The sequence below is a fragment of the Agromyces sp. NPDC029043 genome (assembly GCF_055564615.1).
Window position 1 is genome coordinate 57,493 of the sequence record NZ_JBVHVX010000015.1, and the last position, 56,751, is coordinate 114,243.

At 70.6% G+C, this 56,751-nt stretch carries 49 protein-coding genes, 1 tRNA gene, 1 other RNA gene and 1 pseudogene (2 of these 52 cut by a window edge); 16 read left to right on the forward strand and 36 right to left on the reverse strand.

What is annotated here, in order from left to right; all coding sequences use genetic code 11:
• Positions 1–52 carry the start of a hypothetical protein gene (locus tag ACZ4TW_RS17005; RefSeq protein ID WP_465544509.1) on the reverse strand. The gene continues 401 nt to the left of window position 1, outside the view, so the window shows 52 of its 453 coding nt (coding positions 1–52); the start codon lies at positions 50–52; its stop codon lies beyond the left edge, outside the window.
• A 360-nt stretch (positions 53–412) separates the two neighbouring features.
• Between ACZ4TW_RS17005 and ACZ4TW_RS17010 the strand changes: the two genes are divergently transcribed.
• Complete coding sequence (locus ACZ4TW_RS17010) at positions 413–2,005, forward strand: hypothetical protein (RefSeq protein ID WP_465544511.1); 1,593 nt, start codon at positions 413–415, stop codon at positions 2,003–2,005.
• Between the two features lie 42 nt (positions 2,006–2,047).
• Here ACZ4TW_RS17010 and ACZ4TW_RS17015 read toward each other — a convergent pair whose 3' ends face one another.
• Complete coding sequence (locus ACZ4TW_RS17015; RefSeq protein WP_465544513.1) at positions 2,048–2,944, reverse strand: hypothetical protein; 897 nt, start codon at positions 2,942–2,944, stop codon at positions 2,048–2,050.
• Positions 2,945–3,093: 149 nt separating this feature from the next.
• On the reverse strand, positions 3,094–4,197 hold the full coding sequence (locus ACZ4TW_RS17020; protein ID WP_465544514.1) for a DUF418 domain-containing protein: 1,104 nt from the start codon (positions 4,195–4,197) through the stop codon (positions 3,094–3,096).
• Between the two features lie 213 nt (positions 4,198–4,410).
• Between ACZ4TW_RS17020 and ACZ4TW_RS17025 the strand changes: the two genes are divergently transcribed.
• Positions 4,411–5,574 (forward strand): chymotrypsin family serine protease, encoded by a 1,164-nt coding sequence (locus ACZ4TW_RS17025; protein ID WP_465544516.1) that lies wholly within the window; start codon positions 4,411–4,413, stop codon positions 5,572–5,574.
• 71 nt (positions 5,575–5,645) lie between these two features.
• Entirely contained in the window at positions 5,646–5,942 is a 297-nt protein-coding gene (locus tag ACZ4TW_RS17030) for a hypothetical protein (RefSeq protein ID WP_465544518.1), read from the forward strand.
• A gap of 25 nt (positions 5,943–5,967) precedes the next feature.
• On the opposite strand, the gene ACZ4TW_RS17035 is transcribed toward ACZ4TW_RS17030, so the two are convergent.
• From ACZ4TW_RS17035 to ACZ4TW_RS17055, 5 genes and pseudogenes are all read right to left on the reverse strand, one after another.
• On the reverse strand, positions 5,968–6,924 hold the full coding sequence (locus tag ACZ4TW_RS17035; protein WP_465544520.1) for a hypothetical protein: 957 nt from the start codon (positions 6,922–6,924) through the stop codon (positions 5,968–5,970).
• A 169-nt stretch (positions 6,925–7,093) separates the two neighbouring features.
• Positions 7,094–8,401 carry a UDP-glucose dehydrogenase family protein gene (locus ACZ4TW_RS17040; protein WP_465544604.1) on the reverse strand — a complete coding sequence of 436 codons (1,308 nt, stop codon included), beginning with the start codon at positions 8,399–8,401 and terminating at the stop codon, positions 7,094–7,096.
• A gap of 42 nt (positions 8,402–8,443) precedes the next feature.
• A pseudogene (locus tag ACZ4TW_RS17045) lies at positions 8,444–9,196 on the reverse strand (HAD-IIB family hydrolase); the annotation flags it as partial.
• Between the two features lie 15 nt (positions 9,197–9,211).
• A complete protein-coding gene (galU, locus tag ACZ4TW_RS17050) occupies positions 9,212–10,096 on the reverse strand; it encodes a UTP--glucose-1-phosphate uridylyltransferase GalU (protein WP_465544522.1) in 885 nt (294 codons plus the stop codon).
• Positions 10,097–10,264: 168 nt separating this feature from the next.
• Positions 10,265–10,504: a hypothetical protein gene (locus tag ACZ4TW_RS17055; protein WP_465544525.1), complete on the reverse strand. Its 240-nt coding sequence runs from the start codon at positions 10,502–10,504 to the stop codon at positions 10,265–10,267.
• A gap of 44 nt (positions 10,505–10,548) precedes the next feature.
• On the opposite strand from ACZ4TW_RS17055, the gene ACZ4TW_RS17060 reads away from it, so the two are divergent.
• Positions 10,549–11,682 (forward strand): hypothetical protein, encoded by a 1,134-nt coding sequence (locus ACZ4TW_RS17060; RefSeq protein WP_465544527.1) that lies wholly within the window; start codon positions 10,549–10,551, stop codon positions 11,680–11,682.
• A gap of 51 nt (positions 11,683–11,733) precedes the next feature.
• Here the strand turns inward: ACZ4TW_RS17060 and ACZ4TW_RS17065 are convergent, their stop codons facing one another.
• The 11 genes from ACZ4TW_RS17065 to ACZ4TW_RS17115 all read right to left on the reverse strand — a co-directional run bounded on the left by ACZ4TW_RS17065 (position 11,734) and on the right by ACZ4TW_RS17115 (position 26,993).
• Positions 11,734–13,554: a DUF4012 domain-containing protein gene (locus ACZ4TW_RS17065; RefSeq protein WP_465544529.1), complete on the reverse strand. Its 1,821-nt coding sequence runs from the start codon at positions 13,552–13,554 to the stop codon at positions 11,734–11,736.
• A gap of 67 nt (positions 13,555–13,621) precedes the next feature.
• Positions 13,622–15,106 carry a sugar transferase gene (locus ACZ4TW_RS17070; protein ID WP_465544531.1) on the reverse strand — a complete coding sequence of 495 codons (1,485 nt, stop codon included), beginning with the start codon at positions 15,104–15,106 and terminating at the stop codon, positions 13,622–13,624.
• Positions 15,107–15,260: 154 nt separating this feature from the next.
• Positions 15,261–15,878, reverse strand: coding sequence for a thymidine kinase (locus ACZ4TW_RS17075; protein WP_465544533.1), 618 nt, complete (start codon positions 15,876–15,878; stop codon positions 15,261–15,263).
• Entirely contained in the window at positions 15,879–16,613 is a 735-nt protein-coding gene (locus ACZ4TW_RS17080) for a response regulator (protein ID WP_465544535.1), read from the reverse strand.
• Positions 16,600–17,742 (reverse strand): hypothetical protein, encoded by a 1,143-nt coding sequence (locus ACZ4TW_RS17085; RefSeq protein ID WP_465544537.1) that lies wholly within the window; start codon positions 17,740–17,742, stop codon positions 16,600–16,602. The genes ACZ4TW_RS17080 and ACZ4TW_RS17085 overlap by 14 nt, the downstream gene beginning before the upstream one ends.
• On the reverse strand, positions 17,739–19,142 hold the full coding sequence (locus ACZ4TW_RS17090; protein WP_465544539.1) for a sensor histidine kinase: 1,404 nt from the start codon (positions 19,140–19,142) through the stop codon (positions 17,739–17,741). Before ACZ4TW_RS17090 ends, ACZ4TW_RS17085 begins: the two co-directional genes overlap by 4 nt.
• Before the next feature lie 154 nt (positions 19,143–19,296).
• Positions 19,297–20,400 carry an Rv2578c family radical SAM protein gene (locus ACZ4TW_RS17095; protein ID WP_465544541.1) on the reverse strand — a complete coding sequence of 368 codons (1,104 nt, stop codon included), beginning with the start codon at positions 20,398–20,400 and terminating at the stop codon, positions 19,297–19,299.
• Between the two features lie 560 nt (positions 20,401–20,960).
• Complete coding sequence (locus ACZ4TW_RS17100; protein ID WP_465544543.1) at positions 20,961–22,568, reverse strand: M28 family peptidase; 1,608 nt, start codon at positions 22,566–22,568, stop codon at positions 20,961–20,963.
• Between the two features lie 281 nt (positions 22,569–22,849).
• The gene (locus ACZ4TW_RS17105) at positions 22,850–24,625 is read right to left on the reverse strand and encodes an ABC-F family ATP-binding cassette domain-containing protein (protein ID WP_465544545.1); all 1,776 of its coding nucleotides are present in this window, start codon (positions 24,623–24,625) and stop codon (positions 22,850–22,852) included.
• A 309-nt stretch (positions 24,626–24,934) separates the two neighbouring features.
• A complete protein-coding gene (locus ACZ4TW_RS17110; RefSeq protein WP_465544606.1) occupies positions 24,935–26,467 on the reverse strand; it encodes a malate:quinone oxidoreductase in 1,533 nt (510 codons plus the stop codon).
• Positions 26,468–26,573: 106 nt separating this feature from the next.
• Positions 26,574–26,993, reverse strand: coding sequence for a hypothetical protein (locus ACZ4TW_RS17115; RefSeq protein ID WP_465544547.1), 420 nt, complete (start codon positions 26,991–26,993; stop codon positions 26,574–26,576).
• Between the two features lie 86 nt (positions 26,994–27,079).
• Here ACZ4TW_RS17115 and ACZ4TW_RS17120 point away from each other — a divergent pair, with 86 nt between their 5' ends.
• Positions 27,080–27,700 (forward strand): MerR family transcriptional regulator, encoded by a 621-nt coding sequence (locus ACZ4TW_RS17120; protein WP_465544551.1) that lies wholly within the window; start codon positions 27,080–27,082, stop codon positions 27,698–27,700.
• 45 nt (positions 27,701–27,745) lie between these two features.
• Here ACZ4TW_RS17120 and ACZ4TW_RS17125 read toward each other — a convergent pair whose 3' ends face one another.
• The 3 genes from ACZ4TW_RS17125 to ACZ4TW_RS17135 form a co-directional block, all read right to left on the reverse strand.
• A complete protein-coding gene (locus tag ACZ4TW_RS17125) occupies positions 27,746–28,507 on the reverse strand; it encodes an SGNH/GDSL hydrolase family protein (protein WP_465544554.1) in 762 nt (253 codons plus the stop codon).
• A gap of 37 nt (positions 28,508–28,544) precedes the next feature.
• Positions 28,545–29,600, reverse strand: coding sequence for an aspartate-semialdehyde dehydrogenase (locus tag ACZ4TW_RS17130; protein ID WP_465544556.1), 1,056 nt, complete (start codon positions 29,598–29,600; stop codon positions 28,545–28,547).
• Positions 29,601–29,851: 251 nt separating this feature from the next.
• Positions 29,852–31,126, reverse strand: coding sequence for an aspartate kinase (locus ACZ4TW_RS17135; protein ID WP_465544557.1), 1,275 nt, complete (start codon positions 31,124–31,126; stop codon positions 29,852–29,854).
• A gap of 215 nt (positions 31,127–31,341) precedes the next feature.
• Here ACZ4TW_RS17135 and ACZ4TW_RS17140 point away from each other — a divergent pair, with 215 nt between their 5' ends.
• The gene (locus ACZ4TW_RS17140; RefSeq protein WP_465544559.1) at positions 31,342–31,836 is read left to right on the forward strand and encodes a hypothetical protein; all 495 of its coding nucleotides are present in this window, start codon (positions 31,342–31,344) and stop codon (positions 31,834–31,836) included.
• A gap of 36 nt (positions 31,837–31,872) precedes the next feature.
• Here the strand turns inward: ACZ4TW_RS17140 and ACZ4TW_RS17145 are convergent, their stop codons facing one another.
• From ACZ4TW_RS17145 to ACZ4TW_RS17155, 3 genes are all read right to left on the reverse strand, one after another.
• On the reverse strand, positions 31,873–32,226 hold the full coding sequence (locus ACZ4TW_RS17145; protein WP_465544561.1) for a nuclear transport factor 2 family protein: 354 nt from the start codon (positions 32,224–32,226) through the stop codon (positions 31,873–31,875).
• Positions 32,227–33,123: 897 nt separating this feature from the next.
• A complete protein-coding gene (gene recR, locus ACZ4TW_RS17150; protein ID WP_465544563.1) occupies positions 33,124–33,720 on the reverse strand; it encodes a recombination mediator RecR in 597 nt (198 codons plus the stop codon).
• Between the two features lie 3 nt (positions 33,721–33,723).
• Entirely contained in the window at positions 33,724–36,465 is a 2,742-nt protein-coding gene (locus ACZ4TW_RS17155) for a DNA polymerase III subunit gamma and tau (protein WP_465544607.1), read from the reverse strand.
• A 233-nt stretch (positions 36,466–36,698) separates the two neighbouring features.
• On the opposite strand from ACZ4TW_RS17155, the gene ACZ4TW_RS17160 reads away from it, so the two are divergent.
• A complete protein-coding gene (locus ACZ4TW_RS17160) occupies positions 36,699–37,070 on the forward strand; it encodes a TraR/DksA family transcriptional regulator (RefSeq protein ID WP_465544565.1) in 372 nt (123 codons plus the stop codon).
• 193 nt (positions 37,071–37,263) lie between these two features.
• Here ACZ4TW_RS17160 and ACZ4TW_RS17165 read toward each other — a convergent pair whose 3' ends face one another.
• Positions 37,264–38,457 (reverse strand): acetate/propionate family kinase, encoded by a 1,194-nt coding sequence (locus ACZ4TW_RS17165; RefSeq protein WP_465544567.1) that lies wholly within the window; start codon positions 38,455–38,457, stop codon positions 37,264–37,266.
• Positions 38,454–40,730, reverse strand: a complete 2,277-nt coding sequence (gene pta, locus ACZ4TW_RS17170) for a phosphate acetyltransferase (protein WP_465544569.1) — start codon at positions 40,728–40,730, stop codon at positions 38,454–38,456. Before pta ends, ACZ4TW_RS17165 begins: the two co-directional genes overlap by 4 nt.
• A gap of 257 nt (positions 40,731–40,987) precedes the next feature.
• On the opposite strand from pta, the gene ffs reads away from it, so the two are divergent.
• The 4 genes from ffs (at position 40,988) to ACZ4TW_RS17190 (ending at position 42,676) form a co-directional block, all read left to right on the forward strand.
• Positions 40,988–41,084, forward strand: an RNA gene (ffs, locus tag ACZ4TW_RS17175) — signal recognition particle sRNA small type.
• Positions 41,082–41,166, forward strand: a tRNA-Ser gene (locus ACZ4TW_RS17180). The genes ffs and ACZ4TW_RS17180 overlap by 3 nt, the downstream gene beginning before the upstream one ends.
• A gap of 167 nt (positions 41,167–41,333) precedes the next feature.
• The gene (locus tag ACZ4TW_RS17185) at positions 41,334–41,912 is read left to right on the forward strand and encodes a hypothetical protein (protein WP_465544571.1); all 579 of its coding nucleotides are present in this window, start codon (positions 41,334–41,336) and stop codon (positions 41,910–41,912) included.
• 233 nt (positions 41,913–42,145) lie between these two features.
• Positions 42,146–42,676, forward strand: a complete 531-nt coding sequence (locus tag ACZ4TW_RS17190) for a hypothetical protein (RefSeq protein WP_465544573.1) — start codon at positions 42,146–42,148, stop codon at positions 42,674–42,676.
• A 27-nt stretch (positions 42,677–42,703) separates the two neighbouring features.
• Here the strand turns inward: ACZ4TW_RS17190 and ACZ4TW_RS17195 are convergent, their stop codons facing one another.
• Together ACZ4TW_RS17195 and ACZ4TW_RS17200 are read right to left on the reverse strand one after the other, a co-directional pair.
• Entirely contained in the window at positions 42,704–43,366 is a 663-nt protein-coding gene (locus ACZ4TW_RS17195) for a GNAT family N-acetyltransferase (protein ID WP_465544575.1), read from the reverse strand.
• Positions 43,363–45,210 carry a helicase HerA-like domain-containing protein gene (locus ACZ4TW_RS17200; protein WP_465544577.1) on the reverse strand — a complete coding sequence of 616 codons (1,848 nt, stop codon included), beginning with the start codon at positions 45,208–45,210 and terminating at the stop codon, positions 43,363–43,365. The genes ACZ4TW_RS17195 and ACZ4TW_RS17200 overlap by 4 nt, the downstream gene beginning before the upstream one ends.
• Before the next feature lie 50 nt (positions 45,211–45,260).
• Between ACZ4TW_RS17200 and ACZ4TW_RS17205 the strand changes: the two genes are divergently transcribed.
• The 5 genes from ACZ4TW_RS17205 to ACZ4TW_RS17225 all read left to right on the forward strand — a co-directional run bounded on the left by ACZ4TW_RS17205 (position 45,261) and on the right by ACZ4TW_RS17225 (position 48,840).
• On the forward strand, positions 45,261–46,127 hold the full coding sequence (locus ACZ4TW_RS17205; protein WP_465544579.1) for an aminoglycoside phosphotransferase family protein: 867 nt from the start codon (positions 45,261–45,263) through the stop codon (positions 46,125–46,127).
• 61 nt (positions 46,128–46,188) lie between these two features.
• Complete coding sequence (gene trxA / locus ACZ4TW_RS17210) at positions 46,189–46,569, forward strand: thioredoxin (protein ID WP_465544581.1); 381 nt, start codon at positions 46,189–46,191, stop codon at positions 46,567–46,569.
• A gap of 68 nt (positions 46,570–46,637) precedes the next feature.
• A complete protein-coding gene (locus tag ACZ4TW_RS17215; protein ID WP_465544583.1) occupies positions 46,638–47,516 on the forward strand; it encodes an endonuclease/exonuclease/phosphatase family protein in 879 nt (292 codons plus the stop codon).
• Positions 47,516–48,172: a DUF2238 domain-containing protein gene (locus tag ACZ4TW_RS17220; RefSeq protein ID WP_465544585.1), complete on the forward strand. Its 657-nt coding sequence runs from the start codon at positions 47,516–47,518 to the stop codon at positions 48,170–48,172. Before ACZ4TW_RS17215 ends, ACZ4TW_RS17220 begins: the two co-directional genes overlap by 1 nt.
• 35 nt (positions 48,173–48,207) lie before the next feature.
• Positions 48,208–48,840, forward strand: coding sequence for a DUF2238 domain-containing protein (locus ACZ4TW_RS17225; protein ID WP_465544587.1), 633 nt, complete (start codon positions 48,208–48,210; stop codon positions 48,838–48,840).
• 16 nt (positions 48,841–48,856) lie between these two features.
• Here the strand turns inward: ACZ4TW_RS17225 and menC are convergent, their stop codons facing one another.
• The 7 genes from menC to ACZ4TW_RS17260 form a co-directional block, all read right to left on the reverse strand.
• Positions 48,857–50,155, reverse strand: coding sequence for an o-succinylbenzoate synthase (gene menC, locus ACZ4TW_RS17230; protein ID WP_465544589.1), 1,299 nt, complete (start codon positions 50,153–50,155; stop codon positions 48,857–48,859).
• Positions 50,156–50,307: 152 nt separating this feature from the next.
• Complete coding sequence (locus ACZ4TW_RS17235; protein ID WP_465544591.1) at positions 50,308–51,567, reverse strand: D-arabinono-1,4-lactone oxidase; 1,260 nt, start codon at positions 51,565–51,567, stop codon at positions 50,308–50,310.
• Between the two features lie 51 nt (positions 51,568–51,618).
• Positions 51,619–52,629 (reverse strand): LacI family DNA-binding transcriptional regulator, encoded by a 1,011-nt coding sequence (locus ACZ4TW_RS17240; protein WP_465544593.1) that lies wholly within the window; start codon positions 52,627–52,629, stop codon positions 51,619–51,621.
• Between the two features lie 75 nt (positions 52,630–52,704).
• Positions 52,705–54,093, reverse strand: a complete 1,389-nt coding sequence (locus ACZ4TW_RS17245; protein WP_465544595.1) for a glycoside hydrolase family 5 protein — start codon at positions 54,091–54,093, stop codon at positions 52,705–52,707.
• Positions 54,090–55,601, reverse strand: a complete 1,512-nt coding sequence (arfA, locus tag ACZ4TW_RS17250; RefSeq protein ID WP_465544597.1) for an arabinosylfuranosidase ArfA — start codon at positions 55,599–55,601, stop codon at positions 54,090–54,092. Before arfA ends, ACZ4TW_RS17245 begins: the two co-directional genes overlap by 4 nt.
• Before the next feature lie 58 nt (positions 55,602–55,659).
• Positions 55,660–56,541 (reverse strand): carbohydrate ABC transporter permease, encoded by an 882-nt coding sequence (locus ACZ4TW_RS17255; protein WP_465544599.1) that lies wholly within the window; start codon positions 56,539–56,541, stop codon positions 55,660–55,662.
• On the reverse strand, positions 56,538–56,751 hold the final stretch of the coding sequence (locus tag ACZ4TW_RS17260) for a carbohydrate ABC transporter permease (protein ID WP_465544601.1). It continues 728 nt past the right edge of the window; only the last 214 of its 942 coding nucleotides appear in the window; its start codon lies off the right edge, out of view; it ends in the stop codon at positions 56,538–56,540. The genes ACZ4TW_RS17255 and ACZ4TW_RS17260 overlap by 4 nt, the downstream gene beginning before the upstream one ends.

Here is a 56,751-nt window from a genome sequence, read left to right on the forward strand (position 1 = left end):
CGCCGATACTGCGCGCCCCGTCACCCGTTCCGGTGTTGCGTTTCTCCGGCATGACGCCACCTCTCGTCGCTGACAGGCGCAACCAAGACGAACTATAGGGTCATGCGCGCGTGCGCGCTAGAGACGCCGCGCAATTGCTCAACGCTGAGGACGGAAAGTGGGTTTACTCGGTTGGTTCGTTTCTCACGTCCTCGGATTTTGGTGCATTTCGTTCGACACATCTCGATGCGATTCATCGACGGCTGGAAAAAACTCAACTCGGCGTCGCGGGCGGAACTCGAACTCGCTAGCCATAGGACCCCGCCTGTGGCGTGACGGGAAGTCCGCCCCCATACTGGACGGCGGGGGTGATTCGGCTCATCGTCGTGTCGGCTGGGGCTTCCGCAGGCGGCTTCGACGAGAGGCTCTTGAGATGATGGAACTGACGATCGGCTTCCTTTTGGAAGTCGGAACGCTCCTTCTCCAGGAGTATGGACGCTCGCGTGAGGAAGCCGAACGGAAGACAGGTGCCGCCGCACCGACCCTGAACATCGCTCCGCTGCTCACGTCCCTCGACGCATTGCAAACGTCGACCGATGAGATCGTGGACGTCCTCAAGCATCCGACCCGCACGGCGGGAGACGAGATGCTCGATCGCGCAAACTATGCATTCAAGCGCGGATGGTATGAGGAAGCGCAACGGGATGCGAGCGAAAGCGTACGGCTCTTTCCATTCCGACCAGCGGCGCAGCTGCTGAGGGCGATCTCCTCGCTCGCCGTCGGAGACGCGCAAGCGACTGTCGATGCCCTCTCGGATACCGTCCGATACTCCGTCGATGAGGAACTCCCCGTTGGATGCACCGCGGCGCTGATCGCCGCGAATCTCGCGGACGCGTCCAACGCGCCAGATGCGGCCATCGACGGTCTACGCGAGTTTCGCGAGAAGTCGGGCGATCGGTTCCCGGAGATTCTGATGGCTTTGCACCTGCGGATCCCAGACGACGAGGACGTCCTGACCGCTCTCATCGGCACCCTCGTGGGCATGGGAGTTGATCCGAACCACCCGAGTGACCGGATCCGCGGGATCACCCGACAACTCGATGCCTTCTTCGAATCGCGTTCACGATGTGCCGCCGACTTGGAGCGGGCGCGTCGGGACGTCGACGATGCCGAGGCGAGGCTCGACCAGGCCGGAGCTCGCAGTCTGCCGAAGGATCAGCGATTCCTCGCATTTCTGACCGCCGTCGACGGCGTTCGACTATCACACCGGGGGACTCCATCCACCGGGCAGGTCCTCGCGGCGTACACGGGTGCGTCCGCGGACGGTGCCGCCGAGGTCGAAGCCGCGGAGCGGATACAACAACGCGCCAAAATCTACGAGGCACTCGACGTCAAGGACGTGGGCCCAATTAGGCGCACCGCAGACCTCGAAGAGATGCGCTCAGCCTTCGAGGCGTTCATTCATGCCGCGGCCGATCTACGTTCGGCGAGGGAGCGGCTCATCGAGGCAGAGACCGCCGCGTCGACGCTTCCGCCGATCTCTGAGAAGCCAGGACCATACCTGCGCGCTGCATATCCGGTTCCGCTGTCCATCGCCGCGGGCGGACTGACCGAACTTCCAAACTTTGGTGCCAGCTTGGAAACGCCTGTGGCCGGCAAGGGGACGGGCGCTGAAGCAAAGACGAAGGCGACGCGAAAGCCTGAACCGAAGGTGAGAATCACCCATGTCGTAAACAGCCCGAAATGGCGCGCGAACGTCCGGTTCGGTGATGATCACGGCGACTGGTACACGCTTCGCGCAGCAATGGGCGAACCGATCACGTATTTCCGCGACGGCAAACTGCTCAAGAGAGGGAACCTGCTCCGGGGTACGCAGTCGGACTCGGTCGAAGTCGAGGTCCAGTCGCGCCGGTACCGGATCGTCCAGCATTGCACCCGACGCTGGCTCAAGGGCCCGTACATCGTGGTGTCGGTCGAGACGGTCCGCGGCCGCGTACTGGCGACGAGCGCCTTCTCCGTCAACTAGATGCCTCGGATCGATCCAGCAATTGGCTGGCCGGACCAGAGGTTAGACTTGGGCGCGCTTGGACGAACCGTCGAGCAACGACGAGATGATCACTGCGACGATGTTATCCATGTGAAACGACACGCCCGACCGGAACTCACCACCACCGGGCTTTATGAATGCGAGAAGCTGGGGAACCCTGCTGATTCGAGTCTTGGAATCGCGAGCACCACTGAAGATTGTCCGACTCTTCTCGTACTCAGCTACGATTCGCGACAAGTATCGCTCGATCTCCCGGAAGCTTCTTGCGAGGCTCTCGAACTCGGGCCGCTCGTCATCATAGCCATCCTTCCAAGCAGGCGGCTTGACTCCCTCAACGAGAGGTTCGATGAGTGGTGAAAGCCGATGGAGCTGCTCGAAGGTGAGCTGGATATCACTGATTGTGAGACAGGCATCGTCGTAGGTAGCAAGAGTGATCATGTCTCGAACCGCAGCCCGCACTGATCTGCGCTTCTTCTTCAGAAGATTGTAGGCGTCGAGAGCCTGGTCGAGAACCGTCCGAAGAATGCCGTCCTCCCTTCGTCGCTCCTCGATGCGCCGTTCACGGCCCTTCCGGTCTTCTTCGTCTACCGCCCGCAGCCGGTCCTTCTCAGTCAGATACCGCTGCTGGAAGATGAAGGCTCCGATACCGATGATGGCTCCGGCAGTAGCGACTACTCCGACCTGAAGTGCGGCTTTCGCGATCTCCGCATCGAGAGATTCGATATCACCGAACGTGGCCGCGATCACCACTCCGACTATGGCGACGAGGGCGATCGCGATGATGACAATCAGGAACGTCACCAGCGCCTGGAACACAGGTTTCGACCGCAGCTCGGTTCGAGGACTGGCCGGCGATTCGGCTTCCTCCGCCGCGGGCGGTATCTTCTCGAGCTTTGGGTCCCTCACCGTTCCCTCCATGCGAAGAACGTCGTCGCCCCTGATGACTTTGCCGAGGAGTTCACGATTCGTTGTGACCGCACTCGCTGTTACGTTCCGTGATACTCGTCCGCCTTGCACCCTGTTAAGTCCTCACTTGTGAGGACGTGATGCGGGCTATCAGGTGCGGTCTACGCCGCATTCGTCGGAAACGTCGCCCGCCCGCTGGCCCACCGCAGCAGCATCTCGAGCGGCCCGCGCCCCACGTAGCGCTGCCACAGCCAGGCGAAGAGCATCGACCCCACGACCAGGCCGATCAGGAGCGGCCACGAGTCATCCGTGAGCACGCCGTTCTCGGGGCGCTTGAAGAAGGAGATCACGATCAGGTGCGCGGTGTAGATCGTGAGCGGCATCGCGCCCATGGCGGTGATCGGCGACAGCAGTGCGGTCACGACACGGCGGAGGCCCGACCACACCAGAGCAGTGAGGGCGACGACGATCGCGACGACGCCGAGGCAGAAGCCGACGTTGCCGATCGTCATGAGGGAGGCGCGGACCGGGATCATCCAGTCGGCACCGGGGTCGGCTCCGAGCACCTGGGTCGCCGGCATTTCGCGCACGATCGGCAGGCAGACGGCGGCCGCGGTGACGCCGACGAGGCCGTACCAGGGCAGCACGCGGGGTGACGCGACATCCAGCCGCGCCAGGCCGAGCCCGATGAGCATGACCGGAACCCAGATGACCACCGGGTAGGAGCCCGTGATTATCCAGTCGACGACAATGCCGAAGTCGCCGTCGGATGCTGCGATGATCGCCGGGTCGCGCGCCGCCAGCGCGGTCACGGCCGGCATGACGGCGAGCAGCACGGCGCCGATGGCGATGGCGGCCCACGCGGGAATGAACAGCAACGGCAGGAGCACGAGGAACGCGATCCCGTACTCCTCGAGGATCACGACCACGAGCGGATTGAACATCGCGACGATCAGCACACCCAGCGCAATGAGGATGATCGCGCGGATCGCGATCTGTCCGCGCAGGATCCCGCGCCCCTCCGTGACCGGACGCGTCGCGCCCGTCAGCAGACCGAGCCCGATGCCCGCAGTCAGCGCGAACAGCAAACGCGGGCGTTCGTCGGCGATCGCGAGGAGGAACTGCCCAGGTTGCTCCGACACCGTCGGCGCCACGTGGGCCACGAACATGCCGATGAGCGCGAGGCCTCGCGCCGCGTCGACGCCCGTGACACGCTGCGCCGGGCGGGCGGCCGCTTGGAGAGGGCGTCCGACGCTCTCGCTCATGCCTGCCACTCTCGCACGCCGGGTTCCGCACGAGGTACGTATTGCCCCCAGTTCGGGGATGGGTCCGGACGTGCTCCATGTTCCGTTACGCCCGAGGTGTGGAGACGACGGCGGGTGGTAACCGTGTCCCCCAAAGGTCCTATGGCGGAAGGCGTTCGCTTCCTGCCACGATGACACCAGACCCGAGGATTACTTCGTTTTAGGGGGAGCATCATGAGTGACGAAGCCAATGCCACACCGATCGAGGACCCGGACGCAGGGGGCGGCGATGCGCAGATGGAGGGCGCGCCCGGCCCGGAGCGCGGCGCTGCCGAGGCCGACCTCGAGGCGCTGAGCAACGAAGAACAACAGTCCGCATTCGAGGAGGCGGGCGTGCCGAGCGACCTGGTCGCGCTCCGCGATGCGGTCGAGGCGACGCTGCTGGCAGCCTCCGGCGAACTGGAATCCCTGGCCGAGGAATCGCCCTCTCATGGCATCCTCGGCGTCGGCATCGGTCTGCCCGATCCGACCAGTCTCTCCATCGGCGGCGTGCCAGGCGAGCCGTCGTTGACCCTGTTCACCGAAGCTCCGCTGCCGCAAGAAGAGCTGTTGAGCCAGGTCGCCGAGAGCGCGGGCACGCGTGCGCTCTCCACCGTGCCGGTCGAGCAGGTCCCGGTCGGCTCGGTCGACGCGTACTCGTTCCGCGGGCGGCACCGTCCGGCGCCGGGCGGCGTCTCGGTCGGGCACACCAGAATCACCGCGGGCACGCTCGGCAGCCGCGCGATAGGTCTGACGGCCCCGTGGTCGAATCGCCACCTCATCCTCAGCAACAATCACGTGCTGGCGAACTCGAATGATGCCGCGGTGAACGACAGCATCGTTCAACCCGGGCCGACCGATGGAGGACGCCACCCGGGCGACCAGATCGCCGTGTTGGCGCGCTGGGTGCCGATCACGTACGGCGGCGCGGCCAACTTCGTGGACGCCGCCTTCGGCTGGGCGTGGGCCGACCGGGTCCGCGGCGAGCAGTACTTCCTCTCCGGAGGCGCGGCCGCGTACTACCGAACGGGCACGGCGCCGCTCGCCGCGTCGCTCGGTATGGTCGTCGGCAAGAGCGGTCGAACCACCGGCCTCACGCAAGGCCGCGTGACGCAGATCGGCGTGTCCGTCAACGTCAACTATGGATCCGGTCGCGTCGCGCTGTTCCGCAACCAGATCGCGATCCAGTCGGTCAACGCGAACCCGTTCTCCGCCGGCGGGGATTCCGGCTCGGTCATCTGGCAGTGGGCGACCGGGCTCAGGCCGGTCGGTCTCCTGTTCGCCGGTGGTGGTGGCACTACCTTCGCCAACCCGATCGGCGCTGCGCTCGCCGCGCTGAACATCCGGCTGCTGCCCTGATCGCAACGCAGAGGGACTTCCATCAGGAGGGAGAATTGGAGAGATTCCGAGAAGGCTGAGGAGGTGGCGTCATGAGCGATGCTGAGCAGCCAGGACCCGACTTCTCCGGTTCCGGCCCCGTCGAGTACCGTCCTGACGACGGTGCGATGCCCGGGGCGCTCGAGCAGGTGCTCGGGGGCGAAGAGGCACGGCTGCTTGCGACTCCCGGCGTCACCTCTGTCGGCCTCGGGCACGGCCCGACGGGCGGCGAGGCGGTCGTGATCGGCGTGGTGGATGAAGGCGTCGCGGCCCGACTGCCGTTCGAGATCGCCGGCCTCCCCGTGGTGATCGACGTCACCGGCGAGGTGCGCGCTCTACCGGCGGACTGAGCAATGGAGGCCTGAACAGAGTCGCCTATGAGCCGGCGCCGAGTTGCGGAATGAACGCGGCGAGCGTCGCAGTGATCAATGGCACGAACAGGCTCAATGCGGTCAGCGGGTTCCGAAGCAGTGAAACGTCGAGGTGAAGCAGCTTCTGTAGCCTCGCGCGGTCGTTGACCCACGACTCCGGTGGAAGCCCGTTCGGCGGGAGGGGATAGGCCCTCTCCAGGACCGCGAAGGCACATGCCCGCCACGACGCGACGAGCGGGAGCGAGATCACGGCGAGGATCGTCGCGAAGAACGCACCGTAGAGCAGCACGCTCGACGCCGGAAACGTCGTGGTGTCGTCGGGAAAGGCGCGGAGGAACACCGCCCGCAGCGCACCTGAGGTGGTGATCGCCGCGACGACGGCAATCGCGAATGCGGTCACACACGCAACGAGCAATTTCCAGAGCAGCAGGAGTCGAGCGACCTGTCCGTCTTCGATCGCCGGTTCACCCGAATCGGTCGGATCCTCATCGGTCTTCCGCTTGATCGCATCCTCCAACTGATGGCACTCGACGTGCGCGAGCCAGACGAGCGCCAGCCAGGGGATGCTCGATACGAGCCCGAAGATCAGGACCGTCCGGGTCCTCGTCGGAAGATCCTGAATCGGCCACTCCACAGTGTTGCGCATCTGCAGGATGAAGAACGCGATCAAGCCCACGATGACGGCCGCGACGATCACGTACGTCCACACGCGCCATGTGGGCGACTCGAGGCCCCAGTCGCGCCGGTTGAGGAGGATCCGCACCGCGCTGAAGAGCACCGCGACGAAGACCACGATCGCCAGGGCGCCCACTACCGTCCATGCGAACCAGGCGGCGCTGCTGGTGAGTTCATCGCTGGCCTTCGTGCCGGTGGAGGCGTTGAGACCGAGAAGCGCGGCAGCCCCCAGGAGGCCGCCCAGCGCGACAATTGTGACCGCCGGCGGTGGAATCCTCCAGTGCACGATGCCCCCTCAACCGAAGACGGAGGCCGCACCGATACTCGCTGCCCCTCGCTCAATGGTCACGATGATGGCACGTCAGCAGGCAAAAAAGGGGGCCGCTTGCACGTACGCGTGCGCGAGGGGCGTGGCATCCGCGATGTCGAGCCCTCGGGTCGGCGCGCTCATCACCTCAGGGGCGGCCGAGGCCGTAGTAGGTCCAGCCGGCGGCGCGCCAAGCGACCGGGTCGAGCACGTTGCGTCCGTCGATGATCGTCGGGGTGCCGACGAGCGAGGCGGTCGCGACGGGGTCGAGGCCGCGGTACTCGCGCCATTCGGTGACGAGCACGACGAGGTCGGCGCCCTGCAGCGCGTCCGTCGTCGAGGCGATGTAGTCGAGCTGCGGATGGCGCCCTCGCGCGTTGTCGATGCCCTCCGGGTCGGTCGCGATCACTTCAGCGCCGAGACCCTTGAGCTGCACGGCGACGTCGAGCGCGGGCGAGTCGCGCACGTCGTCGGAGTCGGGCTTGAACGTGACGCCGAGCACCGCGATGCGCTTCTGGTAGACGGAACCGCCGAGCGCCTCGATCGCGAGGTCGACGACGCGCTGACGACGGCGCATGTTGATCTCGTCGACCTCGCGGAGGAAGCCGACGGAGTCGCCGCGGCCGAGCTCCTCGGCGCGAGCCGCGAAGGCGCGGATGTCCTTCGGCAGGCAGCCGCCGCCGAAACCGACGCCGGCGTTGAGGAAGCGGCGGCCGATGCGGGCGTCGTGGCCGATCGCGTCGGCGAGCTGCGTGACATCCGCACCGGTGACCTCGGCGATCTCGGCCATCGCGTTGATGAAGCTGATCTTGGTGGCGAGGAACGCGTTCGCGGCGACCTTCACGAGCTCGGCCGTGGCGAAGTCGGTGACGATGCGCGGCGTGCCGGCCTCGATCGCGGTGCGGTAGACGGCGTCGAGCTGCTCGACGGCCTGCTCGTCGCCGTCGGCGACACCGTAGACGAGCCGGTCGGGCGCGACCGTGTCCTTCACCGCGAAGCCCTCACGGAGGAACTCGGGGTTCCAGGCGAGCCGGGCGTGGGGTGCGATGGACGCCAGCCGCGAAGCGAGCCGCGCCGCCGTGCCGACCGGCACCGTGCTCTTGCCCACGACCAGCGCGCCCTCGGCGAGGTGCGGCGCGAGCCCGTCGAACGCCGCGTCGACAAAGCGCATGTCGGCGGCGTCGGAGCCCGGCGCCTGCGGGGTGCCCACGGCGATGAAGTGGATCTCGGCGCCAACGGCATCCGCCATATCGGTGCTGAACCGCAGCCGGCCCGACGCGGTGGCCGAGGTGAGGATGTCGGCGAGTCCGGGTTCGAAGAACGGCGGGCGCCCGGCGGTGAGTTCGGCGATCTTGCGTTCGTCGACGTCGATACCGACGACCTCGTGGCCGAGTTCGGCCATGGCCGAGGCGTGCACGGCGCCGAGGTAGCCGCATCCGATGACCGAGATCTTCATGGGTGCCTTCCTGTCGACCGTGTCTACCGCGAGCAGTTCCTCGAGGAACGCGACCGTGTCGTGCCATCCCTCGACGGCCTTGGTGGGCACGCCGAGGGCGATCACCGGGAAGTCGTTGCCGCCCTCGTCGAGGCGATCGCCCACGAACAGCATGTCATCGAACTCGATGCCGGTGGCGTCGCGGAGCTTGCGCATGCCGTACGCCTTGTCGATGCCGCGGCGGGTGATGTCGATCGACGTGCTGCCGCCCGAGCGCACCTCGAGGTCGGGCAGGTCGACGGCCACGGCGGCGCGCAGCGTCGACTTCTTCGTGCCATCCGGGTCCCAGGCGGTCTTGACGTTCACCGGCGCCGCCTGGCCGAGCGCCGAGAACGTGACCTGCGAGTGCCGGTTCTCGATCACGGGCCCCCACGTCTGGGTCGCCCAGAACCCGAGCCGGCGCGCGTGCGCCTCGAGGGCCTCGATCGCGCGGCTCACCTCATGCTCGGTCAGCGTCTCGGCGTAATGGCGGCGCCACTCCCCGGCCTCGTAGCGGTAGTACTGGGTGCCGCAGGTGGGCATGAGGTGCAGCCGGTCGAGACGGGCAGCGGATGCCGCGGCATCCGTCTCGGCGCGAGCCGCGAGCGGTGCGAGCACCTGGTTCTGGAACTGCGTGTAGGCGCCGCCCGAGATGATGCACACCTCGGTGCGCTCGAGCAGGCGCAGCAGCGCGTCGACCATGGCGGGGTCGAGCGCCGACTTCGAGGGCGCGAGCGTGTCGTCGAGGTCGAAGGCGATGAGGGCTGGGATGGGCATGCCGGTCCTCCGGGGTCAGTCGTCGATGGTGGCGGCGAGCTGCTTGATCCAGGGGCGCAGTTCGATGCCGAGGTCGTCGCGGTCGAGCGCGAGCTGGATGGTCGACTTGATGTAGTCGAGCCGATCGCCGGTGTCGTACCGGCGGCCGCGGAACACGATCCCCACGACCTTACCTTCGGCGGCGAGCTCCTGCAGGGCGTCGGTGAGCTGGATCTCGCCACCCTTACCCGGCGGCGTGCGCTCGAGGATGTCGAAGATCTCGGGCTGCAGCACGTAGCGGCCGATGATCGCGAGGTTGGATGGCGCGACGTCGGCCGACGGCTTCTCGACGAGTTCGGTGACCTTGACCACGTCGGGGTGCTCGGTCGGCTCGACCGCGGCGCAGCCGTAGAGGTGGATCTGCGACGGGTCGACCTCCATGAGCGCGATCACCGTGAGGCCGCTGGCGCTGCACTGCTGCAGCATCGGCGTGAGCAGCGCATCGCGCTCGTCGATGAGGTCGTCGCCGAGCAGCACCGCGAACGGCTCGTCACCGATGTGCCGGCGCGCGCGGAGCACGGCGTGCCCGAGTCCCTTCGGATCGCCCTGCCGGACGAAGTGGATGTCGGCGAGGCTCGACGAGTGCATGACCCGCTCGAGCTTCGACTGGTCGCCCTTCTGCTCGAGCGTGTGCTCGAGCTCGGTGACTCGGTCGAAGTGGTTGGCGAGCGCGTTCTTGTTGCGCCCGATGATGACCAGGATGTCGTCGAGCCCCGCGCCGACCGCCTCTTCGACGACGTACTGGATGGCCGGCTTGTCGACGACCGGCAGCATCTCCTTCGGCATCGCCTTGGTGGCGGGCAGGAAGCGGGTGCCGAGGCCCGCGGCGGGAATGACGGCTTTGGTGATCTGCTGTGTCATGTGTGGTCGGAACCTCCTGGGTTGCAGCTGGGCCAAAGTCATCGCGCCGTGGACGCTGCGACTCCGACCCGCTTCGGTTGTGCTTCGGGGTCGCCTCGGCGAGGCGCCGGTGACCGAGGTCGCCGCACAGAACATCGGGCCGCCCACCCCCGTCGCGACGGCACAGTCTCACTGTAGGAGACCAGTGAGTCGCATCACCATGCGGGCGATTTCGACTTCATGAATGATTCGCGTCGATCTGATCACAGAGCGTGAGGTCGATCGCGGCGTCACGACGGCGCGCACATGCCTTCCTCGGCTGCCGGTGGAAAGCACCGGCACGTCATGGCTGAAGATGGTCAGCGTCTTGAGTTTGACACCGGCATCGCGCCAGACAACGGGGCCTGAAATCGGACTATCGCCGAGCATTTCTCAGGGAGTAGCATTCGGCCAGGTCACGAGGCTGGGGGGCGATGATGACCGCAAAGGAAGACGCAGAGCGAGCCAAGATCGAGGCTGAGCTTGAGGAGTGGAAATCGCCGTGGGCTCGGGCGAACCGGAGACGTACGGCCGAAGCAGCAGCCGACGAAAAAGGCATGGCAGGTCTCAAATCCCAGAGCGAGCTGGCTGCGAGCCTCGCCGCGGGCCTGAACGGCGGGACATCCAAGGCGTCTGGGGGCGCTCCGTACAAGTCCCGCTTGGTCTCGCGCGCGCTGATGAAGGCCTGTACCAACATTGTTAGCGACAACTTCGACTACGTGTCCGGCCGCCGCGTCGTTGTGACGCTCAACGCTGATTTGCTCCACCAGGCAATCGACTACGCCGCGGTCGCGGCAGAGATGGAGGCACTGCAAGCCACGTCCGAGAAGGTTCAGCAATCAAGAAGCCAGTTCACTGACCCCATCACGACGCTCGATCCCTTGTCCGTGGCCATCACCGCCGGCGTTGCCCTGCTTTCCTCCCTTCCCAAGCTGTTCACGGTCAACCACACGGTGGAGACTGCGGATGTCACGGTTGACAGCACGACGGCCCAGATCGCGATGGTCTCCGCACTCAAGGCGCGTCAGGTTACAGCGTCGACTGAACACTTCGCGCGACCCGCTCCGAACGGGTTGGTGAAGAAGTATCTTGATCTTCAGTCCAACCTTCGTGCGGCTGGCGAGGCGGTCCCCTTCCTTGAACCGGTAGCCGGTGACGACGATGCGACCAAGGCCAAGCGAGCGACGGCGAAGATTTCGAACGCGGCTCTAATAGAGGCGATCGCACTGTTCCTTCGCACCGTGGCTACGCCGTCGCCCGATTCAGGCTCCAGCTTGCTCAGCCGCGCCCTGGCACACGAGTCGTATGCCGCAATTCCATCGCCGGATGGCACGAGCGGATCGCAAGGATGCGTTCTTATCTACATCGGGACGCCGACGGCCGACGTAACGAGCGATCTCATGGAAAAGATCGGGGACGACAAGATCGATGCGGTCGCGTCAGTGAGCCTTCCCTACATGATTGCTGCACCCGACGGCAATACCGTCGCCGCAGGAGTGGAATACGGCAGCACCGCGGTCATGCTTACTCTCGGACGACTTTCGGACACGCCGTTCTCTGATATCTGATTCTGCGGCCGCCCGAATCGATCGGCCTGGGCTGAGAGATCGCCGCCGGCCTCAGCAGGGCGCGTCGGCCAGGGTCACCGTCGTCGGGTTGATCATCGGCGTCACCCGCACCTCGGTGGGGCCGAACACGCCGCCCGGCGCGCCCGCGAAGGTCGCTCGCACGACCGCGGTCTGCTGGTTCTGCAGGTCGATCGTGAACTTCTCGGCGGGGCGGTTGAGGTCGGTCACCGACGGGCCGGTGACCGTATCGAGGCCGGCCTCGGGCACCTCGATCGAGGTGGTCGTCGCGCCGACCGGGCCGTACAGGAACACCTCGGTGCGGTAGAAGTCGTACAGGCCGCTATCGACGTACGCCGGCAGCTCGATGTCGGCGGGGATGTCGAACCGCAGCCGCGTCTCGACCGTGTAGGTCGGCGCGTCGGGCGTGCACGCGTTGGTCGTGACGGTCGCCTCGGTGCGCAGGTAGTAGTCGATCTTCGACGACGAACGGTCGCGGAAGTACACGCCGACGACCGTCGCGCCCTCGTTCGTCTCGGGCAGCACGCCCTGCAGCCGGGTGCCGTCGTACAGCGCCTGCGCCTCGGGGCTGTTGCTCCACATCATGAGCGAGCCGTTGTTCGCGGCATCCGTCACCGCCTGGGCCATGGCCCACACGTCGTAGTCGACGCTCATGATGCGGGCGAACACCGCGGATGCCGCGCCGGCGAAGTAGGCGTCGGAACCCTCGCCGTCGGGGAAGCGGAAGTACGCCTCGTTGAGGAGCTTCGAGACCACGTTCTCGCTGGTCAGCTGCTCGCCGTCGGGCAGCGTCACCGGACCCGTGACCTGCAGCAGTCGCGACAGCGCGATCGGGTCGATCGAGACGACCACGTCGGGCGTCAGGCCCTGGTCGCGCTGCCAGTACGCCGAGATCAGCTGCGCGGCCGTCGGGAAGTCGGGACGACTCGTCGTCGCGTTGACCTGATTGAGGAAGATGTCGTCGTACAGGGCCGCCGCGTTCGGGTCGACCTCGACCGGAACGGCGACCTTCGGGAAGTCGGCGCTGTTCACCTGGCGCGCCACGTTCACCGTGCCGTTGTCGACGCTCAGCAGCGTCTGCGCCGCCGGGCCGCCGCCGAGCGCGGCCGCCTCGGCGTTGTTCAGGAACGCGAGCACCACGTTGCGCGGGCCGTTCACGCCGAGCAGCTCGGCCACCGCGCTGAGCGCGCCGTTTAACTGCGGGATCGACTCGGCCGCGGTGGTCAGCTGGCCGTCGAACTCCTCGACCGCCTGCGCGACCGGCGGGATCGTCGCACTCGTGTCGATCGAGCGGATCTCGTCGTGCAGTTCGGTCACGACCGCCTCGGCCGCGCCCGAGATCTCGGTCGCCTCGCGCAGCGGCGCGACGTCGAACCCGCCCGTCGCCGGGTCGCGCCCAAGCGTAAACGTGCCCAGCAGCGCCGACGCCGGCGTCACGACCTCTGCGGAGACGTCGTCGACGCCCTCCGCGATGATGCGCACGGCGCGGAAGTTCTCGCCCACGCCAGGTACCGCCTCGCCCAGGCGCCAGATGGGGTTCGTCGTCGGCTCGACCGCCGACGCCGTCGACGCGGCGAGCCGCTCCGCGATCGGCGGCAGCTCGGCGAACCGGCGCTCGGCGGCCACCGACTGGAACTCGGAGACCGTCGAGCGGGCCTCCTCGAGGTCGTCGCGCACGGCGAGGGCGTTCGTGCCGAGCCACCACGCGGCGAGCCCGCCGCCCACGATCAGCAGCAGGAGCAGCGGCCAGAAGATCGCGTGGAAGATCCGCCAGCCCTTCCGCATCCTGCGGCGAGGGCGGCCTGAGTCCTCATACTGGTCGTCGGGGACGCGGACCAGCTCGTCGATCGTCACGAGGCCCCATCGTAGACGGCGGAACCCCGGAGATCGCCATGCGCGACCCCCGCGACATCCGCTCGCATCAGTAGGCGCCCTGTGCGCTCATCACCGCACGCGCCGTGCGGTACAGCAGGATCACGTCGCCGGTCAGCGACCAGTTCTCGACGTAGTACAGGTCGAGGCGCACGCTGTCGTCCCATGAGAGATCGGAACGGCCCTGCGTCTGCCACAGGCCCGTGATGCCCGGACGCACCAGCAGGCGGCGGAGCGCCCAGTCGTCGTACCGCTCGACCTCGGTCGCGAGCGGCGGGCGCGGCCCGACCAGCGACATGTCGCCGTTCAGCACGTTGAACAGCTGCGGCAGCTCGTCGAGGCTGTACCGGCGCAGGAACGCGCCGATGCGCGTCACCCGCGGGTCGGCACGCATCTTGAACAGCACGCCGTTGCCGTCGGTGCGGTCGAGCAGCGTCGGCAGCTGCGCCTCGGCGTCCACCACCATCGACCGGAACTTCAGCATGCGGAACCGCTCGCCGTTCAGGCCCACGCGCTCCTGCGCATAGATCGCGGGCCCCGGGCTGTCGCGCCGCACGAGCATCGCGATCAGCAGGAGCACCGGGCTCAGGATCACCAGCGCGAGCGACGCGACCACGAGGTCGAACGCGCGCTTCGCCGCGTACTTGCGACCCGTGAACACCGGGTAGTCGACCTGGATGAGCGGCAGCCCGGCGACGGGTCGCGCGTGGATGCGCGGGCCCGCGACATCGGTCAGCGCCGGAGCCACCACGAGGTTCGTCGACGTGCGCTCGAGCTGCCAGCCGAGCTCGCGCATGCCGCGCGGATCGATCGTGTCGGCGCCCGTGAACACCACCGTGTCGGCGCGCGCCTCCTCGAGCGCTCGATCGAGGCTCGAGTAGTCGCCGAGCACGGGGATGCCGGGCGCGAGCTCACGCGACGACTCGCCGTGCTCGGTCACCGCACCCACGATGCGCAGCCCCGCGACGCCGTCGCGCGCGATCTGCGCGGCCACGTGCGCCGACTTCTGGCGCTCGCCCATCAGGATGGCGCGGTGCAGGAACCGGCCCGCCTCGCGCTCGTTGATCAGCCACTTGCGCCACAGCCACCGCCCCGCGAGCAGGAGCGCCAGCCCCAGCGGGAACGCCACGAGCACGTACGCGCGACCCAGCTCGGACCGCAGCAGGAACGCGCCGATCGCGAGCACCGCGAACACGCGGATCGTCGCGTCGGCGATGCGCCGGTACTCGTTCGTGCCCGCGCCGATGATCGTGCGGTCGCGGGTCGCGAAGAACGACAGCGCTGCGAACCATCCGATCACGATGAGCGCCGACACCAGCGAGTAGCTGAGCAGCAGGCCGGGGTCGTCCTCCGCGCCGGTCTGCGGGATCAGCAGCTGCTCGCCCGACGTGCCGAAGCGGATGAACTGCGAACCGAACACCGCGACGGCGATGACGATCAGGTCGGTGATGCGCAAGCGCTTCGCGTAGGCACGCTGCCACTCGGCGACCACCTCGGCAGGGGTAACGGTCTGGGACTGCCGAGTGAGCGACATGCATCACCTCCGAACGCCGGCACTGCCTCGGGTACGGTGCCCGGCGTAAGCCCACCGTTCGGGCGCGGTGGGCATCGTCAGGCTACCCCGACGCGACGCCATGCGGGAGGGGCGATCGGAAGTCACCCCCGAATTGGGGAGAACTGAGCACGCCTCACACCTTTCGGCCGTGCAGCACCCCGCCGCTCTCCTGCAGGTAGCAGACACCGCACAGCGATTGGTAGGTGACGTCGACCCCGTCGATCGCGACCTGGTCGCCGTCGAACACGTACCGGCCGTCGATCAGCCGCCCGTTGAAGATCGCCTTGCGGCCGCAGCGGCAGATCGTCTTCAGCTCCTCCAGGCTGTGCGCCACCTCGAGCAGGCGACGGCTGCCCGCGAACGCGACCGTCTGGAAGTCGGTGCGGATGCCGTAGGCCAGCACCGGGATGTCGTCGAGCAGCGCGATCCGCAGCAGGTCGTCGACCTGCTCGCTCGAGAGGAACTGCGCCTCGTCGACCAGCAGGCAGCTCACGTCGCGACCCGTCTGCTCGATCACCGGCGTGCGCTGGCGCTCGAACAGCTCGAGCACCTGGTCGTCGGGCGTGATCGTGAAGTCGACGTCGCGCACCATCCCGAGCCGCGACACGATGCCGCGATCGCCCTTCGTGTCGATCGCGGGCTTCGCGAGCAGCACCTCGTGGCCGCGCTCCTCGTAGTTGAACGCGGCCTGCAGCAGCGCCGTCGACTTGCCGGAGTTCATCGCCCCGTAACGGAAGTACAGCTTGGCCATCTACTCGAGCAGTCCGTCCTCCGCCGCGCGGCGGATCAGTTCGGCGCGGCGGCCCGCGGGGCGGCCGACCCTGGCGTACTTGTCGCGCGCGCGACGCAGGTAGGTCTTCGCGCTCTCGTATCCGACCGACATGCGACGCGCGACCTCGGCCGTCGACAGGCCCTGCGCGTACAGCACGAGCGCGCGGCGCTCGGCGTCGCTGAGGCCCGCGTCGGCCGGAGCGCCGGGGTCGTGGTCGTCGGATGTCGCGGCGCCGGCGCCCGCCATCCGCTCGCCCCGCTGGCCCCGCCGGTCGCGTTCGGCGCGCTCGCCGCTCGCGACGCGCCGCGCGATCGCGACGAGCTCGGCCACCGGCAGCGTCTTCGACACGAACGCGCCGGCGCCCGCGTCGAGCGACCTCGCCCGCGACGCCTCGTCGTCGAGCGCCGTCACCACGACGACCGCCGCGCCCGCGGCCCGGCAGGCGCGGATGCGCGACTCGATCGAGATGCTCTCGTCGAGCTGCAGGTCCATGAGCACCAGGTCGACCGGGAACTCGGGATGGCGCACCAGGTCGAGCCACCGCGTCGTGCGGATCACGACCTCGAGGTCGTCGGCGTGCTCGTCGATCCAGTACGCGAGGCCGTCGACGATGATCGCGTGGTCGTCGAGGATGCCGACGCGGACCCGGCGGGGAGCAGCGGGGTCGGGATCGGGGGCGGACGCGGGGCGGGGGTCGGGCTCAGCCGGCGTCATAGCGGAACTCCACGCGGACATTCTCTCGCGTCACGGACAGGTCGCTGCGCAGTCCGACCGTGCGCGCGACGGCGACGAAGCGTTCGAGCTCGCGGCGGGTGGGCGGGTTCTCGCCGGGATCGGCCTCGAGCACGATGTGCCCCGACGGCCCCGACGACGAGGCAGACAAGCGGATGGCGCGCGCCCGCGCCGCGGTCGACAGCCACGACACGAGCGCCGTGATCGCCGGGCGCTGGTCGCCGGGCAGCCGCCCGGCCACGCCGCCGGGATCGTCGACCGTGACGGTCACGTCGCGCACCGCGGTGACGGATGACGCGAGGTCGTCGAGCCACGTCGACTCGATGCCGGCCTTCAGCGCGCGCCGCAGCGCCTCGGCGAGCGCTCGCGCCCGGTCGGCGTCGGCGACGCTCACGCGCTCGGCCGCCATGACGTGCGCGAGGAACGGCAGCACCTCGCGGCCCAGCACCGATACCCGACTCTGCTGCACCGACCGGGCGATGCCCGTTCGGATGCCCGCGTCGCGTTCGAGTGCGGCCGTGTTCGCCTTGCGCTGCCACGCGAGGGTCTCGCGCACGATCATCGACGAATAGCCGGCTGCGGCCGCCGCGAACGCGAGCACCGTCACGCCGTCGAGGATGATGACCGAGGCCGCCGCGACGCGCGGGAGCGAGTCATCCACCGACCCGATCTCGAGGATGCTGAGCACCGCCGTCGCGATGCCGCCGGCGATGAGCAGCGACACCCACGTGCAGAACGGGGCGACCGCGAGGATCAGCGCGCCGACGACGATCGGGCCGAACCGCGCGTAGTCGGCGCGATCGACGCCGATGGTGCCGACGAACTCGGCGATGGCGCCGCCGACCGCGAGGCTCACGGTCATCCACAGCCGGTCGACCGTGAACGGCGCGCGGCCCGGCATCGCCGACACCGACGCGACGAGCGCGGCCGCCGCGACCAGGGCGATCGCGAGCAACGAGAACGTGGGCGCGGTCACCTCGTTCCACTGCGCCGCGGTCACGCCGACCGCGACGCCCACCGCGAGCGCGGAGCCCACCACGACGAGCGGGGCGGCGGCGACCCCGCCGATCGGGTCGACCTCCTGCTGGGTGAGCCGCATCGCGCCGCTCATGCGCCGCCCTCCGGAACCGAGAGCACGACGGTGGTGCCGACGCCGGGCCGCGACCAGACGCGGACGGTGCCACCCTCCTGCTCGATGCGCCCCTTGATCGACGTGCGCAGGCCGATGCGGTCGTCGGGCACGGCGTCGACGTCGAAGCCGGCGCCGCTGTCGACGACGACGACCGTGACCTCGCCGTCGCCGGGGCCGACCGCGACCTCGGCCTCGTCGACGCCAGCGTGGCGGATGACGTTGACGAGGCACTGGCCGACGGCGGCCTCGAGCGCGTCGCGGCGGCGGGGGCCGAGGCGTTCGAGGGCGTCGGGGTCGCCGGCGAGGTGCACGGTGATGCCCGCGTCGCGGGCGATGCCGAGGGCCTCGGAGAGGGGTGGGGCGGTGGCGCTCGTGCTCGTGTCGATGCCGACGCGGGCGTCCGCGGTCGCGGTCGGGCCGGTGGGCGCGCCCGGTGCGCCCGGTCGGGTGCCGGATGCGTCGGCGCGGGCGCCGGCGCCGCGCCATCCGAGCCGGCCCGACCTGCTGCGGCCGCCGGCGTCGGCGGTGCCGGATGGCGCGGACCGCTGGTCTGCAGCGGCCGCGGCGTGCGCGTCGGCGTGCTCGACGGCGTCGGCAGCCCAGTCGCGGCCGACGATGAGGGTGAGGTCGTTGCGGATGGCGGTGCGCAGGCGGTCGTCGACCGGGCCGGATCCGGCGGTCGCGATGGCGACGAGATGGCTGAGCGCGGTGTCGTGCAGTCGGGCGATGGCGCGGAGCTCGTAGTCGTGGCGGATGGTGAGCTCTCGCGTCTGCTGGCTGGCCCGGTGCAGGGCGGTCTCGCGGCGGTCGACCACGCGGCGCGAGACGGCGTCGAAGGTGCGGGCGATCACGACGATGCCGAGGGTCGCGGTCGCCGCGAGGCCGGGCTCCCAGTCGGCACCGGCGGTGGCGGCGCCGAGGAACGCGGCGGCCTCCCCGAGGCCCCAGCCGAGCACGGCCCACGTGATCGCGATGCCCGATCCGACGCCGGCGCCGCCGACGAGCACGAGCGCGGCGCGGGAGAGGGCGACGAGCGCGGTGTCGGCGGCGTTGTCGACCTCGCCCGAGCCGAAGACGAGCGCCGTCAGGCCGTAGACGGCGGCGGTTCCGGCGATGAGCGAGAGGACGGTGAGCGTGACGGTGCCGTAGCGGGCGACGAGGAACAGCAGGAGCGCTTGGAGCGCGAGCAACGCGGTCGCGGCGAATGCGGCGCGCTGACGGTCGGGGCCCTCGCCGGCGGGGGTCGCGGCGGCGATCACCGACGCGATCGTGAGCAGCAGTGCCGAGCCCAGGCAGACGGCGGCGGCCCATTGCCCGGCGCGCGACAGCGCACGGCTGAGGGACTCGCGCGCCAGGTGCTCGGGCAGACCCAGCGTCATGTGTGCTCCGATCCGGCCGCGACGCGCACGGCCCTGCGCGGGATTATCGCAGGCTGCGGGCGCGCGGCCCAACGCCGGCGGCCCCTCGCGCTCGCGCGGTCGCCCGCCGCCGCGGCGAGTTGCGACCGGTCGCGGTCGGACGCGGCGGCGCGGGTCAGAACAGCATCGCGGGGGCCGCGGCGCCGAGGTCGACCTGGCCGAGTTCGGACGCCGCGGCGCGCGCGGCGCGCTCGCCCACGGTGGTCGTGCGGGGGCCTCGCCCGAGCGCCGAGGATCGCACTCCCCCGGTGACGACGTCTTCACGGCCCCGCTCGAGCCGGTGCGAGCGGATGAGCGGGCGGATGCGTGCGGCGAGCCAGTCGCGGTACTCGCCGGGCGCGTATGCGCTGGCGCCCGGGTACATCGCGCGGTACTTGGGCACGAGCTCGGGGTGCTCGCGGGCGAGCCACTGGAAGAACCACGGCTTCACGGCGCCGCGCAGGTGCAGCGCGGAGTAGATGACGCTCGTCGCGCCGGCGGCCTTGGCGCTGCGCAGCGCCTCGTCGAGGTGCGCGCGCGTGTCGGTGAGGTACGGGAGGATCGGCATCAGGAACACCGAGCAGTCGAACCCTGCGTCGCGCACGGCGGTGACCGTCGCGAGCCGCGCGGCGGTCGTGGGCGTTCCCGGTTCGATGGAGCGCTGCAGTTCGTCGTCGTACACCGCGATCGACATCGCCAGGTCGACGGGCACGTGCTCGCGCGCCGCGACGAGCAGGGGAAGGTCGCGCCGCAGCAGCGTGCCCTTGGTGAGCACGCTGAACGGCGTTCCGCTCTCGGCGAGCGCCTCGATGATGCCGGGCATGAGCGAGTACCGCCCTTCGGCCCGCTGGTACGGGTCGGTGTTCGTGCCGAGCGCGACGGGCTCATGCCGCCACGCGGGCCGCGCCAGCTCGCGCCGCAGCACGTCGGCCACGTTCACCTTCACGATGATCTGCCGATCGAAGTCCTCCCCCGCATCGAGGTCGAGGTAGTTGTGCGTCGGCCGGGCAAAACAGTATGCGCATGCATGGGTGCAGCCCCGGTACGGGTTGATGGTCCAGCCGAACGGGACGTAGGACTGGCCCGGCACCTTGTTGAGCGCGGATTTGGCGAGCACCTCGTGGAACGTCACGCCCGCGAACTCGGGCGTCTGCACCGATCGCACGAGGTTGTTCAGACGCGCGAGCCCGGGCAATGCATCCTGCTGATCGACACCAAGCTCCTGACCGTTCCATCGCACACGAACATTCGAACACATGTTCGAATGCAGGGCAAGCGGATGTCGCGGCGCGCCGCATCCTCGAGATCCCCCGCGCTGGTGACCGCCAGTCGCGGCGGGAGAGTGTTTGCAATCGGCTCGTGTGAGCGCGCCCTCACATGAGGGCGGGCCGACACGAACAGCTTGGAGACCACCCCCGCGATCATTCGCCCGCTCGCTCGCTCGCTCAGAGTGCCATGTGAGCGCGCCCTCACATCAGGGCGGGCCGATGCGAGCAGCTTGGAGACCGTCCCCGCGATCATTCGCCCGCTCGCTCGCTCGCTCGCCCAGAGTGCCATGTGAGCGCGCCCTCACATGAGGGCGCGTTCACACGAGCGATTTCGAAACCGTCGCCGGATTGAGGAGGGGCGGCGAGGTTCGAGACGGGCGCGAAGCGACCCTCCTCGATCCGCAGCGGGAGCAGGGTTTCGACACGGGTGCGGAGCGCCCTCCTCACACCCTCAGAGAGTGCGGATCAGCACGAAGCGAAGCGGCCGCCCCGCAGGACGACCGCTCCGCTCATGCCGCTCAGACTGGTTCGGCTACTCCTCGAACCGGTTCTTGAACGCGTCGGTGCTCTTCCCGGCGCCGTGGGACTTGCCGGGCACCGGTGCGACGGCGTTCACGGTCGACGCGTCGAACGCGAACGTGATGATCGCCGCCGCGATCGCATCGGCGTTGACGTCGAGGGCGTCGAGGTTGACGTTGCCCACGAGCGCGTAGTCCTCGGCGAGCGCCGCGTAGAGGGCCGCATCCTGCCCCTCACCGGTGAGGTTGTCGCACGGACGGTGGTAGCACGGATCGAGCGCCGCCCCGGCGACGCCGCCGAACGTGGCGGCCTCGGCAGCCGTCTTCGGCACCTCGGCGCCGGTGAACAGGCCCCCGGCCGGGACTCCCACCGCGATGAACGGACCGTAGTCGGAACGGCCCGAGAACTCGGTGTCGACGTACGGCTCGCCGCGGCTCGTGTAGAACTGCTCGAACACGTCCTCGATCTCGGCCGACCCCTCGGGGATGAAGCCCGGCGCGGCGGTGCCGCTCGAGTTGTCGCCGTCGTAGATGCCGAACGTGTAGTTCGGCGAGGCGACCATGTCGAAGTTGAGGTAGAGCGCGATGTTCGCGATCTCCTCGTCGGTCAACTGGTCGACGTAGTACTCGGAGCCGAGGAGACCCTCCTCCTCCGCACCCCACCAGGCGAACCGGACGGTGTTGTTCGGCTTGACCTTGCTCATCTGGATCGCCGTCTCGAGCAGGGCCGCCGATCCGGAGCCGTTGTCGTTGATGCCCGCGCCGTCCTGCACGCTGTCGAGGTGCGCGCCCGCCATGACGACGTTCGCATCGTTGCCGGTCGCGGTCTCGGCGAAGACGTTCCAGGTCGTGCGGGTCTCGGCCTCGTAGTCGACCGTCACCGTGACCGTCGCGCCCGGCGTCGACGCGAGGTCGGAGCCCGCGGCGAAGGTCGTGAAGACCGCCGGGATCCTGAGTCCCGTCGCGTCGCCGATCATGTTCAGCAGGCCCGTGCGCCCGGCCTGCCCCTCGTTCATGATGATGACCCCCGCAGCTCCCGCCGCCTGCGCGTGGAGCGCCTTCACCGCGAAGCCGCACGTGCCGCGCTGCATGAGCGCGATGCCGCCCACCGGGAATCCGGCGAAGTCAGCGGCCTCGCACCCGCTCGTGTTCGAGTTCGCGACCGGGCCGGGCGGGAGGACCAGGTCGACCGGCACCAGGGCCCCCGTCGCCGTGCCCTCGGGCACGCCGGTGTCCCACCGCGCGCGCAGGAAGTCCACCTCGTTGACGAAGGCCCGCGGGTTCGGGCTGACGCGGATCAGTTCGGAGTTCTCCTCGGTGTACGGGAACGGGAACTCCTGCACGACGGGCGTGTATCCCGCGGCCTCGAGCTGGTCGACGACGTAGTCGACGGATGCCTCGTACCCCTCGCGGCCCGCTGCGCGGTCGCCGTACTGGTCGGCGATCTCCTGGAACGCCTCGAGGTGCGACATCACCCCGTCGAGGGTGACGGCCTTCGTGATCTTGCCGACCGAGTTCGGGTTGCCACTCGGTGCCGCGTACGCGGGTACGGCATATGCGACGGATACGGCCAGGGCGCTCGCCGCGACGGCGGCGAGTGCCCGACGGCTGGTGGACGACATGACATCTCCTCCCGCGCGACGGCCCCCATGCCGTCGCGCTGTCTCCGAACCTAGCCACGCGCGACCCGCGGGGGAAGAGGAGGCACGAGTCCGGTTGCTCACGGCGAGCGCGAGCGCCGCCGGAAGCCGTTCGCTCGGCTCGTGTGAAGGCAGCCTCAATCGAGGCGGCCTTCACACGAGGTATTTCGAAACGGTCCTGCGGCGGGTCTCCGCACGACGAGTCCGGGCGACTCGGCCCGCCGTCGCAGCCGCCGACTCACCCCGACGACGCAGCAGGTCGACTACGCTGCGGCTCGCGCCGCCGCCCGGCCGTCGAGGGCGAGGGTCTCGCCAGCCCATCGCCGGCGCAGCCAGCGGTCGTGGCTGGCGATCACGACCGCGCCCGGGTAGCCGCCCAGCGCCTCCTCGAGCTCACCCGCGAGGGCCAGCGAGAGGTGGTTCGTCGGCTCGTCGAGCAGGAACACGTGCGGCGGCGACGCGATCACCAGCGCGAGCGCGAGGCGGCGCTGCTGTCCGACCGAGAGGCGCCCGACCGGGCGGTCCAGGTCGCGCGGTGCGACGAGGCCGAGGCCGGCGAGCGGCACGCGCTCGGCGCGCCGCTCCCCCAGCGTCCGGGCGTAGATCGCGCGCGGCGTGGCATCCGGATCGGCAAAGCGCACGTCCTGCTCGAGCAGCCCCACGCGCAGCCCGCGCCGGCGGTGCAGCACGCCCCGCTCGGGTGCGAGGCGCCCCGCGAGGAGCGCCAGCAGCGTCGACTTGCCCGCGCCGTTCGCCCCTGTCACGAGCAGCCGCGTCGCGGGCGCGATGCGCAGCGACTCGAGCTCGAGACGGCCGTCGACCGCGACCTCGGCCGCCTGCAGCAGCAGCCCCGACTCGTCGTCGAGGACGTGCGACCCCGACGGGATGCCCGCGAACGACAGCGGCGCCGGCGGCTTCGCCACCTGCGACCGCTCCAGCTCGGCCAGGCGCACCTCGGCATTGCGGACCCGACGCGACACCGCCTGCTCGACGCCCTCGCGCTTGAAGTGCTTGAGGAACTTGTCGTTGTCGGTGGGCGCGCGGCCGTGCGCGACCGAACGCGCCGACTCGGCCACGGCGAGCCGCAGCCTCCGCAGCTCAGCCTGCTCGTCGTCGTACTGCCGCTGCCAGCGAGCCCGCTCGTCGACGCGCACCGCGAGGTACTCGCTGAACGAACCGCCGAAGACCGTGCCCACGGATGCCGCGAGCACCGCATCGCGCGACCCCGCCCCCGACGGCCGACCCGACGCCGCCTGCGCGAGCGCCGTCGCGCCCGCCCGCCCCGGGTCGAGGTCGAGCAGCCCCGTCGCCGCACGATCGAGGAACTCGCGATCGTGGCTCGCGAACACGACCGGCCCGCGCCACGCGCGCAGGCGCTCCTCGAGGAACGCGGCCGCGTCGTCGTCGAGGTGGTTCGTGGGCTCGTCGAGCAGCAGCGCATCGGGCGAGGAGAGCAGCAGCGCGGCCAGCGCGAACCGGCTGCGCTGGCCGCCCGAGAGCTCGTCGACGCGCCGATCGCGCGCGAGACCCGACAGGCCGAGGCCGTCGAGCAGCTCGTCGCGACGACGGTCCACCGACCACACCTCGGCCCGCTCGGCCGCCTCGAGCGCGGCGGCGTACCGCTCGGCGGCGTCGGAACCGAGCTCCGGATCGGCGAGCGCCAGGGCGGCCGCATCGAGCTCGCGCTCGATCGATCGCACCTCGGCCACCGCCGACTCGAGCACGGCGTCGACGCGATCGTCGGGCGCGAACGGCAGCTCCTGGAACAGGATGCCCGTGCGGGCCGGGCGCGCGATGCGACCGTCCACGGCGGCGCCGGGCAGCGGATCGTCGTCACCGGGCGGCGAGCCCGCGACATCCGTGCGCGCCGCGATGAGCCGCAGCAGCGTGGACTTGCCCGCGCCGTTCTCGCCGATGAGCCCAAGGCGCTGGCCCGGCGAGACGGCGAACCCGAGGTCGGAGAGCACGCGCCGATCGCCGAAGGCGACGGACAACCCGTCGACGCGCAGGTGTGATGAGGAGGAATAAATGACTGGCATGAGGAAGGATCCCCTTCGCGAGAATGCCCCCGAGCCGTCGCCGGACGCCCACCGTGACGGCGGACGCGGACGACGCGTCGAACCGGTCGCGCACCACGCGACGGCGGCGGCGACGGCCCGGGAGCGGAGGATGGATCCCGCCGGGCATCTGCCGTCGCCAGGGTGCGCGCGAACACTGTCGCGATCAGCAGAAAGAGCACACCCCGGATGTCAACGGCGCCTCAGGCGCGGGACGATGGGATGTGCTCACTTCATAGCGGGGTCGACTGTAGCAGACACCACGGTCGTCGGTCGAGTACCACCCGGAGATCAGGCGGAGGCGAGCGCCGGCACCTTCTCGCGCGTCGAGACGGCGGCAACCTGCGGCTCGCCCGCGAGCTGCAGCGCGGCAGCGGTGCTCGCGAGCGACGCCGCGGCTCGCGCCGGGTCGTCGGAGAGCGTCGTGCCGTACGACGGGATCATCTGCCGCAGGCGCGGCTCCCACTCGGCGACGCGGTCGGGGAAGCAGCGCTTGAGCACCTCGAGCATGATCGGCACCGCGGTCGACGCACCTGGCGAGGCGCCGAGCAGGCCGGCGATCGTGCCATCCGCACCGGCGATGACCTCGGTGCCGAACTGCAGCACGCCGCCCTGCTTCGGGTCCTTCTTCATGACCTGCACGCGCTGGCCGGCGGTGATGAGTTCCCAGTCCTCGTTCTTCGCGGTGGGCATGAACGCGCGCAGCGCGGCCATCTTCTTGTCGCGCCCGGCGAGCAGCTCGGAGACGAGGTAGCGGACGAGGCTGAAGTTCCGGAGCCCGACCTGGATCATCGGGATGATGTTGTGCAGCCGGATCGAGAACGGCAGGTCGAACCACGTGCTGCTCTTGAGGAACTTGGGCGTGAAGCCGGCGTACGGCCCGAACAGCAGCGACGTCTCGCCGTCGACGACGCGCGTGTCGAGGTGCGGCACCGACATGGGCGGGGCGCCGACGGCCGCCTTGCCGTAGACCTTCGCGTTGTGCTGCGCGACGAGCTTGGGGTTGGTGGTGCGCAGGAACTGCCCGGAGATCGGGAAGCCGCCGAAGCCCTTGATCTCTTGGATGCCGGAGTGCTGGAGCAGCGCGAGGGCGCCGCCGCCCGCGCCGACGAAGACGAACTTCGCGCGCACCGCCTTCGGCGTGTTGCCGACCGTGTGCCGCACGCGCAGGCGCCACGAGCCATCCTTCTGGCGCTTCAGCCAGGTCACCTGGTGGTTCGTGTGGATCTCGGCCCCGCGCTGCTCGATGTCGCGCAGCAGCAGGTCGGTCAGGGCGCCGAAGTCGACGTCGGTGCCCGACATGGCGCGGGTCGCGGCGATCTTCTGCCGTCGGTTGCGCTTCTTCGCCATGAGCGGAGTCCACTCGGCGAGCGTGTCGATGTCCTCCGTGTACTCCATGCCGGCGAAGAGCGGCTGCCCCTCGAGCGCCGCGTATCGCTTGCGCAGGTACTCGACGTTGGCCTTGCCGTGCACGAAGGTCATGTGCGGGGTCGAGTTGATGAAGCGCCTCGGGTCGTCGATCGCGCCCGACTCGACGAGGTGCGCCCAGTACTGGCGGCTCACCTGGAACTGCTCGTTGATCGCGACGGCCTTCGCGGCGCTGACGCTGCCGTCGGGCGCCTCGGGCATGTAGTTGAGCTCGCACAGCGCGGCGTGGCCGGTGCCGGCGTTGTTCCACGGGTTGGAGGACTCCTGTGCGGCGCGGCCGAGACGTTCGTAGACGCGGATGGTCCAGTCGGGCTGGAGCCTCGAGATCAGGGAGCCGAGCGTGGCGCTCATGATGCCCCCGCCGATCAGCACGACGTCGACGGAATCCTCGGAAATCACGCGTTCCAGTCTACGACCGACCGGATGTACGAGTTGACCAGCCCCGACGCCGGGAGCCGCCACCTCGGCGACCGGTCCCCAAGAGGGCCGGGCCGGCCCCTGATCACAGCGCGGCGACGCCGCCGCCGATGAGGCCCACTCCCGCCGTGATCAGCGCCGCGGTGAGCACGATCGCGCCCGCCCACAGCAGCACGATCAGGCGGTTGGGCTTCTGCGGGTCGGTTCCGGTCACCGACAGGAAGAAGCCGGCCGGCATGAGGATGGCCGCGATCGGCACGCCGAGGCGTGCGAGCTGCAACCAGAACCCGTCGAGCGCGGCGTACGAGATGACGGCGAGGATGGCGATCGAGAGCACGAGGAGCACCGCGGCGTGCGCGTGACCGGCCCGGAAGAACCCCTGCTGCAGCCGGTTGGCGGCGACGTGCCCGCGGACGACGCGGGTGAGGAAGTAGCCGCCGCTCTCGACGGTGACGAGGGCGAGCAGCAGCACGCCGATCAGGATCAGGTCGTTCGGCGACGGCATGGTGTGGTCCTCTCGGTGGCGTTCATGATTGGATAGTTATACTCTCCAATATTAGAGAGCAGCACTATCCAATGCAAGGAGCAGACATGCGCATCTCCGCGCTCGGTGCCGCGGCGAGCCTCCCCGTCGCGACCGTGAAGTACTACCTGCGCGAGGGACTGCTCCATCCGGGAGTCGCGACCTCGGCGACGCAGGCGACCTACGACGAGACGCACGTGCGACGGCTGCTCCTCATACGAGCGCTCATCGGGCCCGTCGGACTCAGCGTCCAGCAGGCCCGCGCCATCCTGCAGCTCGTCGACGACCCGGGCGACGACCTCTACTCGACGCTCGGACGCGCGGTCTCGGCCCTGCCGCCCGCGACCGACCCGGCGCCCGAGGACGACCCCGATCCGTACCCGCGGGCACGCGCCGCCCTCGAGGCCCTCGGGCAGGTCTACGACCCGCGCTTCGCCGCGGTCGCCCAGCTCGAGTCGGCGCTCGCCGCCACCGAGGCGGCGGGCATGCCCATCTCGCACGACCGGCTGCTCGAGTACGGGCGTCGCCTCCGCGAGATCGCCGCCTACGACCTCGAGCACATGCCCGCGGAATCGCATGCCGCCGTCGAGTACACGGTCCTCGGCACCGCGCTCTACGAGCCCGTCATCCTCGCCCTGCGGCGGTTGGCGCACCAGGACGTGGCCGCCGGCCGCGAGCTCGGCGGCTGATCGGGGCGACCATTCCGCGCCGCTCCTCCGGGCTCCGGCGCCCGCTCAGAGGCCGAGCTCGTCGAGCGCGGCGTCCATGCGACGCGCGATCGCATCGTGGCCGTCGTCGTTCGGGTGGATGCCGTCGGTCGCCATCCACTCGGGGTGCCCCTCGATCCAGCGGGACGCCCCCTCGACGTGGTCGGCGTCGACGTCGGCCGCGGCATCCTCGACCCAGCCGATGATGCGGTCGACCGACGGCGGCCGCTCGTCGAGATACCAGAACGGCTCGACCACGACCAGGCGGGCGTCGGGGAGCTCGTCGCGCAGCCGACCGAGGTCGTCGTCGATGGCCGAGCGGATGTCGTCGGCCCGATCGGGCATCGAGAAGTTGTCGTTCAGGCCCATCGTCACGATCACGACGTCGGGAGCCGGTTCGAGCGAGACGATCCGCTCGACGAGGTCGCCGTCGTCGCCGAGGAACTCGCGGTTGTTCACGTAGCCGAGGCCGTCGACGCTCGGGTTGTACTCGGCCCAGCCCCGATCGCGCGCGATGATCGTCGACCAGCGCTGCGACAGGTCGCTCGTGCCCGTGCCGCGCGTGTACGAGTCGCCGTAGAACGCGACGACGTCGGCCGCCTCGCCCTCCGCGGGCGGCTCACCGTCGGCCCAGCCGTCGGACGACACGGTCCCTCCCGTCCCGGGCGACGTGCAGCCGGCGAGCAGGGCGACGGATGCCGCGACGAGCGAGGCCGCGACGATGCGCGTCGCGTGACGGCGAACGGCCCGCCCCGCGGGGAGCGGGGCGGACCGTTCAGGTGGCCTCATGGGCGTGTCGCCGATGCGCGCGGACGCGGCATCCGACTCAGACCGACGCGGGCAGCTTCGCCGCGACGAGCTCGGCGATCTGCACCGCATTCAGCGCGGCGCCCTTGCGGAGGTTGTCGTTCGAGACGAAGAGAACGAGTCCCTTGTTCTCGGGCGCCGACTGGTCCTGGCGGATCCGGCCGACGTAGCTCGGGTCGCTGCCCGCGGCCTGCAGCGGCGTCGGGATGTCGCTGAGCTCGACGCCGGGCGCGGCGGCGAGCAGCTCGGTGGCGCGCTCGGGCGTGATGTCGTTCGCGAACTCGGCGTGGATCGAGAGCGAGTGACCCGTGAACACAGGCACGCGCACGCACGTGCCGGCGACCCGCAGGCCCGGCAGCTCGAGGATCTTGCGGCTCTCGTTGCGGAGCTTCTTCTCCTCGTCGGTCTCGAGGTCGCCGTCGTCGACGATCGAGCCCGCGAGCGGGATCACGTCGAACGCGATCGGCCGCGGGAACTTGTGCGGCTCGGGCAGCGTCACGGCGCCGCCGTCGTGCACGAGGTTGATGGCGTCCTGCTCGACCGCGGCCTTGGCCTGCTCGAGCAGCTCCTCGCCGCCGGCGAGGCCCGCGCCCGAGACGGCCTGGTACGTCGAGACCACGAGGCGCTCGAGGCCGGCCTCGTCGTGCAACACCTTCAGCACCGGCATCGCGGCCATCGTCGTGCAGTTCGGGTTCGCGATGATGCCCTTCCGCGCCTCGTCGATCGCGTGCGGGTTGACCTCGCTCACGACCAGCGGCACGTCGGGGTCCATGCGCCATCCGCTGGAGTTGTCGATGACCGTCACGCCGGCCGCCGCGAAACGGGGGGCCTGCGCCTTCGAGAGCGTCGCCCCCGCGGAGAAGATCGCGATGTCGAGGCCCGTCGGGTCGGCCGTCGAGGCATCCTCGACGACGACATCCTCGCCCTTGAACGGCAGCGTCGTGCCGGCCGACCGGGCCGACGCGAAGAAGCGGATCGATGCGACCGGGAAGTCGCGCTCCTCGAGGAGGCGGCGCACGACCGCGCCGACCTGTCCGGTGGCGCCGACGACGCCGATGTTCACTCCACTGCTCATGTGCTCGTTCTCGTTCCTGATCCGGGGGTTCGTAATCCAGTGTGAAGGACGAAGGCTGGAAAGTAGGACGATGTGACGCCCTGGCGTCCTACATTGGCGCGAATGTCCTGCTTCCGGGGCAGGATGTCGCGGGGCGGGCGGCGCCGGGGCGGCGCGGCGTACGGCGCCGGGCCGCCGGGGCGGCGCGGGGCGTGCGGCGAGCGGATGGCACGTGCGAGGTCGCGGCGCGAAATCCGCTCGTCTTCAGCAGGTCAGCGGCCCGTGCCGGCGTACACGACCGCGTCGGTGTCGCCGTCGAGGTCGAACGCGGTGTGCACCGCGACCGCCGCGTCGTGCACGCTGTCGGCCCGCGTGACCACCGAGATGCGGATCTCGGACGTGGAGATCATCTCGATGTTGATGCCCGCCTCGTACAGCGCCTCGAAGAGCTTCGCCGAGATGCCCGTCGCCGAGCGCATCGCGGCGCCGACGAGCGACAGCTTGCCGATCTGGTCGTCGTACTGCAGCGACTGGAAGCTCAGCGAGTCCTTGGCCTCGGAGAGCGCCTTCAGCGCCTTCTCGCCGTCGGACTTCGGCACCGTGAACGAGATGTCGGTGCGACCCGTGGCCGCCGCCGACACGTTCTGCACGATCATGTCGACGTTCGCGTTCGTGTTCGCGACGATCTTGAAGATCTTGGCGGCCGCGCCCGGCACGTCGGGCACGCCGACGACCGTGATCTTGACCTGGCCGAGATCGACCGCGACCCCGGCGATGACGGACTCTTCCACAGCTCCTCCTTCGGGAAGACGCTCGGGGTCGTAGACGACGGTCCCCTCGCTGTTGTTGAACGACGAGCGCACGTGCAACGTCACGCCGTGGCGGCGCGCGAACTCGACGGCCCTGATGTGCAGCACCTTGGCACCGGATGCCGCGAGCTCGAGCATCTCCTCGCTCGTGATGCGGTCGAGCTTGTGCGCCTTCTTCACGACCCGCGGGTCGGAGGTGAACACGCCGTCGACATCGGTGTAGATCTCGCACACGTCGGCGTCGAGCGCCGCCGCGAGCGCCACGGCCGTGGTGTCGCTGCCGCCGCGGCCCAGCGTGGTGATGTCGCGCGACTCGCGACTGAAGCCCTGGAAGCCCGCGACGATCACGATGGCACCCTCGTCGAGCGCCTCGCGCAGGCGCACCGGGGTGACCTCGACGATGCGTGCCGCGCCGTGCGTGGCATCCGTGATCATGCCGGCCTGGCTGCCGGTGAACGACCGCGCGTCGTGGCCGAGCCCCTTGATCGCCATCGCGAGCAGCGCCATCGAGATGCGCTCGCCCGACGAGAGCAGCATGTCGAGCTCGCGCGGCGCGTGGATCGGCGTGACCTCGTTGGCCAGGTCGAGCAGCTCGTCGGTCGTGTCGCCCATCGCCGAGACCGCGACGACCACGTCGTTGCCCGCCTTGCGGGTCTCGACGATGCGCTTCGCGACCCGCTTGATGCTCTCCGCGTCGGCGACGGACGAACCGCCGTATTTCTGCACGATCAAGCTCACGTGGGCGCTCCCGGGGATGGACGGGGTGGACGGGCCGGCCGGGGCGGTGGACACCCGGCGCCGGAAGGTCCATCATACGGCGGCGTGCATTCCGGCCCGGCCATGTGACGGTGCCCGGAAGGGGTGCGCGGCGGGCCCGCGGATGCCGGGCCACGCGGCGCCCGCGCCGCCCCACGGACTGCGGCCGCCTCGCCGTGAGCCGATAGAGTGCGCGCATGGCGGAGGCGCTCGAGGCGTGGACGGACTTCAACGTGGCCATGGTCGGCGCCACCGCGGCGCTCGCCGGCCTGCTCATCGTCGCGATGTCGGTGAACATCGCCGCGATCATGAAATCGACCGCCCTCCCGGCGCGGGCGGGTGCGGCCGTGGCGACGCTCGTGCTGGCGCTCGCGGCGTGCGCATTCGGGCTCATGCCCGGGCAGCCCATGGGCGCGTACGCGATCGAGGTGCTGGTCGCGACGGCCCTCGCCGGCGCGTTCCAGGTCGGTGCGATGCGAGCGATCGCGCGGGAAGGGTACGGCTCGACCGGTGAGCGCGCGGCCCGTGGCCTGCTCGGCTGGCTGCCGGTCGCCGGGTTCGGGGTCGGCGCGGTGCTCGTGCTCGTCGGGATGCACGGGGCCGGGCTGCTCGCCGTCGCGTTCGGGTCGGTGCTCGCCGTCGTCGTGGCGATCGTGATGGCGTGGGTGGTGCTGGTCGAGGTGCTCCGCTGAGCCGGCGCTGCGGTGACCCGGCCCTGCCATGCGGGCTCAGCGGTCGCGTTCCATGTACCACTCGGTGAAGCGGCTGGCTCGTCCGTCCGGGCCCAGGCGCACGACCCACAGGTTGTCGTACAGCTTCGACGCCGGATAGTCGGTTCGTCCCTGCACGACGACGATGTCGTCGGTCTCGACGAGCACCTCCCAGTCGAACGTCCACTCATCGGGATCGTCCTTCGAGTCGAGCCATCCGGCGATGATCGCCTCGCGGCCGCGGAGCGCGTCGGGATCGTCGGGGCTGTACTCGTACACCGCATCCTCGGTGAAGATGGCGGCGATGTCGTCGGGATCGTTGCTCTCCCAGGCCCGCACGTACCCCTCGACCCATTCGGTTCCTGCGCTCATGCGCTCCGTTCTACTGGCGGCCGCCCGCCGCCGTCAACGGCTTGCGCGCGCGGCGCGCGCCGCCCCGCCGGCTCCGTCCCGCCACCCGCCGCCCGCGACCCGCCACCTGCCGCCCGCCACCCACCACCCGCCACCCGCCACCCGCCACCCGCCGCCCGCCGCCCGCCGATTACAGGAGATCCGGCGATCTCCATGACGATCCACGCGAGTTCGTCCTGCGCATCGCCGAGACTCCTGTGAACCGCAGAGGCGCACAGCGTGCTGCTTCGCCCGGCTGCGCGAACGCCCGATGCGCCCGATCCCGCCCACCTCCACACCCGCCCACCAACAGTCCGCTGTCACAGGAGTCCCGGCGATCTCCATGACGATCCAGGCGAATTCGTCCTGCGCACCGCCGGGACTCCTGTGAACCGCAGAGGAGCAACGCGCGCTGCTTCGCCCGGCCGCGCGAACGCCCGACGCGCCCGATCCCGCCGACCTCCACACCCGCCGACCTTCACCCCGCGATTCAGCGATCCGGCGATGCAAGCGCGATCCCTCCGATGCGGGCAGGGATCGTCCGAAGCACGCGCGATCCATCCGAGGCGAGCGTGGTTCCTCGCAACTGGGGCGCGCTCCGTCCGATGCGGGTAGGACATCCCTGGGAATGGCGGACATGCCGGTCAATGAAGGACGAAATTCGCCCCTCTCGACCGACAAACGGAACTTGGTCCGACAATGCGCGGAGAGTCCGACATTCTCGATGGCCGATACGCCGCGACGGGGTCGCGCAGAAGCCCCGCGGGTGCGCAGAAGGAATTCGCCGGGGTGCGGCGCGTTCGCAGCGGAGCGCATGACCGGAGACCGCGCGCGCAGGCTTTGACGAACGCGCCTCGCTCGGCCAGAGAGTCCGCGGATTCAGCCGACGACACGGCGGCCCTCGAAGGCGCGGCCGAGGGTGACCTCGTCGGCGTACTCGAGGTCGCCGCCGACTGGGAGGCCCGAGGCGAGACGCGTGACGCGGATCTCGAGCGTGGTCAGCAGCCGGCTGAGGTAGGTCGCGGTCGCCTCGCCCTCGAGGTTGGGGTCGGTGGCGATGATGACCTCGCGCACGGTGCCGTCGGCGAGGCGCTGCATGAGTTGGCGGATGCGGAGTTCGTCGGGGCCGATGCCGTCGATAGGGCTGATCGCGCCGCCCAGCACGTGGTAGAGCCCGCGGAACTCGCGCGTGCGCTCGATGGCGACGACGTCCTTCGCCTCTTCGACCACGCAGATCAGCGAGGCGTCGCGGCGCGGGTCTCGGCAGATCGAGCACGTCGACTGCTCGGCGACGTTGCCGCAGATCTCGCAGAACTTCACCTTGTCGCGCACCTCGAGCAGGATCTCGGCGAGGCGGGACACGTCGAACTGCTCGGTCTGGACGATGTGGAACGCGATGCGCTGCGCCGACTTCGGCCCGATGCCGGGGAGGCGGCCGAGCTCGTCGATCAGCTCTTGGACGATGCCCTCGTACACGGACTACCCCCGCTCGCCGAATCGTGCGGGCGGCGCCTCGACCTCTTCGAGGAACGTCGCGCCGAGCAGGTCGCGCACGACGGCCTCGCCGTACCGCTGGATCTGCGGTGCCCCGGATGCCGCGTGGCCCGGCGAGCGCGCAGGCGCGGAGGAGCGAGCGGGCCGCGGAGGCGGAGCCGCGTCGACCGGTGCCGCCTCGATGACGGGCTCGGGCCCGGGATCGAACTCGGGCTCGTCGTCGGGCGGCGGCGCGTCGGCGTCGTCGAGCGGCGGAACGTCGTCGAACGCTCCGGACGGCCCAGCAGGAGCGGACCCCCGCGCGCCGGGACGATCGGCGACCGCGGTCGCGGCGCGCGGCGCGGCTGCGGCGACGTTCACCGCGGGATCGGCCTGGGCCGTGGGATCGGAGGACGGGATCGCGACCGTCACCCACGAGTCGACCGGCCCAGCGGGCGCGGTCGGCGACGAGACGGATGCCGAGGACGCTCCGCTGGCCGAGGATGCCCCGGACGCTCCGGCGGCCACGGATGCCGCGGACGCTCCGCTGGCCGAGGATGCCCCGGACGCTCCGGCGGCCACGGGCGCCGAGGACGCTTCGCCGGCCCCGAATGCCGAGGATGCGGGCCGTGCCGACCCGCCGCGTCGAGAAGCCGGCCCGCCCGCAGACCCGCCTTCAGGCGGCGCCGTCGCCGCGCTCGATCGGGGGCCGCCCGAGGAGGACTGCGTGCCGGCGGCGGCGGAGGATGAACCCGAGCGCGAACCGCCCGAAGGTCCGGACGCAGCGGGCCCCACGGCGGTTCCGGTGGGGCCTCCGGCCTCGCCGGCTCCCGAAGCCGGGTTCGAGCCCGAGCTGCGGGATGCAGCGGAGCGAGCGACCCCTGTTCCCGACGCCGTGGGCGCTGCCGAGCTGGGGGATGCAGCGGAGTGCGTGCTCGCTGCAGGCGTGGGTGCGCCGACTCCCGTGTCGGAGCGCACCGGCGCGCCGTGGCCGCCACCATCGCCGGCACCGCCGGCACGACCGCCGTCACCGCCGTCACCGGGCGAGCCCGATGCGGACGCGCCCGCCGACGACTCCGCCGACGGCGACTGGGCGGCGACCACGCGCGGGATGAACTTGACCTGCACGCCGAGGACCTCGGCGATCGCACGACGGAGGAGTTCGGCGGGGCTCTGCGTGCCGGTGCCGCCGCGGAGGTCGTTGACGTCGTTCTGGCTGGGGAAGCCGAGCACGAGCACGGCCTCGTCGGTGCGGTAGTCGATGACCCGCGCGGTGAGCGCCGCCATCCACGCGGTGCGCTTGGTGCGTTCGAGCACGGCGAGGATCTCGGGCCAGGCATCGCGCATGAGCTCGAGCGTCACCGGTCCGACCGGCTTTGCCCGGGGAGCCGGCGTCGCGGCCGACTCGGCATCGGTGCGTTCGGGGGCCGCCGCGGCCCCGGCCTCGGGAGTGGGAGCGCCCTTCGCGGAGCCGCCACGCGAACCCCGAGCCGCGTTCGCATCGCCCGACGCGACCGGAACGGGCGACGGGGCGTATGCCGCGCGCGACGGCGGGGCGACTGCCGCTGCCGGCGGGACGGTCGCGGCTGATGCCGGCGCGCCCGCGGGCTCGACCGGCGCAGCGGCATCGGTCACCCCGACCCGCCGCTCGAGCCGCTCGACCCGGGCGAGCGCGCCCCGCTCGGTGGCGTCGCTCGCGGGCACGAGCACCCTCGCGAGCATGAGCTCGAGGTGCAGGCGCGGCGAGGTCGCGCCGGTCATCTCGGTGAGCGTCTGGTTGACGAGGTCGGCGACGCGAGAGAGCTCGGCGGCGCCGAACGCCGACGCCTGGGTGGCCATGCGCGCGAGTTCGTCGGCCGGGACGCCCCGCAACACCGCGGCCGCGGCCTCGGGCGAGGTCGCGGCGACGACGATGAGATCGCGCAACCGCTCGAGCAGGTCTTCGACGAAGCGCCGGGGGTCTTGCCCGGTCTGCATCACGCGGTCGGCCGCCGCGAACGCGCCCGCCGCATCGCCGGCCCCGATGGCGTCGACGACCTCATCGAGGAGCGCGCCATGCGTGTACCCGAGCAGCGCCACGGCACGCTCGTAGCCCACGGTCGACCCCTCGGAGCCCGCGATGAGCTGGTCGAGCAGCGACAGCGTGTCTCGCGGGGAGCCACCGCCGGCGCGCACGACGAGCGAGAGCACGCCCGGCTCGACCTGCACGCCCTCGTCGTCGCACAGCTGCTGCACGTAGTCGAGCATGGGCGCGGGCGGCACGAGCCGGAACGGGTAGTGGTGCGTGCGCGAGCGGATGGTGCCGAGCACCTTGTCGGGCTCGGTGGTCGCGAAGATGAACTTGACGTGCTCGGGCGGCTCTTCGACCAGCTTCAGCAGCGCGTTGAAGCCCTGCGGCGTCACCATGTGCGCCTCGTCGAGGATGAAGATCTTGTAGCGGTCGCGAGCGGGCGCGAAGACGGCGCGCTCGCGCAGGTCACGGGCGTCGTCGACGCCGTTGTGGCTGGCCGCATCGATCTCGACGACGTCGAGCGAGCCGCCACCGGCGCGCGAGAGCTCGACGCAGCTCGGGCAGGTGCCGCACGGGGTGTCGGTCGGACCCTCGGCGCAATTGAGGCAGCGCGCGAGGATGCGCGCCGACGTGGTCTTGCCGCAGCCGCGCGGCCCGCTGAACAGGTAGGCGTGGTTCACGCGGTCGGTGCGCAGCGCCGTCATGAGCGGCTCGGTGACCTGCGACTGGCCGATCATCTCGGCGAAGGTCTCGGGCCGGTATCGGCGGTAGAGGGCGGTGACCACGCGTCAATGGTAGTCGCGGCATCCGACACCGCGGCCGGGGTCGCGAGCGGTCCGCGGCGCGCTGCGTCTGGCCGCGCGCTGGCGCGTCCGGCGGCCGTGTCGGCGAGTGGGCGTAGTATTCCTGCACCGCACCGGTGCGGCACGGGCCATCCGCCCGCCCGGTGCCCGACGACGGAGGTGGTCAGGTGACGGGCATCACGAGCACCGCGCAGCTGGAGCGGTTCCGCGAGCTGCTGCTCGCCGAGAAGCGCGAAGCCGAGGAGCGGCTCGCCTCGCAGAGCGAGGGCATCTCGGCGGTGCGCGACGCGCGGTCCGACGGCTCCGTCGACGACGAGCACGACCCCGACGGCCCGACCATGAGCCAGGAATGGTCGCAGCGCACCGCCGTGCTGCACGACGTCGAGCACGAGCTCACCGACGTCGACCGCGCGCTGGCCCGGATCGACGCGGGCACCTACGGCACGTGCGAGCGCTGCGGGCAGAAGATCTCGGTCGGCCGCCTCGAGGCGCGCCCCACCGCGACGCTCTGCATCGACTGCGCGCGCCTCGTGCGCTGACCCGCGCGGCGCGGGCGGGCCCCACCATCAGCCGATGCGCGGCCGTCGACCGGTCGACTGCGCGGCGACGGTCACCGGATGGCTCGCATCGACGTGCCCTCATGTGAGGGCGCGCTCACACGAGCCATCCGCAAGCTCTGTCGCCGTCAGGCTCGCGCCGAGGCGCCGAGCCCGGCAGCGAGCGGATGGCGCGTCAGCGCGCCACGACGTCGAGCGTCTGCCGCGCGATCTCGAGCTCCTCGTTCGTCGGCACGACGAGCACGTCGGTGCGCGACTCGTCCGTCGAGATGCGGCGCGCCTCGCGGGAGCGCGCAGCGTTGCGGTCGGCGTCCAGCTCGACGCCGAACCCCTCGAGGCCGGCGAGTGAGCGCCGGCGCACCGCGGCCGCGTTCTCGCCCACCCCGGCGGTGAACACGATCGCGTCGACCCGCCCCAGCTGCGCGGCGTACGCGCCCACGTACGAGCGGATCCGGTGGCAGTAGACCTCGAGCGCGAGCTCGGCGCGTGCGTCGCCCGACTCCGCCGCGCCGACGAGGTCGCGCATGTCGGAGTGGCCGCCGAGGCCGAGAATGCCGCTGCGCTTGTTGAGCAGGTCGTCGACGCCGTCGACGTCGAGCCCGGCTCGACGCTGCAGGTGCAGCAGCACCGCCGGGTCGAGGTCGCCCGAACGCGTGCCCATCACGAGGCCCTCGAGCGGCGTCATCCCCATGCTCGTCTCGACCGAACGCCCGCCGTCGACCGCGCATGCCGAAGCGCCGTTGCCGAGGTGCAGGACGACCAGCTTCAGCTCCTCGACCGGGCGGCGGAGGAACGCCGCCGCGGCGCGCGAGACGTACCGGTGGGATGTGCCGTGGAACCCGTAGCGACGTACGCGGTGCTTCTCGGCGACATCCCGGTCGATCGCGTAGGTGTACGCCGCGGGCGGCATCGTCTGGTGGAAGGCGGTGTCGAACACCGCGACATGCGCGACGTCGGGGAACGCGCGCTCGGCGGCGACGATGCCCGCGAGGTTCGCCGGGTTGTGCAGCGGCGCGAGCACCGACAGCTCGTCGATGTTGATCTTCACGAGCTCGGTGATGACCGTCGGCTCGAAGAAGCGGGCTCCGCCCTGCACCACCCGGTGCCCGACGGCGACCGGCGCGTGCGACTCGAGCGACGGACCGCGCTCGGCGAACGCGCCGAGCATCCACGAGAACGCCGCGTCGTGATCGGGGATCGCGAGCTCGTCGCGGAACTCGGCGCCCGCGCCATCCGTGTGGGTCGCCTGCCCCTCGGGCTGCCCGATGCGCTCGACCAGTCCGGTCGCGAGCGCTTCGCCCGCCTCGACGTCGACGAGCTGGTACTTGAGCGAGGACGAACCGGAGTTGACGACGAGGACGTTCGTCATGCGGAGGCGCCCGGCCTCGATACGCGACCATCGGGTGCTGCTCGACCACCGGAGAACGCCTCCTCGAGCTGCTCGAGCGGGCCGGCGCCATGGGTCATGCCGTCGTCGGCCGCCGCCTGGATCGCCGTGATCGCCACCGTGTTCACGATGTCCTGTACGAGCGCCCCGCGCGAGAGGTCGTTGACGGGCTTGTTCAACCCCTGCAGCACCGGGCCGATCGCGACCGCACCGGCCGATCGCTGCACCGCCTTGTACGTGTTGTTGCCGGTGTTGAGGTCGGGGAACACGAAGACGGTGGCGCGCCCCGCGACATCGGACTCGGGCATCTTCGTGCGAGCAACCGCCGCATCGGCGGCCGCGTCGTACTGGATCGGGCCCTCGACGGGCAGCTCGGGCGCGCGCTCGTGAACGAGCTCGGTCGCTCGGCGCACCTTGTCGACATCGGCGCCGGTGCCCGACTCCCCCGTCGAGTACGACAGCATCGCGACCCGGGGCTCGATGCCGAACTGCGCGGCCGTGGCCGCCGACGAGATCGCGATGTCGGCCAGCTGCTCGGCCGTCGGGTCGGGCACGATCGCGCAGTCGCCGTACACGAGCACCCGGTCGGCGAGCGCCATGAGGAACACGCTGGAGACGACCTCCACCCCCGGCTTGGTCTTGATGACCTCGAACGCGGGCCGGATGGTATGCGCGGTGGTGTGCATCGCCCCGGAGACCATGCCGTCGGCCAGGCCGAGCTCGACCATCATGGTGCCGAAGTACGAGACATCCTGCACGGTGTCGCGCGCCTGCTCGAGCGTCACGCCCTTGTGCGCACGGCGGCGCTGGTACTCGTCGGCGAAGCGGTACACGAGCACGTGGTCGTGGTTGGAGAGCACCGTCGCCTTCGAGATGTCGAGGCCCAGGCCGATCGCGCGCGAGCGGATCTCGATCTCCTCGCCGAGGATCGTCAGGTCGGCGACGTCACGGGCGAGCAGCGTGGCCGCGGCGCGCAGGATGCGGTCGTCGTACCCCTCGGGCAGCACGATGTGCTTGCGCCGCTCGCGTGCCCGCGCGAGGAGGCCGTACTCGAACATGAGCGGCGTGACGACGTCGGTCGTGGCCACGTCGAGCCGGTCGAGCAGCGCCGCGCCATCGACGTGCTTCTCGAACAGCGCCAGCGCCGTGTCGCGCTTGCGCTGCGACTCGGCCGCGAGCCGCCCGCGGGTCGACGTGATGGCGAGCGCCGTGTCGTACGTGGTGAGCTCGGTGCGCACGATCGGCAGGCTCGCCTTGAGGCCCTCGATGAGCCGCTCGACCGTCTCGGACACCGGGAACCCGCCGTTCAGCACGATGCCCGAGATCGACGGGAACGTCGCCGACGCGTTCGCCGTCAGCACGCCCAGCAGCACCTCGCTGCGATCGCCCGGCACGATCACGACCGACCCCTCGATGAGCCGCGCCAGCACGTTCTCCATCGACATCGCGGCGATCACGACGCCGAGCGCCTCGCGCTCGAGCAGCTCGGGATCACCCGCGTACAGCGTGCCGTCGACCGCGTGCATCACGCTGCGCACCGACGGGGCGACGAGGTACGGGTCTTCGGGAATCGCCCAGACGGCGACGGATGGCGCGGGCCCGACGCCCTCCTCGAGGCGAGCGGATGGCGCGACGTGCGCGGCCCCGCCGGCCGCCGACCGCAGGGCCTCGACGATCTGGTCGAGCCGGTCGGGGTCGGCCCGGTTCGCCACGATGCCCAGCAGGGTCGCGTGCTCGCGCTCGAGCTCCTCGATCGCGAGCTCGGTGAGCTGCGCGAGCTCGTCGGGCGTGCGCGCGTCGCTGTAGCCGAGGCGCTCGCTCGCGCCCCGGCCGTGCGGCACGCGACCGCCGACGGCGAGCAGCACAGGCGCCCCCAGGTTGGCCGCGATGCGCGCGTTGAAGGCCAATTCGGTCGGGCTGCCGACATCGGTGTAGTCGGACCCGATCACCACCACCACGTCGCAGCGCGACTCGACGGCCTTGAAGCGGCGCACGATCGTGGCGAGCGCCGCCTCGGGATCGGCGTGCACGTCTTCGTACGTCACCCCGATCGCGTCGTCGTAGCCGAGCTCGATGACGCCGTCGTGCGCGAGCAGCAGCTCGAGCACGTAGTCGCGCTCCTCGGTCGAGCGGGCGATCGGACGGAACACCCCGACGCGGATCGCGCGCCGACTCAACGTGTCGACCGTGCCGAGGGCGACGGTGGACTTGCCCGTGTTGCCTTCCGCGGAGCAGATGTAGATGCTGTGCGCCACGTCCGCCAGCCTATTGGGCGCCTCGCATGCCGGGCTGGGAATCCCGGGCGAGTGCGGCGCCGCCCGCCCGCCGGCGCGACATCCGTCAACTGCCCCTACGATCTGCAGGAGAATCCGCGATTCACATGACCGAATCACGCGTCGGCTCCTGCACTTCGCCGGATCTCCTGGAGACCCGATCCGGGGCCGAATGGCGCGACGAGCGGATGTCGCGACCCACGCGGTTCGCGAGGGTCGCGCGCTCGGGTAGACTGACGGACGGCTCCTCGCGTGGCGCCATCCAGGCCAATTCCCCCAGGGCGGAAACGCAGCAAGGGTAACCGGGCTCTGGCGGGTGCGCGAGGGGTCCCAGGAGGATTCGCCTAGTGGCCTATGGCGCACGCTTGGAAAGCGTGTTGGGTGAAAGCCCTCGGGGGTTCGAATCCCCCATCCTCCGCCGATTGAAGTAGCCCTCGAGCGCGCCGCGAGCGCTGCTCTGCGCACGTGAAATGACCCCCGAACGGGCGTGGCCGCGAACGTGCAGATCCGCAAGGATGCGCCCAGCCCGGCTCGCAGCGCAGCGGAGCGGCCCTCCCGCCCTCGCCGCACGAGAAGGGGGGCACCATGCCCGTATCCACCATCCGCCGCGGCATCCTGGCCGCCGCAGCCGTCGTCGCGTTCGCCGCGTCGGCCCTCGTCGCGTCGCCCGCGACCGCTCGCCCGCTCGAGAACCTCAGGTTCACCGAGGAGGAGACCGAGGTCGAGACCGACTTCTGCGATGCCGGCATCACCGTCACCAGGGAATCGACCCGCGAGGTCCACCTGCTCGGGGTCGCCCGCAAGCCCGGCACCGCGCCGTACTTCCAAGCCAATTTCTCGGTCGAGTCCTCGTTCACCAATGAGGACGGCGACGTCGTCTACGAGCGGATCCGAGGCATCGAGAAGGACCTGAAGATCACCGACAACGGCAACGGGACCATCACCATCCTCGTCCTCGCAACCGGGAACGCGGCGGTGTACGACGAGTCGGGCAAGGCGATCGCGCGGAACCCGGGTCAAGTGCGCTACGAGGTCCTCATCGACACGAACGACACGATCTCCGACCCGTCCGACGATGAGTTCATCGAGTTCCTCGGCCTGGTGAAGGGGTCGACGGGTCGATCCGACGACTTCTGCGAGGGGGCGCTGTCCGTCCTCGGTTGAGCTGCGGGCATGTCGGCTGACCGATGGGCAGTTCAGCAGGCTCGAATCGGAAACCGTCGTCCGCAGGCGCATCCGCGTCCCGAACGCAAGTCCTCCTTAATGCCGAATGGCGGCGGCGGCCCCCTCGGCAGATCATGGATCCGATGTCAGCGGCAGCAGCGGTGAAATTCGGGAGTGGGGACGCAGGGGGCTCCCACACCGTTGCTGCGTCGGCAGGGGGCAGGGGCCTCAGGGTGCACACCCTGAGGCCCCGCCGCACCCTCGCGAGGACCATCGGTCTGCCGGTGCTCGCGCTCGCACTGCCGCTGCTCATCACGGTCGCGTGGGTGATGCGCCCGCTCGGGCCCACCGCCGTGGCCGCGTCCGTCCTGATCGCGACCACGCTCGGGACGCTCGCGCTCGTCGCCTGGGTGCGCTACCAGCGCACCGAGGCGACGGTGAGCCCGCACGGCATCGTCGAGCGCGGCTTCCTCGGCCGGATGCACAGCGTCGCCCGCCGCGACATCGCCGGCGTGCTCCGCATCGACACCTACCGGGGCGACACGCTCGAGACGGTGCGCCAGCTGTTCGTCGTCGACCACGAGGGCCGGTGCGTCTTCCGCATGCGCGGCACCTTCTGGGATGACGCGTCGATGGACCTCGTCGCCGACATCCTCGGCGTCGACGAGATCGTGCGTCCCGAGCCGGTCACGATGGCCGAGCTGCGGTCGACCGATCCAGCGTTGCTGTACTGGTTCGAGGGCCACGGGCTGCGCCGTCGCTGACGCGCGAGCGGATGTCGCGACCGCCGTTCACCGCGTCGCGATGCCGAGCAGCGGCGCGTCGGGCCGGCTCGACGGCAGCTCGTGGAACCCGAGCCGCTCGTAGAACGCGCGCGCTCGCGCGTTCGCCGGATCGAGCCCGAGGTGCACGGCCGGCACGCCGCGTTCGGCGAGCGCCGCGCGCAGCGTGTCGATGAGGCGTCGCCCGAGCCCCTGCCCCTGGTAGTCGGGCAGCAGGTCGATGTGCAGGTGCGCGGGGTACTCGTCGAGCTCGGGGATCCGCAGGCGCTCGGCGTCGCCACCGTCGGCGATGAGCTGCGCTTCGGTGTACGACGGCTCGTGGGCCGTCGGCGGGCCCGGCATCGGATGTCGCGCGCGGAAGTCGGGCGCCCACTCGCGCGCGTACCAGTCGATGAAGGCCGCGGTGTCGGCGACGCCGAGCACGTAGCCGCCCACGCCGGAACCGGCGATCCCGCCGTCGACCACGAACGCCAGGTCGGGCGCGTACTCGACGTACGGGAGCGCGTACACCTCTGGCATGAGCGCGTCGTCGCTGTAGACGCCGGTCGCGTCGCCGCCTCCGGCGGCCGTCAGCAGGCAGATGCGCGCGACCGCGTCGCGGTCGGCCGGGCGGTACGGGCGGATGGTCGGCGTCGCCGCCTCGGCCGGCGCCCGCCCCGCGGCATCCGTCATCGCCGCTTGGCCATGCCGAAGAGCCCGGTGAGCACCTGCCCGATGATCTTCTGCGTCTGCTTCGAGCCGAGCACCTGCTCGAGCGCCGACCGCTCGGGCGTGCGGGATCGCGAACGCGCCGTGCCCGAGGTCTTCTTCATCACGCGGTCGTACTCGGCCTGCGCCTTCTTCTCGGCCTTCTCCTGATCGGCGCGGATCTTCGCCTGCATCTTCTCGTACTCGGCCTCGGCCTCGGCCCGCGACTTCGCCGCCTCGGCCGCGTCGGCGGCGGCCGCGGCATCCGCCATCTTCTTCGTCAGGAGCTCGTGCGCGGACTCGCGGTCGATCGCGGTGCCGTACTTCGCCAGCAGCGGGGATGCCGCGACCGCGGCGTCGATCGCATCGTCGGGGCTCGGCGACATCGAGGCCTGCGGGGCGCGCAGTCGCGTCCACGCGACCGGGCTCGGTGCCCCCTTCTCGTTCATGACCGTCACGATCGCCTCGCCGGTGCCGAGCACGGTGAGCGTCTCCTCGAGGTCGTAGCCGGAGTTCGGGTAGGTCGACACGGTCGCGCGCAGCGCCTTGGCGTCGTCGGGCGTGAACGCCCGCAGCTGGTGCTGCACGCGCGAGCCTAGCTGCGCGAGCACATCGCCCGGCACGTCCTTCGGGGTCTGCGTCACGAAGAACACGCCGACGCCCTTCGAGCGGATGAGTCGCACGGTCTGCACGACCTGCGCGAGGAACTCCTTCGAGGCGTCGCGGAACAGCAGGTGCGCCTCGTCGAAGAAGAACACGAGCTTCGGCTTGTCGAGGTCGCCCACCTCGGGCAGGCCGCCGTAGAGGTCGGCGAGCAGCCACATGAGGAACGTCGAGTACAGCGCGGGCTTGTCGGCCACGCCCGGCACCTCGAGCAGGCTGATGATGCCGCGGCCGTCGGCGGCGGTGCGGAGGAATTCGGCCGTGTCGATCTCGGGCTCGCCGAAGAATACGTCGGCGCCCTGGTCGGCGAACGCGATGAGCTCGCGCAGGATGACGCCCACGGTCGCCTTCGACAGCCCCCCGAGCCCCTCGAGCTCGCCCTTGCCCTCGTCGCTCACGAGGTAGGCGAGCACGGCGCGCAGGTCGTCGAGGTCGAGGAGGGCGAGGCCGTTGGTGTTCGCGTAGTGGAAGACGAGGCCGAGGCTCGACTCCTGCGTCTCGTTGAGGCCGAGCACCTTGCTGAGCAGCAGCGGCCCGAAGCCCGAGATCGTCGCGCGGATCGGCACGCCACGGCCGACGCCGCCGAGGGAGAAGAACTCGGTCGGGAAGCTCGCGGCGCTCCACGCCTGCCCGATGCCCTCGGTGCGCCTCAGGAGCTTCTCGCTGGACTCGCCCGGGGTCGCCACGCCGGAGAGGTCGCCCTTGATGTCGGCCGCGAACACGGCGACGCCGTTGGCGGCGAGCTGCTCGGCGAGCACCTGCAGCGTGCGGGTCTTGCCGGTGCCGGTCGCGCCGGCGACGAGGCCGTGCCGGTTCGTCATCGCGAGCGGGATGCGCACCGGCACGTCGGGCATCGCCTCGCCGTTGACGAGCGCCCCGATCTCGAGTGCCGGGCCCTCGAACGCGTAGCCGGCGCGGATGCGTTCGACGTCGGCGGCGGCCAGGGGCCCGGCGGGCGCCGCGGCCGATGAGATGGGGGCGGATGGCGCGGCCGCGCCATCGGTCGCCGCCTCGGCCGCCTGCTGGGCCGCGGCGGCGGCCTTCGCGAGCGCTGCGGCCTCCTCGGCCTTGCGGATCGCCTCCTGCGCGTGCTGCTGCAGCGCCTCGGCTGCTGCCGCGGCGGCCGCGGCCGCCTCTTGTGCCCGCTTCACCGCGTCGTCCGACATGGGGCCGATCCTATCCACGGCGTCCGACGCCGGGCGGGATACTGGGTCGGATGAGCGATCTCGGACCGGTCGATCCCGGACACGCGGCCGACCTGGCCTGGCTGCGGCGCTGGCGGCTCCACCCCGAGGGCGACGTCATCACCACCCCGTGGAGCACCCTCATCCCCGTCAGCACCGAGGACGGCGCGCCCGCGATGCTCAAGCTCGCGCGCCAGCACGAGGAGGAACGCGGCACCGACCTGCTCGTCGCGCTCGACGGGCACGGCGCCGCTCGCGTGCTGCGCCGAGACGGCGGGGCGATGCTGCTCGAGCGCGCGACCGGGTCGCGCGACCTCGTCGAGATGGTGCGCGAGGGCGGCGTCGGGGACGACGAGGCGACCCGGATCCTGTGCTCGGTCGGGCGACTGCTGCACGCCGAGACGGAGCGCGTGATGGCGCTGCCCACGCCGCCCCAGCTCATCGACCTCGAGACGTGGTTCGAGCAGCTCTTCGCGCACGCCGACGACCTCGGCCCGCTGCATCGCGCCGGTGCGTCGCTCGCGCGCCGGCTGCTCGACGAGCCGGGCGACCCCGTGATCCTGCACGGCGACCTCCACCACGCCAACGTGCTCGACTTCGGCGAGCGCGGCTGGCTCGCCATCGACCCGAAGGGCCTGGTCGGCGACGCCGAGTTCGACGTGTGCAACGTGCTGTGCAACCCGCACGAACGCGCGCTCGTACCCGGGCGACTGGCGCGGCAGTTCGAGGTCGTGGTCGAGGCGACGGGCTTCGCCCCCCGCCGGCTGCGCGACTGGCTCGTGGCGTGGTGCGCGCTGTCGTCGACGTGGTTCGCACTCGACGACGATCCCGAGCGCGCCGAGACCGTCGCTCGCATCGGAGAGCTGGCGGCCGGGCTCGACGGGATCGCGCAGCACTGAACTTCCGGTCGCCGCTTCGGGTGCGCGATACCCCCTGGGTATCGTCTGGTAGAATCGTCGGATGGCTTCCGTGAACATCACCCACGACACCATCGAGAGCACCGTCCGAGACAACGACATCGTGCTCCTCGACTTCTGGGCCGAGTGGTGCGGCCCGTGCCGCATGTTCGGTCCCATCTTCGAGCGCGCCTCCGAGCAGCACGCCGATGTCGTCTTCGGCAAGGTCGACACCGAGGCCGAGCAGGCGCTCGCGGCGGGCTTCCGCATCACCTCGATCCCCACGCTCGTCGTCTTCCGCCAGGGCATCATCGTCTTCGCCCAGCCCGGCGCCCTGAACGGCGCCCAGCTCGAGCAGGTCATCGAGGGCACCAAGGCGCTCGACATGGACGACGTCCGTCGCCAGATCGCCGAGCAGCAGGCGATCGCGTCGCAGCAGGCGTGACCGGCGCGCCGGGGGCGGGCGGGCCGACGGTCCCCCGAGCCGTCCCGGGCCGCGCGTACGCTGGCGGTATGACGGATGCCGCGCTCATCGGTCCGGTCGGGGCACCCGACCTGCACGTGATGACGTTCAACATCCGTCGGCGCGTTCCGCGATACCGCCCCGGCAGCCCCGACGACTGGGGGAAGCGGCGGCGACTCGTGCGCCGGCTCCTCGCTGCCGAGCAGCCGACCCTCCTCGGCGTGCAGGAGGCGCTCGCCGACCAGGTCGAGACGGTCGCCGACGGGCTCGGCGACCGCTACCGATGGGTCGGCACCGGCCGCGATCCGTCCGGACGCGGCGAACGCTGTCCGATCTACTACGACGCGACGCGACTCGAGCTGACCGCGTGGCGCCAGCTCGCGCTCTCCGCGACGCCCGACCTGCACGGCTCCCGTTCCTGGGGGAACGTGACGCGGCGCATCCTCGTGACCGCGGAGTTCACCGACCTCGCCACGGGCTCTCGGCTCATGGCCTTCAACACCCACCTCGACCACCTCTCCTGGCGGTCGCGGCTGCACTCGGCGCACATGATCGTCCGGCTCGCGCGAGCCGCCCGGGCCGCCGATCCCGCCGCTGCCGTCGTCGTCACCGGCGACCTCAACGCCCACGAGCAGTCCGCGGTGCACCGCAGCCTGGTGAGCGACGGCCTGCACGACGTCTGGGACGAGGCCGGCGAGCGGGTCACGCCCCAATGGGGCACCTATTCGGGATATCGTCGGCGCAGGGTCGGCGGCCGGCGCATCGACCACATCCTCGTCGACGACGGGGTCGAGGTGCTGCGAGCCGGCATCAACGCCACGAGGTTCGAGGGCAGCGCGCCATCCGACCACGAACCGGTCCAGGCGGTGCTGCGGCACCGGCAGACCGGCGAGGCGGACGGCCCGGGCGCAGCGGAAGGGGACGGATGATGCACGAACTGCTCGCGAACGTGCGGCGGCGCCCCGTCGGGGCGGGCGAGCTCGTCGCCGACGGATTGCGCGTCATCGCGCTCGCCTGCATCGTGGTCGCCGGCATCGGATGGGGGCCGATGGGTGCGGTGAGCCTCGCGCTCGTGAGCGGCGGAATGCTGCTGCCTCGCGCACTCGGCGTGCGACCCGCGTTCGACATCGCGTTCGGCGTGGTCGCGCTCGTGTCGGTCTGGAGCAGCGTGACCGACCTGTACGTGACGGTGAAGTGGTGGGACCTGCCCATGCACTTCCTCATGAACGGACTCGTCGCGGCGGTCGCGTACGTGCTGTTCGAGCGGCTCCGCATCGTCGCCGACGCCGAGACGCTGCCGCACCCGACGCTCTCCCGCGCGGTCGTGACCACGTCGGTCGGCCTGGCGTTCGGCGCCCTCTGGGAGATGTTCGAGTGGTTCGGCAAGAACTTCATCGACGGCGAGATCTTCGTCGGCTACACCGACTCCATCGGCGACCTCGTGCTCGGCGGGCTGGGCTCGCTGCTGGCCGGCCTCGCGCTCCCCGTACTCATGGCGCACCCGCACCGGGTCACCGCCGACGCCGGGGCTGAACGGCAGGCGGCGGCCGCATCCGACGGCCCGCCGGCGCGCCCGGTGGCCTGACCTTCGGGCGCCTCTCCACCGCGGAAGGGAACCTCATGCGCGACCTCCTGGCGAACCTGCGCCGACGCCCGCACGGGTCGGCCGAGCTCGTCGCCGACGGCCTGCGCGTCCTCGCCGTGGCCTCCATCGTGGTCGGCTGGATCGGCTGGGGCGCGAAGGGCGCCTCGAGCTTCGCGGTCGTGAGCGTCGCCATGCTGCTGCCGCGGGCGCTCGGGGTGCGGCCGGGCTTCGACATCGCATACGGCGTCATCGCCCTCGTGTCCACCTGGAGCAGCGTGACCGACCTCTACGGAACGGTCACGTGGTGGGATCTGCCGATGCACTTCCTCATGACCGGGCTCGCCGCCGCGGTCTGCTACATCCTCCTGGTGCGGATCCAGGTCATCCCGGATGCCGCGACGCTTCCCCGACCGCGGCGCTCGTACACGATCCTCACGACGACGATCGGCGCCGCGCTCTCCGCGCTCTGGGAGATGTTCGAGTGGTTCACCACGACCTTCCTCGACCCTGCAACCGTGCTCGGCTATCGGGACACCGTCTCCGACATGGTCGTGGGCACCCTCGGATCGCTCGTCGCCGGGCTGCTGCTGCCGGTGCTCGCCGCGACGCCGCGAACGGCCGTGCCACCGGCGGGCGCCCAGGAACGTCCCGCCCGACCCGTCGGCTGACGCGACCTCGCCCGCGTCAGCTCGGGGTGATCGTCACCGGCGCGCTGCCGGCCCAGTCGCGTACGAGCTCCTCGCGCACGTGCACGCCCGTGCCCGCGCCATCCGGCACCCGCAGCTGCCCGCGGTGCTCGCCCGATCCGAGCACGAACGGCTCGGTGAGGTCCTCGGCGAAGTACCGCGCCGACGCCGACGTGTCGCCCGGGAGCACGAACCCCGGCAGCGCCGCGAGCGCCACGTTCGCGGCCCGCCCGACGCCCGTCTCGAGCATGCCGCCGCACCACACGGGAACCTCCCGGTCGCGGCACGCGTCGTGCACGCGCAGCGCCTCGAGGTAGCCGCCCATGCGCCCGGGCTTGATGTTCACGATGGCGGTCGCGCCGCGCTCGATCGCATCGACCGCCGTCGTCACGTCGAGGATCGACTCGTCGAGGCACACCGGCGTCTCGCAGGCCTCGGCGAGCCGGGCGTGCGTGGCCAGGTCCTCCTCGGCGAACGGCTGCTCGATGAGCAGCAGCTCGAACGGGTCGAGCCCCGCGAGCAGCGGGATGTCGTCGGCCGTGTAGGCGGTGTTCGCGTCGACCTGCAGCATCGCGTCGCGACCGAGCAGTTCGCGCACCGCGGCGACCGGCACGAGGTCCCAGCCCGGCTTGACCTTGAGCTTGATGCGCCGGTAGCCCTCCTCGACGTAGCCCGTGACCTCGTCGAGCAGCTCCTCGAGCGTCGGGGCGATGCCGACCGACACGCCGCAGTCGACCCACTCGCGCACGGCGCCGAAGCACTCTCCCATCGACCGGCCCTGCGCGCGCAGCTCGGCGTCGAGCACCGCGGCCTCGAGCGCGCCCTTCGCCATGCGGTGGCCGGCGACGAACGCCAGGGTCGGGGCGACGGATGCCGCGAGCGGCACGCTCGCGATCGACGCGGCCGCACCGCCCGCGGCCGCCTGCGCGCGGGGGTCGTCGACGTGCTGCTCGCGGTCGTCGACGAAGATGCCGGCGGAGTGCGCCGGATCCTCGATGAGCACGCCCGACACGTGCCCGTCATCGACGACATGGTGCGGTGCGGGGCGCCGCAGGAGAGCGGGTGCCAGGTAGTGCTCGATGACGGCTGCCGCGCCCGCGACGTACTCGGACGAGTAGAACGGGTCGCGGCCTGCCACGCACTCGCCCCAACCGTCGCCCCGATCGGTGCGCACGCGGACGAGCAGCACCTCCCGAGCGGTCTCACGGCCGAACGACGTCTCGAACGGCCGCACCAGCGGCACCTCGAGCCGGTGCAGCTCGATCGCCTCGATCTTCGGCGTCGTCGCCGTCGTCATGGTCGCCTCCTGGTCGTCACCCGCTGTCCCCAGTCTGGCGCAGGGCCGTGCGGCGCGCCCGGCCGAATCGAGAAGTCGCGGATGCACGGCTCGACCGTGCAGACGCGACGTCTCGCGAACGGAGCTCCGCCGGCGGCCGGACCGCGACGAGGTCAGAGTCCGACCCGCTCCAGGTAGGCGTTGCGAAGGCGCCCGGCCGGGTCGAAGCGGGCGCGGAGCGCGGCGAAGTCGTCGAATCGGGGGTACCGGCGCCGAAGCTCGTCGGCCGGCAGCGTGAACAGCTTGCCCCAGTGCGGCCGCGCCGTCGGGGGCAGCGCAGCCTCGATCGCGGGAAGCAGCGCCTCGACGGCCGGCTGGTCGGGCACCCACGTGAAGTGGAGGCAGACGACCTCCGTACCGTAGGCGGGGCTCAACCACAGGGAGTCGGCGGCGACCGTGCGCACCTCGCACACCTGCAGCAGCGGCGCGATGCGGTCCGCGAGCGAGCGCACCGCCTCGATCGCGGCGACCGCGTCGGCACGGGGCACGAGGTACTCCGACTGCAGCTCCTCGCCCGCCGAGGGCGTGAACTCGAGGCGGAAGTGCGGCAAGCGCTCGAACCACGGGCCCGGTTCGCCGAGCTGCGCGGTGCTGGCATCGGCCGGCATGCCCAGGATCGGATGGCGCGGCACCGACGCCGGCCGCGCGCCGAGGCGCTCCACGATCGCGCGACGGGGCTCCGCGACATCCGCCTCGATGGGCAGCCGCTGCTTGACCCACAGCTGGTCGGCCGTCTCGGCGTCGGACCATCGCGTGAAGATGCTCACGCTCGTGCCGAGCGAGGTCGTCGCGTCGAGGTCGGCGAGGATCGCGTCCCAGCGGGGCGCCTCGTGCACGGTCTGCGCGACGTCGTACGTCGGCTCGACGTCGAGTTCGAGCGCGAGCACGACGCCGAGCGCACCGAGGTGCACGACCGCACCGTCGAAGTCGGCGTCGCCGCGCTGCAGCGAGCGCACCTCACCGTCGAGGGTGAGGAACGAGATGGCGCGGACGGCGCTCGCGAGCGAGCCGATCTGGTCGCCCGATCCGTGCGTGCCGGTTGCGACCGCGCCCGCGACCGAGATGTGCGGCAGCGACGCGAGGTTCGCCAGGGCGAGTCCGCGTTCCTGCAGGCGCGGCGCGACATCCCCGTACCGCAGGCCGCCGCTCAGCCGGACGACCCCCGGCGCACCGCCCGCGTCGACCTCGGCGGGCAGCCGATCGGTCGCGATGAGCGTGCCGTCGGTGTCGGCCAGGTCGTTGAACGAGTGCCTCGTGCCGAGCACGCGGATCGGCCCGTCGCCGCTCAGCGCCTCACGCAGCTCGTCGATCGACGACGGGTGCACGATGCGCCTCGCGCGGTACTCGAGGTTGCCCGCCCAGTTGCGTTCCATGGTCCTCACTCTCGCATGCTCGTGGTCTGTGGCCGCGCCGCACGGTGGGTGTCAAGCGGGTGGTGGCGCCGTGGAGTCCCTGAGGATCAGGGTCGCGGCGAGGTCGAGCCGGGTAGGCTCGGCTCCACGCTGGTCTTCCAGGCGGAGCGCGAGGCGCGTGGCCGCGATGCCGAGTTCGCGCAGCGGCTGGTGGACGGTCGTGAGCCTCGGCGACGACGAGGTCGAGACCGGTTGATCGTCGTACCCGACCAGGGAGAGGTCGTCCGGGATGCGCAGTCCGGCGCGCCGGGCGGCGTTGAGGACGCCGAGTGCCTGCATGTCGCTTCCGGCGAGGATCGCGGTGGGCCGGCTCGCCGATCGGAGCAGGTCGAGGGCGACCCGCTCCCCGGCCTGGGCGTCGAGCTCAGCGAAGCGGGCCCAGCCGTCCGGCACGGGCAGACCGGCCAGGTGCATCGCCGAACGGTAGCCGTCGAGGCGCGCATGCGACCCCACCACCGATTCCGGTCCTCCGATCGCCGCGATACGCCGATGGCCGAGGTCGATGAGATGGCGCGTCGCCGTCACCGCAGCCGACCAGTGCGCGACGCCGATCGCCGGGATCGAGGGGTCGGCCGCATCCGCCGGTTCGACCACCACGACCGGGATGTCGCGCGCCCGGAGCGTCTCGCGCACCGCAGCGGCGACCCCCGCGTAGACGATGACGGCGGCGGGCCGGTGCTCGAGCACCCCTTCCAGCCACGCCTCGTCGCCGGCACCCGCGCGCCCGTCCCCGCTCACCGTGAGCGTGAGCGAATGGCCGGCCGCAGCGGCCGCCTCGCGCACGCCGTCGATCACCTCGAGCGAGAGCGGACCGTGGAGATCGGGTAGGACGAGCTCGATCGCCCGGCTGCGCCGTCCGATCCCGCGCCGCCGATAGCCGCTGCGGAGGAGCAGTTCCTCGACGCGCGCCCGGGTGCCCGGCGCGACATCCGAATGGCCGTTCAGCACCTTGGACATGGTGGTGAGCGACACACCGGCCTCCGCGGCGAGAGAGGCGAGCGTGACGCGCGACTCATCGGCCATGCGCCCACCCGGGCGGCAGGCGGAACGATCGCATGCGCCCCGGCCACTCGATCGATCGCGAGGGGCGCACGCGCCTCACCCCTGCGTTGCTGCGCGGCCGAGGATGGCGGCGAGCGGCTCCCGCACCCGGGCCGCATCGAAGGAGAACGCGTCGGCGAGCCGCTCCCCCTCGTCCGGACCGACGCCCTCGAAGGCCCGAGCGAAGTCGTCGACCATCGCCTCGGCGAGCATCACGTGCCGGATGTGTCCGTGGATCCATCGCCGCGCCCCCCATGGATACGGTTGGAAGTCGGGGAACTCCGTCTCGAACAGCTCCTCGATGGGCTCGAGGATGCGCCGGACGCCCTCGTCGGTGGAGCCCCAGGAGTCCACCCCGAGCCGCGCCTTCTTCTCCAGGACCGGTGCGATGCGGCGCAGGTACGGCGAGTCGGGGTCGGCGTGGACGAGACCCTGCAGGCCGATGTCCTTGAAGGTCCACAGCGCCCAGCTGGCGTCGTGCCGTCGGTAGATCTCGAGCTGGTCCTCCAGGAGCCGGTAGCGCTGGGCGTCGCGCTCCGGGTCGCCGGTGTACACGGGCCCGAACTCGCCGACCCAGATCGGCGTCCCCGTCTCCCGCATGTACGCCGTGCGCTCGAGGAACGTCTCCTCGACCACGTCGCGATCCACGAAGCGCCCCCGACTGACACCCGGATAGGGCCCGCCGTCGACGAAGCCCGGCAGCGCGTAGTCGTGCGCGGTGTAGACGCAGTTCGGCATGGGATCGCCGAGCTGGTCGAACTGGGTCGAATACCGGTTCCCGTCGAGGAACAGGATGTGATCCGGGTCGACCGCGCGGATGGCCGCCTCGAGCCGCTCGTAGAACGGACGGATGGCGTCGCCGTGGGCGTCGGCGGGCTCGTTCACGGGGTTGTATCCCGCGACCCACGGATTGCCGCGGTAGTGCTCGGCGATGTGCTCCCAGAGGTTCACCACCCGGTCCTGGAACTGCCGCTGGCCCCAGAAGTGCGCCCACTGCGTGGGGTTGTCGCTGTGCCAGTGCTGGTTCTGCGCGCCGGGAAGTGCGTGCAGGTCGAGGATGGTGTAGATGCCGTGCCTGGCGCACGCGTCGACGACCGAGTCCAGCAGCCGGAATCCCTCCTCCTTGATGACGAAGGGGGCGTCGTCGTCCTCGAAGTGCCGGTAGTTGAACGGCACGCGCACCGAGTTCATTCCGAGGCCGGCCAGGAAGGCGGCATCCGCGTCGGTGAAGAACACCGAGAGGAACCGGTCGAAGAACCGACGGTACCCCTCATCGCCGAGCACGCGTCGCAGCGCCCGCCGCTGCTGCGACTCGGTCGCGGGGTAGCCCGTGATGAAGTTCTCCATGTTCATCCAGCCCCCCAGGCCCAGCCCGGTGAGCACGACCGGCGTCTCGCCGGACATGATGCGCGTTCCGTCGACGCGCAGGATGGCCCCGGCGTTCATGCGAGCGTGAGTGCGGACCACGAGACGGGCGGCAGTGTCACGGTCACCGCCCCCTCGGTCGTGCGGGCCGAATCGTTGTCGTGCAGGGCGACGCGATCGGGCGTCGACAGGGTGTTGACGGCATGGATGTCCTCGTCGCTGAGCGTGCGGAACGAACGGACGGCCAGCCCGTCCAGGATGCTCGTGTCGATCTCGAGCGAGACCTCCTCGTCGAGGCTGCGGTTCACCAGGAACACCGCCGTCTCGCCGGTCTCGGGGTCGTGCGTCGCGACCGCGTCGACGAGGGGCACCTCGCCGTAGAGTGCGGTGGCGTACGTGGGGCAGTCGAGCTTCAGCTCGAGGGTGACGCCCTTCGCGAGGGCGGACGTCACGGAGAACGGGAAGAACGTCGTCTGGCGCCAGGCCGGCCCGCCGGGCTCGGTCATGATCGGTGCGATGACGTTCACCAGCTGCGCGAGCGATGCGGATGTCACGCGATCGGCGTGCCGGATCAAGGAGATGAGCAGGCTTCCGAAGACGACGGCGTCGACGACCGAGTAGGCGTCCTCGAGCAGGCGCGGCGCGACCGGCCACTCCGTGACGTCGGTGATGCGGTCGACCTCGTTGTACCGCGACTGGTACCAGACGTTCCACTCGTCGAAGGAGATGTACATCGTCTTGTCGCTGCCGCGAGCAGCCTTCACGTGGTCGGCGGTCGCGACGACCGAGTCGATGAACCGGTCCATGTCGACACACGAGGCGAGGAAGCTGCCGTAGTCCCCGCCCTTCGGCTCGTAATAGGCGTGGCAGGAGATGAAGTCGACATCGTCGTACGTCTCCTCCAGCACGGTGCGCTCCCAGTGCCCGAAGGTCGGCATGTGGGCGCTCGAGCTCCCGCACGCGACGAGCTCGAGGTCGGGGTCGACCTGGCGCATCGCCCGGGCGGTCTTCGAGGCGAGCCGACCGTACTCCTCGGCCGTGCCGTGACCCAGCTGCCACGGTCCGTCCATCTCGTTCCCGAGGCACCACATGCGGATGTCGTGCGGCTCGGGCGAGCCGTTGGCGACGCGTCGATCGCTCAACGCCGTGCCGGATCGGATGTTCGCGTACTCGAGCACGTCGAGCGCCTCCTGGACCCCGCGCGTGCCGAGGTTGACCGCGTACATCAGGTCGCTGCCGACCTTGCGCAGCCACGAGGCGAACTCGTCCAGTCCCACCTCGTTGGTCTCGGTGGAGTGCCAGGCGAGGTCGAGGCGGCGAGGCCGCTCCTCGCGCGGCCCCACGCCGTCCTCCCAGCGATAGCCGGAGACGAAGTTGCCGCCCGGGTACCGGATGGTCGACACGCCCAGCTCGCGGACGAGCTCGATCACGTCGGCCCGGTGGCCCTCCGCGTCCGCGCTCGGATGCCCCGGCTCGTAGATGCCGTCGTAGACGCACCGGCCGAGGTGCTCCACGAACGAGCCGAACAGCCGGCGCTGGACCGGGCCCACGACGAAGTGCGGGTCGATCGTGAGATGTGCTCGCTTCATGAATCCTCATCACCTGTCGTGGACGTGGTCCCAGGGGCCGTGCCGCGGCCGGCGGTCGTCACTTGAGACTGCCGATCGAGAGCCCGCCCTGCCAGTACTTCTGCAGCGTCAGGAACGCGATGACCAGCGGGATCACCGAGACCAGCGACCCGAGGATGACGATGCTCCACAGGCTCTCTCCGCCCGCCGCGCCATACGTCGAGGCCGTCGCCTGCCACAGTCCGATGCCGACCGTCACGGGGAAGAGGCGGTTGTCGGAGAGCATCGCGAGCGGCAGGAAGTAGTTGTTCCACGACGCCACGACCGACAGCAGCAGCACCGTCACGATCGCCGGCCTGAGCATCGGAAGCGCCACCTGGAGGAACACGCGGAACTCCCCGGCGCCATCGACGCGGGCGGCGTCGAGGAGTTCGTCGGGCACCGCATCCCGGGCATAGACGGCCATCAGGTACACGCCGAAGGGATTGAGGAGCGTCGGCAGGATGACCGCCCAGATGGTGTTCGTCATGCCCGCCTGGGCGAAGAGCACGAAGGTCGGGATGACGAGTGCCGTCGACGGCACCATGACCGAACCCAGGAGCACGGCGAACCCGAGCCGCCGCCCGCCGAACTGGTACTTGGCGAAGCCGTAGCCGGCGAGCACCGCGAGCACCGTGGCGCCGACCCCGCCGACGATCGCGTACAGCGCCGAGTTGAACAGCCATTGGAGATAGATGCCGCCGCCGTAGGTGAAGAGCTGCTGGAGGTTGCCGAGGTAGTCGATGTCGTCCGCGAACCAGAGCGCGCTTCCGCCGCCGAACAATCCCGCCGAGGTCTTCGAACTGTTGACCACGACCCACCAGAAGGGCACGAGGAAGTAGATCATCAGGACGCCGAGCACGACCTGGAGCGAGACGTACCGCGTCGGACGGCGCGTCGTGCGAGCGATGCTGACACTCATGAGAGGAAGCTCCCTCGCTTGCGTGTGCTGAACATGAAGATGTAGACGCAGATGAAGACGACGGCGCCGAGTGCGAACGAGATCGCCGAGCCGTAGTTGTAGTTCGCCAACGTGAAGGCCTGCTCGTAGGCGTACATGTTGGGCGTGAAGTCATCGGGGATCGCCCCGGCCGCGAGTTGCTGGAGGATCTTCGGCTCGTTGAAGAACTGG

Excerpts from the sequence above, each read along its gene's own strand:
- ACZ4TW_RS17200 (WP_465544577.1), bottom strand. The coding sequence starts at position 45,210 with ATGTCGGACGACGCGGTGAAGCGGGCACAAGAGGCGGCCGCGGCCGCC.
- ACZ4TW_RS17025 (WP_465544516.1), top strand. The coding sequence starts at position 4,411 with ATGAGTGACGAAGCCAATGCCACACCGATCGAGGACCCGGACGCAGGG.
- ACZ4TW_RS17115 (WP_465544547.1), bottom strand. The coding sequence starts at position 26,993 with ATGCCGTCGCCGAACGACCTGATCCTGATCGGCGTGCTGCTGCTCGCC.
- trxA (WP_465544581.1), top strand. The coding sequence starts at position 46,189 with ATGGCTTCCGTGAACATCACCCACGACACCATCGAGAGCACCGTCCGA.
- ACZ4TW_RS17240 (WP_465544593.1), bottom strand. The coding sequence starts at position 52,629 with ATGGCCGATGAGTCGCGCGTCACGCTCGCCTCTCTCGCCGCGGAGGCC.
- ACZ4TW_RS17220 (WP_465544585.1), top strand. The coding sequence starts at position 47,516 with ATGCACGAACTGCTCGCGAACGTGCGGCGGCGCCCCGTCGGGGCGGGC.
- ACZ4TW_RS17060 (WP_465544527.1), top strand. The coding sequence starts at position 10,549 with ATGATGACCGCAAAGGAAGACGCAGAGCGAGCCAAGATCGAGGCTGAG.
- ACZ4TW_RS17195 (WP_465544575.1), bottom strand. The coding sequence starts at position 43,366 with ATGACGGATGCCGCGGGGCGGGCGCCGGCCGAGGCGGCGACGCCGACC.
- ACZ4TW_RS17075 (WP_465544533.1), bottom strand. The coding sequence starts at position 15,878 with ATGGCCAAGCTGTACTTCCGTTACGGGGCGATGAACTCCGGCAAGTCG.
- ACZ4TW_RS17145 (WP_465544561.1), bottom strand. The coding sequence starts at position 32,226 with ATGAGCGCAGGAACCGAATGGGTCGAGGGGTACGTGCGGGCCTGGGAG.
- galU (WP_465544522.1), bottom strand. The coding sequence starts at position 10,096 with ATGACACAGCAGATCACCAAAGCCGTCATTCCCGCCGCGGGCCTCGGC.
- ACZ4TW_RS17215 (WP_465544583.1), top strand. The coding sequence starts at position 46,638 with ATGACGGATGCCGCGCTCATCGGTCCGGTCGGGGCACCCGACCTGCAC.
- menC (WP_465544589.1), bottom strand. The coding sequence starts at position 50,155 with ATGACGACGGCGACGACGCCGAAGATCGAGGCGATCGAGCTGCACCGG.
- ACZ4TW_RS17100 (WP_465544543.1), bottom strand. The coding sequence starts at position 22,568 with ATGTCGTCCACCAGCCGTCGGGCACTCGCCGCCGTCGCGGCGAGCGCC.
- ACZ4TW_RS17125 (WP_465544554.1), bottom strand. The coding sequence starts at position 28,507 with ATGAGGCCACCTGAACGGTCCGCCCCGCTCCCCGCGGGGCGGGCCGTT.
- ACZ4TW_RS17040 (WP_465544604.1), bottom strand. The coding sequence starts at position 8,401 with ATGAAGATCTCGGTCATCGGATGCGGCTACCTCGGCGCCGTGCACGCC.
- ACZ4TW_RS17015 (WP_465544513.1), bottom strand. The coding sequence starts at position 2,944 with ATGGAGGGAACGGTGAGGGACCCAAAGCTCGAGAAGATACCGCCCGCG.
- ACZ4TW_RS17130 (WP_465544556.1), bottom strand. The coding sequence starts at position 29,600 with ATGAGCAGTGGAGTGAACATCGGCGTCGTCGGCGCCACCGGACAGGTC.
- ACZ4TW_RS17070 (WP_465544531.1), bottom strand. The coding sequence starts at position 15,106 with ATGTCGCTCACTCGGCAGTCCCAGACCGTTACCCCTGCCGAGGTGGTC.
- ACZ4TW_RS17165 (WP_465544567.1), bottom strand. The coding sequence starts at position 38,457 with ATGACGAACGTCCTCGTCGTCAACTCCGGTTCGTCCTCGCTCAAGTAC.
- ACZ4TW_RS17235 (WP_465544591.1), bottom strand. The coding sequence starts at position 51,567 with ATGGAACGCAACTGGGCGGGCAACCTCGAGTACCGCGCGAGGCGCATC.
- ACZ4TW_RS17255 (WP_465544599.1), bottom strand. The coding sequence starts at position 56,541 with ATGAGTGTCAGCATCGCTCGCACGACGCGCCGTCCGACGCGGTACGTC.
- ACZ4TW_RS17185 (WP_465544571.1), top strand. The coding sequence starts at position 41,334 with ATGCCCGTATCCACCATCCGCCGCGGCATCCTGGCCGCCGCAGCCGTC.
- ACZ4TW_RS17080 (WP_465544535.1), bottom strand. The coding sequence starts at position 16,613 with ATGACGCCGGCTGAGCCCGACCCCCGCCCCGCGTCCGCCCCCGATCCC.
- ACZ4TW_RS17085 (WP_465544537.1), bottom strand. The coding sequence starts at position 17,742 with ATGAGCGGCGCGATGCGGCTCACCCAGCAGGAGGTCGACCCGATCGGC.
- ACZ4TW_RS17055 (WP_465544525.1), bottom strand. The coding sequence starts at position 10,504 with ATGCTCGGCGATAGTCCGATTTCAGGCCCCGTTGTCTGGCGCGATGCC.
- ACZ4TW_RS17225 (WP_465544587.1), top strand. The coding sequence starts at position 48,208 with ATGCGCGACCTCCTGGCGAACCTGCGCCGACGCCCGCACGGGTCGGCC.
- arfA (WP_465544597.1), bottom strand. The coding sequence starts at position 55,601 with ATGAAGCGAGCACATCTCACGATCGACCCGCACTTCGTCGTGGGCCCG.
- ACZ4TW_RS17105 (WP_465544545.1), bottom strand. The coding sequence starts at position 24,625 with ATGCCAGTCATTTATTCCTCCTCATCACACCTGCGCGTCGACGGGTTG.
- ACZ4TW_RS17120 (WP_465544551.1), top strand. The coding sequence starts at position 27,080 with ATGCGCATCTCCGCGCTCGGTGCCGCGGCGAGCCTCCCCGTCGCGACC.
- ACZ4TW_RS17030 (WP_465544518.1), top strand. The coding sequence starts at position 5,646 with ATGAGCGATGCTGAGCAGCCAGGACCCGACTTCTCCGGTTCCGGCCCC.
- ACZ4TW_RS17010 (WP_465544511.1), top strand. The coding sequence starts at position 413 with ATGATGGAACTGACGATCGGCTTCCTTTTGGAAGTCGGAACGCTCCTT.
- ACZ4TW_RS17090 (WP_465544539.1), bottom strand. The coding sequence starts at position 19,142 with ATGACGCTGGGTCTGCCCGAGCACCTGGCGCGCGAGTCCCTCAGCCGT.
- ACZ4TW_RS17205 (WP_465544579.1), top strand. The coding sequence starts at position 45,261 with ATGAGCGATCTCGGACCGGTCGATCCCGGACACGCGGCCGACCTGGCC.
- ACZ4TW_RS17020 (WP_465544514.1), bottom strand. The coding sequence starts at position 4,197 with ATGAGCGAGAGCGTCGGACGCCCTCTCCAAGCGGCCGCCCGCCCGGCG.
- ACZ4TW_RS17245 (WP_465544595.1), bottom strand. The coding sequence starts at position 54,093 with ATGAACGCCGGGGCCATCCTGCGCGTCGACGGAACGCGCATCATGTCC.
- ACZ4TW_RS17140 (WP_465544559.1), top strand. The coding sequence starts at position 31,342 with ATGGCGGAGGCGCTCGAGGCGTGGACGGACTTCAACGTGGCCATGGTC.
- ACZ4TW_RS17155 (WP_465544607.1), bottom strand. The coding sequence starts at position 36,465 with ATGATCGGCCAGTCGCAGGTCACCGAGCCGCTCATGACGGCGCTGCGC.